Here is a 57,671-nt window from a genome sequence, read left to right as displayed (position 1 = left end):
ATTATTATTTTTTAAACAAAACTTGCAGCAGGGTATATTTAATCAAGCTTGTCATTACCAATGTGTTAGTCGTGATTTTTTTGCCGATAAATATGCTTATGCGATCAACGGCGATTGGGAATACGTGAATGCAAGTCGAGTTATGCAAAATAATTTAGGGATCGCATTATTACCATCGTTAAATAAAGCACCAATGGCTTCATTTAAATCCGCGTTAGTGCTCGCATTTCCGGGGTATGCGGCGGCAGGGCAGAAAAAAGAAGCCCTTAAACGCTTCTCAATGCACCTGCAAAGCCAACGTTTTGCTAAAAAAGTTTATCCGGCTACTCACTCAATGCCTGCGCATATAACGGTACAAAAACAACTTATTAATAATGAAAGTGATAATTTTAAGGTGTTGGCTCAACAGCTTGAATTAAGTATTGCAATGCAACCAACCGTGGCGCTTGTTGCCTCTTGGGATAGTATCAGACGGGGGTTTACGATGTTTTTAGACGATAAACTTAACGCTGAAGAAGCGGCCGCTTACATGCAACGTGGTGCTGAATATGAGTTGAAGCGCCTGTTACAAGGTGATTTAAATGAAAAATAATGGGGTTGCGAGTTTACGCAATACGTTTATCACCGCGCTTTTACTGATGACCGTGTTACCAACCTTTGCCATCACCTTTTTTTTATTGCAGCGTTTTACGGTTATTCAAGAAAACGAACAACATGAAAACATACAAGCACGTGCAGATAGTCATTCTTTAAAAACGCAATTTGCATTGAGCTTGTTTCAAGCCGAATTTAAACAAATGGCTAAAGACAGTGAAGTTATTTTGGCTGCCTATACCGGCACTTTTGCTGACCGAGCACGCCAAAAAATGCAAGCATTGACTCAAGAATATACTTGGCTATCGGGCTTGTTATTGGTCGATAACGAAAGTTGGACAATGTCTGCTCAGCCAACACTATTAGAGTTGATTGATACCCACGCATTGCACAGTGTATACAAGCAAGCAGCACAACAAAAACCAACAACGGATGTGTATTTTAAATTGATCAAATCGGCCTCGTTAATGGCAGAGTTAAGAAGTAAAGCCGAATTAAAGACAGTAGCGTATCGTAGTGAACACGTGTTAGTGGTATTCGCGACATTATGGATGACGGATATCGGTAAACTCGATGAATATTCGCGCCGAGTCGGCACTTTGGTTGGTTTAATTCCGGTTGAAAATATGGCAGCAGATATGAGCAAAACACTCGACCGTATTTTTCTTGAAAGCTTAAGTTTTCAAGATCATGTAATGATTGACCTAAATACAACAGCCGATAATGACATCGATGTAAATACGACTATTGTGTTAAACGGTTTGAATTCACCCATTGAAGCTATTTTTTCACGCCCACGTGAACTTGTTTTTGCCGCGATTAATACACTTAATAGACAGCTTTATTGGATCGCCGCGTTTATTACTTGTGGGTTAATGATTATCGCTTGGTTAATTATTCGACAGTTACTCAAACCGTTAGATGGTTTAAATCAAATTGTTTTACGGTATATAAAACGTGACTTTACGCCTATTTATAAACCCTTACCTTTTATTGAAATACAACAAATTGTTGATGTGCTTTCGGTTATGGCTGAGCAAATTCAAACAGATCATAGTGAGTTAGAAGCTCGCGTTACTCAACGCACAGAAGAGCTTATTCAAGCCAATAGTGAATTGTCTAATGCCATGAATAAGTTACAACAAGCGCAAGATCAAATGATCGAAACTGAGAAAATGTCATTATTAGGTCAATTGGTTGCCGGCATTGCACATGAGATAAATACCCCTTTAGGTGTTTGTGTAACCGCAGGCACGATGATTGAAGATAAACTTAAAAAACTAAAACAAGATTACGAAAACAATAAAATGAGCCGTTCATCGCTTGATTTATTTTTACAGCAAATGGATGAAGCATTTAGCATTATGCTCACTAACTTATCGAGAGCAGCAAACTTAATTCAAAACTTTAAAGCGGTTGCAGTTGATCAAACGAGCGAAGTTAAAAGAGAGTTTGATTTAAAAGCTTACCTTGTTGAAACCATCAATAGTTTACAACCTGAATTACGAAAATATAACGTAGAAGTGAATATTGCCTGTGACAGCCCTGTTGTTATCAATAGTTACCCCGGTGTTTATGCGCAAATTTTAACTAATCTTGTCATGAATTCATTACGGCATGGTTTTGGGAGTAAAAGCGTGTTTTATCAAATTAATATTGCTATCGATGTGCAAAAAGATCACATCGGCATTCGGTATGCCGATACAGGCAAGGGGGTAAAAGCGGCTCAGCTTGAACGCTTATTTGAACCTTTTTATACCACGTTATCTAATCAAGGTGGCTCTGGACTTGGTTTAAATATTATTCATAACTTGGTCTACCAAACTCTTAAAGGCGAGATTGATGTATCCAGCGAAGTTGACCAAGGACTTGTTTATCAATTTACCTTGCCGCGTGAGCTTAAATAAATGCAATAGGGTTAACTCGACATACGATCAAGTTAGGGCTTTGCTAAATAAGTTAAACCCTATAATTGAAGGGATAGTTTGTTGGCGTTTATAAATCGCCGTACAAACATTGCAACATACTTATTGCGGCTAAACCGGCTGTCTCGGTTCGTAATACTCTGGGGCCCATCAGCACATGCTCAAAATGCGCGGTTTCAGCGGCCGATATTTCTTCATCGCTTAAACCGCCTTCAGGCCCAATAAGCAACTGAACTGCATTGTTTTTAAGCGTAAGTTGGCGCATATTTTGTTGAGCTAAAGGGTGCAAATTTAAGCGAGTGCCATTGAACTCCATATCCAGCCAGGTCTCTAGATCAACCGCCGGATTAATCGTTGGAATAATAGCGCGGCCAGATTGCTCACAAGCGCCAATTGCTATTTTTTGCCATTGGTCAATGCGTTTTTCTAACCGTTCACCATTGAGTTTTACGCCGCATCGTTCACTAAACAGCGGTGTTATTTCTGTAACGCCTAATTCAACTGATTTTTGTATGGTAAAGTCCATGCGATCGCCGCGAGAAATCACCTGACCTAAATGGAAGGCTAAAGGCGATTCATTTTGCAAAGGGGTAACTTGTGTAATTAATACTTCAACTTTTTTTCGGCTGGCTTCCATTATGGTAGCGGTATAGTCGTGACCATCACCGTTAAATAAAATCAATAGTTGTTCTTCTTTCATCCGCATAACACGTGCGACATGATTAGCTGCATCGCTAGTTAATTGTGCTGTTTGGCCATTTGTTAATGTTTCAGGGTGATATATTCGAGGTATGCGCATAAAAAACCTAGGTTAGTCGACGTATTCAGATGTTTGCTTCGTATTTTAACCTTTAATTGTAAAGGTCGATATAAAAAAGGCTACGAAAATAAACTGAGCATGCGGGTTTAGCTGAGCGTCATTTTTATTGCGGCATCTATACCCATTGATGTGGGTTGCAGGCTATTTATTATTTCAAATGATAACGCTAGGGCGTTTACAAATTTAAACACGGCATTATCTCTCAATTATTTTATAAATCATCTATAATCAATATCAGTCTTAATTTTCGCTTTGTAATCAATTGTTGTTTTTATGTTTTATAAACAACGAGGTTATAAAGCTTAACGTCGTGAGTAAAACACACATGAATAAAACACAAACACGCATATCATTACTGTCTATCTTGGTTAGTTCGGTATTATTGACTGGCTGTGGCAATACCCCTGCCAATACGCCTAATTCTGTATCTTCAGCAACAAGTAAAGCAAATATCGAAAAAGCCGATTACTTCGCCGATAACGGCTTAATGAACCCTGTTGCTATTGTGCAGCATCCTGCTGGTATTCATGAAAAAGGGGTTACTTATGTCTCTTATCAAGGCCCATTAGAAGATCCTTATGTTGCGGCTTATAACCACAATACCGAAACGTGGTCAGGCCCCTATAAAGCGGGCAACAGTGCGCTAGGAAAAGACCTTACCCAGCCCAAAAATATTGATAACCATGGTAAGCCGACCATGATTATGGATAACTTAGGTTACATACACGTATTCTTTGGGGGGCATGGCGGTGATAAACGCTATGGTAAAAATGAACTTGGCGATACGCACTATGCGGCTAACAAACATGTGGTTACCAAAAGGCCTTACGACATCACAGAATGGGAAGAGCTGAACAATATCACGCCATTTGGTACCTATAACCAAGCGGTAAAAATGGACAACGGCGATATTTATCTCTTTTATCGCCACGGTGCGCACCGCAGTAACTGGGTATATCAAAAATCAACCGATCATGGCCGTACGTTTGCAGCCCCGGTATCTATATTAAAAACTAAAAAACGTAATGATGTGCAAGCTAATGACAGCTGGTACGCTTATGTTTCTAAAGGACACAACGACGACATTATTGTTTCTTATGATTATCACATTTGTTGGAAGCGAGGTGCCGGTGTAAATGGTCGAGGCCATACAACAGAACGTCATGATGCGTATTATATGGTCTTTGATACTCAAAAAAATACATGGAGTAACGTGCAAAAAGAAACATTAAGCCTACCTATCACCCGCGAAGTCGCTGACGAAAAAACATTAGTCGCTCGAACCGGAGGTGTCGGATACTGGTCATTTAACGGTTCATCACACTTAGATGAAAATGGTTATCCTCATATCGGTATCAATATAGGCAAAGATATTGGTAAAAAAACGGGAGGCCCAAAACAAACCAGTCACTACCGTTGGACGGGCGAAGAGTGGGTTGGCGGCCAACCTGTATATGCACAAGCTCGAGCCGATGGCACCGATACCCGCGGCGACTTTATTATAAACTCACCAACCGATATTAGTTTTTTGTTAGGTTATAAAGAAAACGGTGATGGCATCATTTCTTATTTTAATAGCACGGATAGCGGTAAAACGTTCACCAAAGGCAAAGAGCTTTTACGCCGAGAAAAAGCAGGCTGGTCAATCACCGCCTTAATTGATAACGCACACCCTGATGCTCGCTTAATTGTGGCTGAAAAACAAAAAAATAGTCCTTGGCGAAAACTGTATTTAGTGGGCGATAATGGCCCTGTACAACGCGTTAAATCAACCGCATCGGTATTAACCTCTGCTGATGAAAAACACTTAAAAACCTTTAAAAAAGAACATGCTCTTTTTAAACAAAGCAAGAAAAAGTAACTCACAAAGATTGAGTTTAAATAGGCAAAAAACTGAGCGCAAAACCGGTTTAGCCACAAAGTGGGTAAACCGGTTAATCATATTAAACAAAAAAACGGTTATACGGGTACGTAAAAGTAACTAACATAGGGGGGCTTACGTTAATGCTTGGCCAAGCCACGTTACAATATACGTTTACTTTAATTCGATATACCGCGTTTGCGGTGGACGAACGCTGCTAGAAACATTAACTGGAAGCCAATTTAGACTGAAAAACAAGCTGACAAGACACGCTAAAAACCGGCGGGAACGGTCAGATCAGGTCTGAGCTATTACCGTTTATAGCGGCCCCTGATAATTAATTTGACTGGTCTTTTTTCAACAGAAGTAATTTTATTTCTTCCGTTAATTTTTGCTGGCGATGCAGTAATATGATGGCTAGCGCTAAGGTAGACATAAAAATAATATTCACAAACAAACCATTATTATGCGTAATTTGTTGCATAATAAAAGCGGCGACAATGATTAATACATACAATAGTTTAATTATATTTAGTGAATTCATAACCTGTCCTTGAAATAAACCACCAACATTATTATTAGTGGTTAAAAAATTAAATTACCTATAAATTAGCCTGCGTAATTTATAACTCGCTAGCAAATTCAATGCAGTAATAATGAGTAATAAGCGCCTAGAAAGCAAGCCGTTAGCCAACTTTCAGGTTTATTACTAGGCTTGATCTGCGTAGTAACCAACAAGCATCATTGCGCCACCGACTAATAGGCCAAAACCGCCAGTTGCTACTGTTCCACCAACACCTATCGCGATTGCAGCCATACCACCAGCCGTCCAATCATTCATTCCACCTGTTACATCTTCTATTTCGTTTAGAGTTAACTCTCTAATGTCATTCATTGTATACCCTTATATAAAAATTTATTATGTGCAACTCAAAGCACGCTAATAATCTATATTAAATTCAACAAAAGGTAACCTACCCCTTAGTATAGTTTTTAGTATGTTTTTGAGTATGTTTACGCCCAATTTAATAACCTCTTTTTGGTAAGGCCTAGCAAGCCGCCAAAACTTCGAGCCATGGGTGGTATTTGTCAAGGGTGTTGTACTGCGGCATACCAGGGTGCTAACGATGCCTGTCCTACACGATTACAACGCGTTAAATCAACCGCATCGGTATTAACCTCTGCTGATGAAAAACACTTAAAAACCTTTAAAAAAGAACATGCTCTTTTTAAACAAAGCAAGAAAAAGTAACTCACAAAGATTGAGTTTAAATAGGCAAAAAACTGAGCGCAAAACCGGTTTAGCCACAAAGTGGGTAAACCGGTTAATCATATTAAACAAAAAAACGCGGTTATACGGGTACGTAAAAGTAACTAACATTGGATATTTTAGAGGGTGTCTTACGTTAATGCTTCGCCAAGCCACGTTACAATATACGTTTACTTTAATTCGCTATACTGCGTTAATAAAAAAAGCCAGTTAATCAAATTAACAGAGCTTTAAGTGAATGATTTTTAAATCAGATCAAGATAAAAGTGCACTGGCTGTCCCCGATAATTTTATAGGACAACGACAATCTAAAAAGTTTGAACTGTGTAATTAACCTTTGCGGGTAATTTTCCAGTATTGTCAGTTGCGCGCATAAAATATAGCCAGTCTTCCATACGTTTTTTTAATGTTTCAAATAACTCGTTAAAGCGACCTAACTCTGATTCTTGTATTTGCATATCAATATAAACAACGGCGTTAAATTGACTGTTACGAGTGTCAATACCATCAAAAAAGTGCGTGCCAAGTTCAGCATATATTTTACGCAACTCCACTTCACCGATACGAATAACGGAGTCGGCATTATCACCTTTTAACGAGAGTTGGTAGCTTTGAGTTCCATCTGGGTTATTGATTGTTGCTCGGGTAAACTCTGGTTCATTAACGTATTCAAGAACGTCATCATTCAATACCTTCGTTCTATTGATACGAATAACGCCTTGCTCTGCATGAGCCATATTTAACCGCTTAGGGCAGACCGGAATAAAGATTTCGTCGCCAATTAAATAAGGATGGTGTTGGTTATTTAAAATAAAGTTATTGGGGAATACTAGCGTGCCTAACTGTTGTTTTAGCTCTAGATCAAAAATATAGGCCTTTTCATCACCGTAGTTAAATAAATACGCGTGATCACCATCGCACCAAACTATGTTGTTGCCATAGTTTTCACCCGCTTGGGTTTCACGGATCAATTCTCCACTTTCAGCATTAAGGGCTGCAATTTCATTTCGATGGGCGACATAAATGATATCTTTGTGAACATAAAAATCTTGGATGCAATGGAAAAATTCGTAGTACCAGTTTTCTGAACCGTCTTCTAAATTCAATTGCACAATAGTGCCATTCAATTTCGTAGCAAGAGGGTTACCAGATGGAGACTTATCTGTGCCAAGATAAAATATTATCTTATTTTGATAAATATCGATAAATTTACGTTTAGGAGCACTTTCTTTATGAAAATTAAAACTCCATTTTAATCCTTGTCCAAACTCTACAAGTGATATTGAACACTTTGAATCTAATTCAAATAAATACTCACCATAAGGATAAGCACGTTTTTTTGACTTGAAAGACCACCACTTATTATCGTTTGAATCATACACTTTCCAAAATTCTTTATTATAAAATGTTGGAAAATAATCATAGTAATAACGTTCGTCGCCATCGTATATTCCATCGACAACGCTCACATCGAAGTCGCTAACATTTGATACTTTTAGACTTTTGTCATTGCTCGAAAGTTTAAATAGGATTTCTTTATCATCGATAAAATAAAGCTGCTCATCTTTAAAAAACGAGAAGTAGGGATCTGTATCCATATAAACTATTTGGCCACAACAACATATTAGAGATTCCCCACATAGGTAGTACATCTCACTGTTTTCAAAGTGTAATTTAGCCAATACCCCTGAAAATCTTGTTGTTTTCATTAATATGCTCCAATTTCAAACATTTTATCTAACTCGACAGACAACTGTTCATATAAAGAAAGTTTCGTGCAGGACAGGCACAAATAAGCTTTTGATTTTATTTGATATTACATAAGTGTATCGACTATGCATCGATGGTCCTGCATGAACATTTTTTGATGAATAGATAAGTAAAAAATATACAGTAGGTTGCCATGAGTGAAACGAATCGCGACACACTCAAGTAACCGCTTTAAACCAAGTAATCAAAAATTAAAACGCTCGTTAATTGAATGAAAATTTAGCTAAAATAAAGATGGTGCGGTTCGCAAGCTCACGACACCCTACCTTGAAAAACACCAACCTAGAGGTGTTTTACAAATTGGCTGACGAATAAAAAATGAATAATCAAGACCTGACCCCGTAGTCATAACAAATAAGCCGGTTTTTGGGTGGCTGTCCTTGTTATTTCTTTAAGGTAAATATGGATAGCCAATATTTACCTGTTTATCTTGTTTTATTAATCGTTTGAGATCAGCTTATCACAAGGGTAGGTGATGCCTTGTTGTTGCCTTGCTTTGTCGAGTACTTTCATAACATTAGCGGATAATTGCCAAGTGTTGATAGGTGATTCTATTTTTTGTTGCAAAATGAGCTCAACAAAATGCGCGACTTCGTAAAACATAACGTTGCTGTTTTGCTCAACACTAATATCTTTCTCACTGCCGTCTTTGTAGTGTAATTTTACACTGCGTAATTGTGAAATATGTTCGATCACCATACTGGCTTTTTCACCTTGAATTTCGTTGTGAAACACCGAGTGGTTAATCTTAGAGTGAGATAAATGGGCTATTAAAGCCTGCTTTTTATAGGTGAGTAACATTTCACCACACCCATCAACACCTGAGTCGAGTTTTATACCGGTACTGATAATGTCATCGGGTTTGCCAAACAAATCAAGAACGGGAAAAACAGTGTATATTCCGAGATCCATTAATGAGCCATTGGCAAATTCCGGATTAAACGTGTTTGGGTTTTCACCTGCTAGGTATTTATCGTAACGTGACGAATATTGACAGTAACTCGCATTGATTCTGTGTATCTTACCTAGCTCAGGTAAATATTGTTTGATTTGTTGGTAGTTAGGTAAATGTGTGGTGAATAGTGCTTCCATAAACGTAACATTATTGGCTTTGGCACATTCAACCATTGCCTGTAATTGAACTGAATTTACCGCTAAAGGTTTTTCACATAAAACATGCTTACCGGCATTCATTAAGGTCATGGCATGTGTTAAATGAAACGAATTAGGCGAGGCTATATAGACTGCATCAATATCGCTGCTTTGTGCTAATGCCTTTAAATCGGTGAACGTTTGTTTTGCATTATGTTTTTGAGCGAAAGCTTGTGCTGTTTCAAGCGTGCGTGAATAAACCGCCTGTAACTTTGCGCCATTAACTTGTTGCAGGGCATCAATGAATTGGTCGGTAATAAAGTTGGTGCCAATAATGGCAAAGCGGATTGTCATTTTATATCCTCTAAACGGGGTTGTAGCTAAAAATTAAAACTTTTAATGCTTTGTTCACGTCTGCTTCAATAAACACTTCAGGGTTAGCTAAGCGCTCGACAAATTTACAATCAGGGCAATGTTCTGCAACTTGCGCTTTTAGCCAATCTACCGTTAAATCGGGTGAATTTAAACACAGCATGAGTAAGCCTTTTGGTGCCATAAATTCAGGTATGCGTTTAATTATTTTTTTGTAGTCACGTTCAACATTAATACTGCCTTTTTGAAACGAAGGCGGATCGGACACTACTATATCAAACTTAGGGTCGCGTCGTAATTTGCCCCAAGATTTAAATAAATCTACGCCTACAAATTTGACATGACTTGTGTCGTGACTATTTAGTTTATGATTTTCTCTTCCTTGGCTTAACGCTGATTTACTCATGTCTAAATTCATGACGAAATCGGCTTTACCCGCGACCGCTGCAACTGAAAAGCCACAAGTATAACTGAATAAGTTGAGAACACGTTTATGTTTAGCTTGTTTTAGTATCCATTCGCGGCCATTGGCCATGTCTAAAAATAAACCATGGTTTTGATTGGCTTTTAAAGTGATGTGGTATTTTAAGCCATGTTCGAGTGCATGAAGGGTTTCAATGTTTTCGCCCCAAATTACGTCTACGGGTGCAAGTGAACGACATCGGTATTGCACTTGAATTGACGTGCATTGTGATATTTGTGCTTGTATCGCGGCATTTAATGCGTCAAGCCATTCAGTTTCAACTTCTTGATAAAGGGTTATCAGTACAACGGGGGCGTACCAGTCAATACATACATGCGACAAGCCAGGAAATGTATGACCTCGGCCATGAAATAAACGTTGGCAAGACAATGAAGTGGGTAAATTAAAGTCAGGTAAATTCATGCGAACTCGGTCAATTGATTATGCGTTAATGTATAACGCTTTTATTATGTGTTTAATACACTTATGTTTATCACTTATGAATTGTGATTGGTATCAATATAGTCTTCTTGCTCAGGTTTTATGGTTCATTGTCAGCGCTTACTCTCGACTTTGGCTCCTGCGTCGTTCTAACACCTAAATCCATTTAGGCGGCTTCAATCACAGAGTAGAGCATATGCTCATGGCGTCTCGAAGCTTGCCTGCATGGATGCAGGTAAGGGGCGAGAGCAGGACGCGGTAGCTTTGACGGCTTTGCTAACATGGATTTAAGTACTGAGGTTTCGTCTGGCACTAGAAATCTGCCCCTAAACCCCGATCGCTTTGACTATACTTAGTTTTTCAGAAAGCAAAAACGGCAGTAATAACTGCCGTTTGATGTGCGCTTTCAGGCGCGTTTAATGTGTTGTAACCCACGTTAAACATTGCTTATTTTGTTATTATAAGCCTGCAGCTGCTTTTAATGCGTCTACTTTGTCTAGTTTTTCCCATGGGAATTCTTCACGACCAAAGTGACCATAAGCGGCAGTGCCTTGATAGATTGGGCGCTCTAAATCTAACATGGTCAGTATGCCGTATGGGCGTAAATCAAAATTGCCGCGCACGATATCAACAAGTGTATCTTCATCAATTTTTGCTGTGCCAAATGTTTCTACACTGATAGATGTTGGCTCAGCGACACCAATAGCATATGAAACTTGAATTTCACAACGATCGGCTAAACCAGCTGCAACAATATTTTTAGCTACATAACGAGCTGCATAAGCGGCTGAGCGGTCAACTTTTGATGGATCTTTACCTGAGAATGCGCCGCCACCGTGACGAGCCATACCACCGTAGGTATCAACAATAATTTTACGACCGGTTAAACCACAATCGCCCATTGGACCACCAATTACAAAACGACCGGTTGGGTTGATATGAAATTGTGTGCTGGCCGTTAACCATTCTGCAGGCAATACCGGCTTGATGATTTCTTCCATTACAGCTTCACGTAAATCGGCAGTAGAAACACTATCGCAATGTTGAGTTGATAATACAACGGCGTCTATACCTTTGATAATGCCATTCTCGTAAGCAAAAGTGACTTGCGATTTAGCATCTGGGCGTAACCAGCTTAAAGTGCCGTTTTTGCGTACTTCAGCTTGACGTTTTACTAAGCGATGCGAATAGGTGATCGGAGCGGGCATAAAAACATCTGTTTCGTTTGATGCATAACCAAACATTAAACCTTGATCGCCTGCGCCTTGTTCTTCAGGGCGTGTGCGGTCTACCCCTTGATTAATGTCAGGTGATTGTTTGCCAATGGTATTTAATACGGCACATGAATCTGCATCAAACCCCATTTCTGAGTTTACATAACCAATTTCACGTACTGTTTTACGGGTAATTTCTTCAATATCAACCCAAGCTGAAGTGGTGACTTCACCTCCAACCATTACCATGCCTGTTTTAACGTAAGTTTCGCAAGCAACACGTGCTTTAGGGTCTTGCTCTAAAATTGCATCAAGCACTGCATCAGAGATTTGATCAGCGATTTTATCAGGATGGCCTTCAGATACTGATTCTGAAGTGAAAAGGCGACTTGCCATGCGAGAGTCCTCAATTAACGTTAACAATACCGTTTATACGGTTAAGTTGATTTATGTGATCACTCTGTGTTTTTTTTGAGCAATCTAATTCATGTCGCTAAGTTTAACGACATTTTCAGTATTTGCAAGGATTTACGTCTAGACGTCTAAACGGCCAATTGCATTATCCCCTTAATCGCTATAAAAAAGAGAATAATTGCTATTTTAGGGCATTTGGCGATTTGGGTCGTGTAATGAAGGCGGGGGATGTTTTGTCGAGTTTGATGCACCCTCTCGCATTAAGGTGTTTGGGGATGCATCGTTAAATGTGTTGCGTTATACCAATCCGTAATAATAAGTGCCCACTCAGCGAGCGTTTAAATGCGCTTAAATAAAAGAATAGTGGTGTTCTTTTGAGTTCGATCAACACAGAGTAAGCGCATTTAAAACTCGCCTGAAAGGAATGCCCCAGCGGCTTTTGACCTGCGTTATCGGTATTTGAAAGGGAACAACCATTCCTGTACACCGACGCCTTGTTCAAAAACCGCTGGATGCATTCTGAGAGATCACTTATTTATATGAATTGGTATTATTTTAATGCATTAATAATGGCTTGTTCTATTTCACCGGCCAGTGGTTTCGCTTTTGAGTTCCAAGAGCCAACAACGTTGCCATTTTTATCAACTAAGTATTTAAAAAAGTTCCATTTAACTGAATGATCAGCCGCGGTGGTTAGCTTTTTATAAAACGCATTTGCATCACTGCCTCGTACACTCGAAGGGCTTAGCATGGTAAAACTTACGCCATAATTTAAATAGCATATATCGGCTGTTTCTTTTTCATCATCGTGCTCTTGAAAAAAATCATCCGAAGGAAAACCGACAATTTCTAACCCTTGATCTTTATATTTTTTATATAGTGCCTCTAGCCCTTCAAATTGTGGCGTAAAACCACATTCGCTGGCGGTATTAACGGCCAGTAATACTTTGCCTTTAAATTGTTGGCAAAAGTTTATTTGCTCACTTGAGCGTAATTTTCTGGCTTCAAAATCGAGAATCGAATTACACTTTTCTGCTGCCCATGTGCTTGAGCTCATGAGTAGCCCTGCGAGTATCAAAATGCGGGTTTTATTATTCATTGTGGGTTTGTCTCTATTTGTGTGTTTATAGGTTTAATTTTTGGGGTTAAACGTTGTTTTTAGTTTTAAAGATCAGTTTTATTTTTGAAGTCGCCAGACTTCGGCTAAACCAAAGCTGTTTTCAGATATTAAACGACTGTTGTCTTCATTAAATGCAAAATCAAGAATTGATACGCCCATGCCTTCGGCTTCGTATTGCCATTCGTCAATTAATTCGCCCGTTTTTACACGCCACAGTTTTATTTTTTTATTGGGCGCGCCTGTGGCTAAAATATTAGCGTCGTTTGAAAAAACAGCGCTTGTAAAAATGAGTTGGCGCATAGGATATTTAAGCTGACTTTGTTGCGAGCCGTCAGATAAACGCCAAATATTTGAATCCTTAAAACTGTTAGCGGTAAAAGCATATTGACCGGTTTGGTCTAGCGCGACTTGAGTTATACGGCTGTCGTGTTTAAATGAGTGGATCACTTGGGCTGAGCGTGTATCCCAAAATAATGCCATGCCATCATAACTACCTGTTAAAGCAAAGTGGCCGTTGTCGGATAAATCAACGCGACTGATGCGCTCGTTATGTCCTAAAAATCTAACGCGTCGCCCGGTGTCTAAATTGTAGAGTTCGACCACGCCATTAAGTAATCCAATGAGCATGAGCCGACCTTTATTGGCTATTTTTATATCAACTATCCGACTTTCTTCAACTTGCCAAAAGCCTTTATTATGTCCCGTTTTCATGTTCCATAATGCAACTTGATTTTCGGTTGCGGTGATAACGTGTGAGTTGTCACTCGCGATATCTACATGGATGACTTCATTGCTTTTTTCTGGATCGTGACGCCAAAAATATTTTGGCAAATGTTGATTGACTTGCCATAGTGTAATGCCATCTGCCGTTGATACAGCCGCATATTCACCATTTTGAGAAAGGTCTGCTGCATAGGTTCCATTGTCTGTATGCAACCATCTTGCTGTTCGGTTTTCACCCCACTTATTGCAAGCGCTGAGCAATAAACTTAAACAGATAAGATATAAGACCTTTTTCATGGTTTTGCCTTTTTATGACTTATTGTTGTGGAAAAAGTGTTTTTTCAAACACGCTCCACTGAGCGGTTAAATTTTCAGAGGGTTTACGTTGATAATCACTGCGTACAAATTGACCTATTTTACCTTCGATCCAACAAACGAGTTGATTAGCAACCATGGCTTCGTTGTAATCAAAGGCTTTACCTTCGCGTAGTTTTCGTTCACGTAATACTTGTTTTAATTGTAGCTCAAGTTTATCGAATATTTGATTAACGCGATCGCGTAATCTAGCTTGCTCGCCCATTAATGCATCACCACTAAGTAAACGTGAAATCCCCGGATTGCGTTCGGCAAAAATTAAAACGAGTTGGCTAATTTGAAAACTACGCACTGATGCTTGTTTTTCTTTTTCGAGTATGGTGTTGATATGCGTAAATAAACTTTCGTCTATAAAATCTAATAAACCTTCAAACATGCGCGCTTTACTCGGAAAGTGACGATATAACGCGGCTTCGGTTACGCCTACTGCTTCTGCCAATTTTGCGGTTGTAATGCGCTGGCCTGGGTTTGATTCCAACATTTGGGCTAATGATTGGAGTATTTGATGTTTTCTTTCGCCTTTTTTCTTGGTGACTGCTGGCATTGCTATGTTTCCGTTTTCTAAGTTAATTGTTATGTTGATTTATTTGCTCTGCAATAAGTTGGATCAAATCGGTTGCTAAGCGTGTTTTATCGTTTAATGCTAATTCATGTTGGCTATTGGGGGTGTAGACCATCAGTGCGTTTTGCTCGGCGCCAAACCCTTGTCCTGCTATTGCCACATTGTTTGCGGCTATCATGTCTAAATTTTTGCGCTGTAATTTATCTAAAGCATAATGTTCTATGTCTTGTGTTTCGGCGGCAAAACCAACGGTAAAGGGTTTGTTGGGTAAGTTAGCAACCGTGGCTAAGATATCTTGATTACGTGTGAGCGCTATCGACATTTCACTTTGCGCTGTTTTTTTTATTTTTTGCGCTGCAACGGTTTGAGGCTTGTAATCTGCGACGGCTGCACAGCCAATAAAAACATCGGCATTATCGATATTTTCTAGTGTTGTTGCTAGCATTTCGTCGGCTGATGTAACGGTTGTTGTATGAACGGCATGCGGTGCTGTTAATGCGCAAGGTCCTGATATTAAATGAACATCTGCACCGAGTTGTTGTGCCGCTTGTGCTAACGCATAGCCCATTTTTCCTGAGCTGTGGTTTGAAATATAACGAACAGGGTCGATTGATTCTTGTGTCGGACCGGCTGTGATCACTATTTTTTTATTCAGCAGTGGCTTAGGTGCCAGCAAACTTTGCAAATGAGCGACAATTTCGAGTGGTTCAAGCATTCTACCTGCGCCGATATCGCCACAGGCTTGTGCACCCAAACCCGGGCCAAAGATGCTTACGTCATCTTTTATGAGTGTTTGTATATTGCGTTGAGTCGGTTTTGCAGCCCACATTTGTTGGTTCATGGCTGGGCAAACGGCAACAGGTGCGGGGGTTGCTAAATATAAAGTAGACAGTAAATCACCCGCTAAGCCATTGGCTAAACATGCAAGGGTATTGGCGCTTGCAGGGGCTATTAACACCACATCAGCCCATTTAGCGAGCTCAATATGGCCCATTGCGGCCTCTGCGTCGGTATCTAGTAAACTGGTCGCGACCGGGTTACCGGATAAAGCTTGTAATGTGAGTGGTGTAATAAAGGCCATTGCACCCGCTGTCATGACCACTCTTACGTCTGCATTGACTTCTTTTAGTTTTCTAACCAAGTCTGCTGCTTTATAAGCGGCGATACCGCCGGTTATACCTAACAGTATTTTTTTATTTTGTAAGTAATTCACAAAATCCCCATTGATAAATTGTTAATCATCATCAAGACTTAAGATGCGTAACCTTGTTGTAAATCGGGTTATTTGTCAATGCATTATATGTGTGAATTTTTACTACCCGTTTACTTTATAGGCGGTAGTAGGTAAGTAAGCACTCGTTAAGGATGAGATATGAGTATAAAGGATTGGCCTGCTGAGCAACAGCCACGCGAGAAGTTACTCGCCATTGGTGCTAATAGTTTAAGTGATGCTGAATTATTAGCTATTTTTTTAAGAACGGGTGTTAAGGGATGTAGTGCTGTTGAGTTAGCACAAATGTTGTTACGTGATTTTGGGAGCTTGCGCCAATTGCTAGCGGCTGACCTTCAGCAATTTAGTGTGGGTAAAGGTTTAGGCGCGGCTAAATTTGCACAATTACAAGCTAGTGTTGAAATGACCAAGCGCTTTTTATCTGAAAATTTAAAAAAAGGGCAGGTGCTTGATTCTTCTAATGCATGCCAGCATTTTTTAACGGCACAATTGCGTGATGAACCGTTTGAGGTTTTTGCTTGTATTTTTTTAGATAATCAACACCGTGTTATTAAATATGAACCGATATTTTTTGGCACAATAGATGGCGCTGCCGTTTATCCTCGGGTTGTTGTAACAAAAGCACTTGAACTTAGAGCCGCTGCGATTATACTAGCGCACAATCACCCTTCAGGTGTAGCTGAACCTAGCCATGCAGATAAGCAAATAACCCAACGTTTGATCGCTGCATTAGGTTTAGTTGACATCCGCGTACTCGATCATTTTATTGTAGGCGATGGAGAGGTCATTTCTTTTGCCGAAATGGGTTTACTTTAATTGTAAAAAAATTAGGCAATTTTATAGAAGTAAGTTGACTTTGCTTCTATTTATCTGTATAAATTGCGCCCTCTTGAATCAGGGTACGCAGAATGTAATTCTTAAGTGATAGCTTAAGATGAATTGGAGACACAGCAATGTCTAGAGTATGCCAAGTTACTGGCAAAAAGCCAGCGGTTGGAAACCACCGCTCGCATGCTAAAAATGCAACTAAGCGTCGTTTCTTACCTAATTTACAGTCGCACCGTTTTTGGGTTGCAACTGAAAACCGTTTTGTTAAATTGCGTTTATCAACCAAAGGTATGCGTATCATTGACAAAAAAGGTATTGACGCCGTTTTAACTGAGATCCGCGCGCGCGGTGAAAAAATTTAAAGGTAGCCGGAAATGCGTGATAAAATTAAGTTAGTTTCTACTGCTGGTACAGGTTATTTCTATACCACAGATAAGAACAAGCGTAACATGCCAGGTAAGTTTGAGATCAAAAAATTCGATCCAAAAGTACGCCAACATGTTTTATTCAAAGAAGCCAAAATTAAGTAAGCTTTTTTGTTTAAGAAATTAAAAAAACCCGGCTTGTCCGGGTTTTTTATTGCCTAAAATTTACGGTTGCACCCCGCATCCTCGCTCGCTAACATAGCCTCGTTGTTTTTTCTCATTTGTTTTTTTACTGTCGTAAACAAGGATAAATTTTATGGTTCGTTTAACGCGCAAAGGTTGGAATAATGTTCTTATTTTTTCTAGCTTAGCGATGATTTTGATCTTTAATGGTGTGCATCAAAAAATATTAGGTAGTGTTGAGCAAACCGGTGATCAAGTATCCGTTTTACCGACTGATCAAATTTTACTCACATTAGATGTGCCGGGATATTCAATTGAGCGAATCGGTCGAAGTTGGCGTACTAATCCAGATAAAGGACTTGAGGCGGCGTTACTCGAGAAAACCATCGCTTCTTGGGTTAACTTACAAGGGATTATTTTAAGCCCTGCACAAGTCAGCGCGTATGCGTTAGCTCAATACCCAGATTATGTTGTTACTGCTTGGTTAGCGGGCCAGCATCAAGGTTATACATTTAAAATATTTGAAACTCAGCATGAGCTCATTATTCAAGATATTCAGATAGATCGTTGGTTAGTGCTGGATAATCAATACCGACCTCCATTATTAAAGCCTTAATAAATTAACCTATGCAATTGATGAGTATTTAACATGCCCGAATTACCTGAAGTAGAAGTCACCCGTTTAGGCATAGAGCCGCACATTTTAAATCAAACGGTTGCTAAAGTGATTGTTAGGCACCGTGGTATGCGGTGGCCTATACCGGAAGATGTTGATTTACTGACCAACCAAACAATTGATAAAGTTGAACGCCGTGGTAAATATTTGCTACTGGCAAGTAAAATGGGGCAGCTCGTTATTCATCTTGGTATGTCAGGCTCGTTGCGCATTTTATCGACCGATGCCGACGTTAAAAAGCATGACCATTTTGAGCTACAGTTTACTAATAATAAAATTTTACGCTTGAATGACCCGAGACGCTTTGGTGCTGTGTTATGGCAAGATTGGCAACAAGCAACGCCGTTAAGTCAACTTGCGCATTTAGGGCCTGAACCCTTATTAGATGATTTTAATGCAAATTACTTATTTGAAAAAATACAGAAAAAAAACACGGTGATTAAAAACTTTATTATGGATAGCAAAGTGGTTGTTGGTGTTGGTAATATTTATGCAAATGAGTCACTTTTTTTAGCCGGGATTAATCCTTTAAGAGCGGCTAAAACCGTAACGAAAGATGAAATTGATAAACTCGTTACCGTGATCAAAAAAGTATTGGCAGAATCAATTAAACAAGGCGGTACAACCCTTAAAGATTTTACGCAAGCTGATGGTAAACCAGGGTATTTTGTGCAATCACTGAATGTATATGGTCGAGCGGGCGAACCTTGTGTTAATTGTACTCAACCCTTAATTGAGTGCAAAATTGGCCAACGAGCGAGCGTGTATTGCGATTATTGTCAATCCGAATAAAATAAGGGGTTAAGATATAAATTATTTGCATGTGAGATCTTTCTTACATTACTAATATATAGGCATAATAAACAAACACTTAAGTTTATCGATACTCACATGACTTAAACCAAGGTATAAGCATTCATCGAATACGCTCACTTATCACTTTTTTATGACTAAACTCTATTCATCGCTTAGGAAGAATAGGTTCAAGGGAATGATGTTTTCACTATTTGCGACCGCCGTGATTGGAGGTTACATAATCGCAACTGCCGGACTCGTTTTTTTATGTGATTGGTTACTGACTTACCATGAGCAATTAGAAGAAAAAAAACGTGATTTAAAAGAAAAGTCTTATCATGATATTTAGCTTTATTGACCGCTTTTGAGGTCGCCTTACTCTGCAAAAGTAAAGCGCGAATTCAACGCGAGTTTGACTGCTGGCGTAACAAACTCACTTATATCACCTTGATGTTTTGCTATTTCTTTGACTAAAGTTGAAGAAATAAACGCACTGTTATCAGAAGGGGGTAAAAACACACTTTCTAAATCGGCATTTAAGCGCTTATTGGCACTGGCAAGTTGCAATTCATATTCAAAATCGACTGTTGTGCGTAATCCTCGTAACAAGACTATGGCATTATGCTGCTTGGCAAAGTCGACTAACAGACCACTAAACCCAATGACACTCACATTGCTTAAATGATCTACGGCTTGCTCAGCTAAAAAAACACGTTCGCTTAAATCAAATAAAGGTTGTTTGCTTGGGTTATTCGCCACGCCAACAATCACCTGCGAAAAAAGCCTTGATGCACGGTTTAATAAATCGATATGACCGTTAGTGATAGGATCAAATGTACCGGGGTAAATAGCAATAATACTCATCGTGTTTACTGTAAATGAAATAATGTGTTGAAGATACACATAAGACTATTTATCCGCAAGCCTAACGATGGGAACAGTCTGACAAGATTATGTTAACTATTTGATCTGTCGTGCAATAGAGGGAATGATTAAGTTTGTAAATTTAAGGTGTATATTAATAAATCAATCTTTAGCTATTTGATATTAAATATAGATTAACATGTGCTCTAGCTCTATTAACTCGCATTTGATATGCGTATAATTACGCTGTTTTTTATAATATGAAGTAGATAAGGATATACCGAATGAAAAAAATGCTGACATGGACTATTGCACTAAGCGTAAGTACTTTTGCATTTTCTGCTCAAGCTGGCTGGCATTTTGGAACTGGTTTCGGTGTTACAGTGCAACAAGGTGAGTTAACGTTTAAAACGCAAGACTTTAACCAACAGCAACATCAATTTATCGGCGATGTTGAAGTGAACTCATCCGATATCGCTAAATCGTTACTTTCTTTTGATGGTTATGGCACTAATGGCCGTTGGCGCATTGATTATCGTTATATCCCTAATAAATTAAGCCAAACAGTTGAAAATGATTCTTTCGCTTTTGATTCAGCCGTTGGAGCGTTTTCTTTTGGTCATCGTATTGTTAAGTTATCAGGCGGAAAGCACTTATTTGTTAATTTAGGCATACGCGTTAACCAACAAGAGTTTATGTTACAAACGGCAAACGAAAAGCTTGAAATTGATTCAAGCTGGATTGATGCCACGATGGGCCTGAAAGCGGATATCCCGATAACGAATAAGTTAGTGATACACGCCGGGGCTGATGCGGGGGTTGGTGATGCCGAAACGAGCTATAATGCACACCTTGCGGTTAATTATCGGTTTAGTCGTAAATGGAGTTTAATTGCAAAGGCTGAAACGCAAAAATTAGAATACGAATACAATCAAATTGATAAAGTTGAAGATGGAAAATCAGATTGGTTCACGAGTGAATTTGATAGTACATCGGTTAGCTTACGCTTTATTCGTATTTGGTAAAAATTTAGTTTTCAGATGTGATTTAATCATTCACGGAGGCTCGTACTATATTCGTTAGTATCTGCGTCAAAGTCGTCTAGTGATTCATCATTTTTAGTCCCTCTGCATGCGAACGTTTCTCTAAGTATAGTCTTCTCGCTCAGGTTTTATGGTTCATTGTCAGCGCTTACTCTCGACTTTGGCTCCTGCGTCGTTCTAACACCTAAATCCATTTAGGCGGCTCCAATCACATAGTAGAGCATATGCTTATGGCGTCTCGAAGCTTGCCTGCATGGATGCAGGTAAGGCGCGAGAGCAGGACGCGGTAGCTTTGACTATAAATAACCAGATCACCAATATAAAGATGGCAGAGGCTGCTATCTTTACTTCATTTGACTACTCTACTTAATTGCACGACACTGCTCGTTTAACTCTTAGATTATTAATGTATGCCTATGACGTCAACCGAACTTATACCCTTACTGATTCATGAATTAGAAAAGCTACTCTCAATTGCGACAGCTGCCGCTAATGATGCTCGAGATTTGGCAACACATGAGCAAAGTAAGCCCGAAACACAATATGATACAGTGGGATTAGAGGCGTCTTATTTAGCGCACGGTCAATCGCAACGCGTTGCTGAGTTAAAATTGGCGATCAAGCAATGGCAAGGCTTAGCTTTACGCGCTCCCTCGAACAAAAGTAAAGTTGACTTAGGCTGTCTTGTTGTCGTTGTTGATGAGTATGAAAACGAATCATATTATCTAATAGGACCGAGTGCAGGGGGGATCAAATTATCAAACAACACAAAATCAATTAATGTTATTACCCGCAACGCCCCTTTAGGTGCAGCATTGTTTAACTGTTATGTCGATGATGAAATATCGATAAAAATTAATACAAACGAAATTTTTTATACCGTTGTCAGTATTCGTTAGTCTCTACCTTTTCTTGTTTAGTATTCACTGAGTTCATAAATTTGCCAGTTTGGCCTATTGTATTTCATTTAGTAGCAGTGGTTCACGGGCGTTTTTTATGCCGTGTAATCGATACCGTTTAGCCGCAACGGCATCGCCTTCTTGTTGATATAGCTTACTGAGTTCAAGGTAGGCTCGGGTATAGCTTGGATCAATCGCTAATACCGAGATAAAGTCATTTATGGCGGCTTGCTTATTATTAAGATGAATATTGACTAACCCTTGATAAAACCAAGCCTGTGGCATGGTATCTCGGAGTTTAAGGGTCTTCGCTAAATAGTCTTTTGCTAAGTGATAGTTTTGTTTTGCGTATAATAGTAAAGCAAAATTGAATTGAATTTCGGCCACCTTAGGTTGTTGCGCGACTAACGGTTCAAAAATAGCCATGGCCTCATCTAATTTATTTAAGCCAATAAAGGCGGTTCCACGCCACTGTTTTACCCTAAAATTGTCTGGCTCACGTGATAGCAACCAACTTGTGGTTGTGAGTACTTCGTCATAACGTTGTAACGTTAACTGGCCTTGTGCGAGATCAAAGTAGGGTTGTATATCTTGTATTTTACTTTGAGCTAACATCATTTTTAAATAATCTACATAGTTAGCCGTCGGTGTTGTTCTTAATAATGTGACCGCTTTATATACTTCACCTACCGCATCTTTTGGTGCTTTATCCGATAACAAAAACTCAATGCCGGTAATTGTTGGCTCGGTTTCTTTTAATGTGGTTAGCGGTTGAGGATCGGTTAATTGGCGTTGTATTTTGTGATCTGTCATGACGACATGCACAACATCTTGTGTTCGGCGTTTGGGCATATGACAACTAACACAATCATCGTCGTTAATTTTAGTGTTTGCTATGGCTGATACAGGGTGAGGCTCAGTATGACAACTAAGGCAAACATTTTGATAATGTTCAGTTTTAGCACTCGCGGCAACTTTTTTATGTGGGTTATGGCAGCTAATACAAGTTAAAGCGCCTTCGCTTTGTGTAAAGCACTTACTTTTGCGTAATCGATAGGCGTGATGATTTATTTCAAAGCGCTCATCTTGGCTTTTATCTGATTCGGTAATGTCGACATGCGCGATATAGTCGAAAATATCGTCGCCTGGGCGAAAAGAATAATCAGGTCGGTCAAATTTACGTATACCGGTTAACGCAACGCTGGGTAATAAATGGCACTGAAAGCACACTGAATCTCGCTGCTGAACAGGTAATTTAGCTGGGTTAACTATGGCGGCTTTAATTTTATCAAGTGTGGTATCGGGCGCTAAAACCGTATTGATGTGTTTTGCTCCTGGGCCATGACAACGTTGGCAGCCAATACCTTGTGGTAATGTTTTAGGAAAAAAATGAGGCTGCCAATGCAAATCACTATCGGTAGCGACGTCGGGTAATGCATTATGGCAAAACAAACACTGACGTTGAATAGGACGGGTGACGCCTGCGTGTTTAGGTTTATCAAATCCCGGCGCCATGGCCCATTGTTGGGTTTGTGAATACCAACCTAAAGGTAGCTGAAACATTTCACCATTTTCAGTTTGATATAAATAACTGCGTGTGGTGTTGCCAGAACCAATAATATAATCCACTTTACGTTTAAAAAGATTAATTGGTTGCTGCTGATCATCTAACTGATAACGTATAAATTGGAGATCATCACCATTTTGTTGCATTTGATAATAGCGTTCTGATGGTTTATGAAAATATGGGGCTTGATCAAACGATTCAATAAAATGCGTTATCGCTGGGCGCTTAAAGGATTTAGACATACCAATATGTTGGTATGACTCTGTATGCCCAGCATGACAATTTTCACATTGCTTATCGGCTACATAGCCAGCGGCAGCACCTTGAGTTACATGAAGGTTTGAGCCTGATACAAATGGGTCATTAAGTTGATTATTTTGCGCCGTGTTTACTTGTTGTGATGATGAGATTATTGACCCCGCGGGCAATAGCCAGATTAAAAATAAACTTAAAATTAATGCACTGGACCAAATTAACGTTTTTGTTTTCATGAGTTTAGATATTTGTGATGTTGCATTGAGCCATAATGACGGCAGACGTAAAAGGTAATCTTTACATAGTAGCAATTACAGACAAGATGCGTTTATTATTTTTATTAAAAGTTAGAACGACGCCCGTCAGGTGTGACTGTTTATTTTTTGCTTATGAATTAAATTGTTAATACGAACAGAAACACGAATAGAAATACGATAATTAATCTTAAATCGTAATAAGACTAAAATTTTTGACTATACAATGACGAAATAAGTCGGTTTATTCGTAATCTAAAGCTTAAGCGGTTGCTGAAATACTGTTTTGATGCGGTAAGCTATTGCTGTAGTAGTGGCGTTGAATCTTTAAGGCGCGGGTTGTGATGCGTTCATCTGATTGAGCCATCGTGTCGGTATATGAAGATGTTGTACTTGATGATGAATTTTCTTCACCAAAAGCTAATGATGCTTTTGCTTCAAAAATAGGCACTTTGCTAACATTAATTTCATTTTTTTCAATGTCTTGTGCTTTTATGATTCGGCTTGTTCTGGTTGGTGTTTCTGGGTCCGTTTTATTAAAAACCTCCGCTGCGGAGGTGGCTGCTTGAGTCGATACTTGTGGTGTATCGGTTTGTGCATTTTCTTTTAACGATTCTGCTTGAGCAGCTTGGCGTTTACTGCTGGCATCTGCGGCTACTTTACGGTCTTGCGCTGATGGTTCGGCAGGGGCTAATGCTGCGCGTTGCACCTGATCCATTTTACGTATCGTTGCTTCTGGGTCGTTGGGTACAGGAGACACATCAATAGATACTTCTCCACCCACGGCGTAACGTTTGCCATCTGGGCCTTGCTCATACTCATAAGAAGGTGCACCAGCATGTTGACCACCAATGGATGCATGAGCTTGCTCGTGGGTTTTAACTTCTTGATCGCGTTCTTTTAGTTCAGCAATTTTTTTCTGTTCAGCTTCATCTTGTTGCGCTTCTTGACGATCTTTACCGCGGTTTTCTTGATCATCTGTTGCGTTTTGTTCTTGCTGATCTAGATTGTTTTCTTGGTTGCCTTCTGCTTGCGCTTGCTGTTGTTGATTTTTAATATAGTCGTAAGTGAGCGGTTGCTGACGGGCTGTATTTTTGTCGGTATCAGAATTTAAGCCTTTTTCATGATTTGACTGCTCAGATTCTGCTGATTGTGGGATCAGTTGACGTGCTAACGCATCTTTACGCGCCTGATCCGTATGCGGATTAGACGTGTTCAGATTTAGGTTAACCGGAAACTGAGTCACTATGTTCATTTTATGTAATGAATACCTTAAACTTGTATATCGATTAAACTGCCCAACACATCGTTCTGCGTTTGCAGTGCTTTAATGTTGGCTGCCGCGTTGTTTTTATCTTCAATTAACGACGTTAAATTATCTACCGTCGACGGCTTTTCACTCTGGTTTTGTACGGGTTGTGCTGTTGTCGCTTGCTGTGATTCTTGCTGCTTTTGTGAATCGAGCGAATCACTTGCAATGTTGCGTGCGCTTTGTGTAATACCATCAGAAGCTTTTTGTAAACCATAAAGACTAGAGCTTAAACCTGATTGAATTTGCATAAACACCTCGCAAAAAATAACAATGATTAATTATCGTACAATTTAAATCAGGATGAAAGCCTCTGTTTAGATTATATTACTCTAAGGTTAAATTGCTTAAGTAGCTTTCGATACAAGCTATAAATTCGTCGATGTGACTTATAAAAGGGGCGTGCGAAGCATGCGCAAAGATATGATGCGCTGCATTTGGTTGTAATGCCTGAATTTTTTTAATCGCTTTGCGAGGAACCAGTGAGTCTAATCGACCATATATTCGTAATGTTGGGCACGTTATTTTATTTATATCGTTCCTTAAGTCCGCTTTTTCTAAAATAACCAATCCACCCGTTAGCGCTGAAAGGTGGGGTTCTGGATAGGCTAATAGCTGTTGTTTTAAGGTTTTTATATCTTGCTTTGCTGTGGGGCTGCCCATCGTTTGAATTGCTAAAAATCGTGCTAAGGTGATTTGATAGTCATTAGCAAGTTGCTGTTGAAAGCTTTGTAATACACTTTGCTTAATACCCGGCCAATCTGATTTTTCAGCAAAACAAGGCGTACTGGCCACGGTGATTAAACCTTGAACTAGGCTTTGATTATTAATGGCAATGTGTTGTGCAACTAATCCGCCTAAAGACCAACCCATTATCCAACCGGGCTCGTCTATTTGATGACGTAATTCATCCGCTAGGTGAGGTAAATCATAGGGTTCCAGCTGTATGGCACTTTTAGTACCAAACCCCGCGAGATCTAAACATTTTATTTTAAAGTGAGCCGTTAACATTTCGGCTGTTTGTTGCCATACGGCTTGATTCATTCCCCAGCCGTGCACTAAATATATAAGTGGTTTATTATTCACTTAACAAACTCGTTAATAGGATATTGAGCTATGTTATCACGTCACTTATTCAACCGCCTAGTACCCTGTATTTTGTGCGACGAAACACATGAAAGTGATCAACGTATTTGCACAACGTGTTTAAATGATACGCTGGCCAGTGATATACGCCAAACCCCGATGGATTTGTCTGTGCATCCTCATGCTTTGCATACGATGTCGTTAGATAAATTATCGGCGGTTTATGTGCCTTTTATTTATCAGTGGCCGGTTGATATGTTGATATCGCAATATAAATATCATGCAAGTTTTGACCGTTCTGCGGTATTGCTTTCGTTATTAAAGCCGGTACTTGGTCAAATAGATTTTAGTCAATTTAACGCGATTGCTTGTGTGCCAAACCATCCTGAACGCACGATTAAACGAGGGTTTAATCAATTGGATTATTTAACGTGCTTTTTAGCACATCAATATCAGATCCCAATGGTTTCAAGTGCGATCATTCGATCTAAAATGACATTAAAGCAAGCGGGGTTAACCGCTTACAAACGACGTAAAAATATGTCAGGTGCGTTTGCGGTTGAGCGAATAAGTGCCGTTGAAAATCGGCATGTGTTATTGATTGACGATGTTATCACAACCGGTACTACGCTAAGCGAATTAGCCCAAACCTTATTAAACCAAGGGGTTAAACGGGTATCGGCTTTTGCATTGGCTTGGGCAAAATATGAGGGTGAACATGACAATATTCATATTGAGTGACCTGATTATTACTCGAGCAAACTCGGGCTCATAAACAGTAAGTTATCAAACAATTTTTCGGTGCCATGCCAATAACCTCTAAACAAATAGTTATCGGTGTTGGCAATAACTAACCCTTGGCCATATGAATGGGCCGTTAAGCCAATCGAGTTATTAATTAATTTTTGATTTTTTTCATGAGCATAGCCTGCTAATAATGTGTTTTTAGCAAAAAACAGTGCGTCTTTAAAGGGATGCGGAGATTCTTCCATAATGAGTTGTCTGTTTTTCAATATGGCTATATTGGTATCTTCATACCCAAAAGTCAGTGGGTGGCTACGATCGGTTGTGGCTTCAAACACCGTGCCCGTGATCTGCATTTGTTGAAAAAAGTCGGCTTGGTCAGCATACTGTAATTTGCTATTTTCAAAATGTAATTGAATGTCTTTACGGGATAAAAAGGCATTCGAAATTAACTGATGATTAGCTGCCCATTCGGCTGCACGTTGCAAAGTAATTAACACGCCACCTTGTTTAACCCAGTTTTTTATTGTGTCTAGTTTTTCTGGTGACCAGCTAAGGTAATATCCATCCGGCAATATTAAATGGCTATAAGGGCGTAAATCAAAATGGATGAGTTGTTGATGATTCAGTTTGGTTAATGGCGCTTTTAATTGCTGATCAAAATGTTGCCAAATTTCGCCGGTAGAATAAAGATCAAGATCATGACCGACTAAAATAGCCGCTTTCATTGGGCGTAAGTTTTTAAATAAATGACTGCCTAAATCACTGCCTTGTTGCGTGATCGCACTTGAAAGTGATGTTATATTAAATTGATAAGTTTGCTGTAATTGAATTAGGTCATTTTGTAAGCCTTTAACATCTGGCTGATGGCCACTTAAAATAACAATACTGCCTGCAGGGTACTCTTTTTTATTGATGGTAAACGCTTGATAAGCCACTTTTAAGTGATGGTTATTTTGTAGTAATGCGTTTATCACCGTGGGCATGTGAGGTGCTTGCCAGTCTAAAACCCATGCAAAATCATTTTTTTGTATCGTATTGAGTTCGGGCTCAGATGAGAATGCGTGCCAAGGTGTGTTTTGACTTTTTATACCGTGAAAGCGACTTTTAACGGCGATAGCATCAACATGATGTGACAATGCTAAGTTCCAGTTAGTGATATCGTAAAAGTGATTTTGTTTAAATTGGGTTTGTGTACTGAGCACACTTTTTATTAACGTATATTGGTCTTGATCTAATGGTAACCAAACGGTATTTGTTGTTTTAAACTTGTTGGTGCTAATACGATGATCTTGCGTTAATTTATACGTTTTTATTTGATGTTTTTTTAATAAGTTAAGTAGCTTTTCTAATGCGTATTTATTATCACTGCGGAGTAAATACCCTGTAATATCATCATCTTTAGCGTGCTCTCGAGCCTGTTTAAAATAATCACGTTGATATTGTAAAAGCGCTAGTCGATTTTTAATACTGCCGTTAATGAGTGCATGCGATGCCGTTAAGTGATTGCTGATCGCATCGAATAAGCTCACTTCCCCATTTTTGCTCTTAATAACTTGCCCAGCAGGGGTGCTTTGTTCAAATAAAACACCAATCGAGCCTTGAATATCGGGATAGCTTGACGCTTTTCCATAATAAAAATCATCAAATTTTTCTTGAGTGAAATAGACCTGCTTACGTTGATCAAAGGCTAAAGCCGCATGTTGGGTTAAGGCTAAGGTTAAATCTTGGTTTTTTTTAGGTGTTAACGGATTATTTCCATCTTGTGCACCGGGTTGAAAAAAATAAGTTTGGTCTGATTCCATTTCATGAAAATCAGCTAATACATTGGGCCTAAAATAATGAAAGTAACGTAACCTTGCTTGTGTTTCGGGTTGCGTAAGTGGGATCCAATCTCGGTTTAGATCAAACCAATAATGATTGCCTCGACCGGTTAGCCAGTTTTGATGATGTTCAATATGTTGTGAATCACTATTAGGAATTAAGCTGGCTTGGCTATTAGCCCAAGTACTATAACGGGCATATCCATCAGGGTTAATAACGGGTTCAATAAAGATCACCGCGTGGTTTAAATACGTTTCAAGGTCATCACGAGCGAGTAAATCATATATAAGTTGCACGGCACTGTGTGCTCCACTGGCTTCATCACCATGGGCTGTGTATCCCAACCAAATAAAAGCTGGCATGTCTTTAATTTTAGGCATTGCGGCGGCGGGGTTGGCTAATTGCTCGTGTCTTACCCTCAACTCATCTAAGCGTTTGATATTATTTTTATTTGATATCGCATATAAATACAATGGGCGTTTTTCATGACTCATCCCCATTTTTATTCTTTTGATATGCTGGTTACCTGCCGAGATGGTTTCTATGTATTGCGAGATTTGCTCTAAACGAATATGCCGAGTGCCAAGGGGCTCTTGTAAATAAACACTGGGCGCAATTAAGTTTGCTTGTGCAAGTGAAATCACAAATGTAGAGATAAATAAAAAGCAAATCTTAAAGTTGAATAACGTTGTTTTGGTAAAATGATAAAATAGATTCGGCATAGTTTTTATATAAAGGTTGAGAGCGCTATGGGTTCGAACAAGTGGTTGTATTTAAGTCACTTGGGTGTATAAGGTTGCTGCAAAAGGTGCTTTATATTCGATTGGCGAGCGTTTAGCACCTTGAAGTCACCTAGATATGTAAAGAACAACCACTGCTTGGTCGCATTTTTTGCAATGACTTGAGCATAGATTAGCAGAAAGTTGGCATCAAAGTCTCTAAAAGAGTATCATTAATAATAATCCCGAGTAAATTAGTCAGGTAATATCGGCATGTCAGAAAATAGCCAGCTTATAAATATTTCAGAAACAGCACAGGCGCACTTTGCAAAGTTATTAGAGTCGCAAGCTGAAGGTACTCAAATTAGAGTATTTGTTGTTAATCCAGGCACGCCAAATGCAGAATGCGGCGTATCTTATTGTCCAGCGGATGCAATTGAAGAGAAAGATATCACGCTTACTTTTTCAGCATTTAACGCCGTCATCGATCCCGACAGTGAGCCTTTTTTAGAAGATGCCGTTATTGATTTCACCTCTGATCAAATGGGGTCTCAATTAACGTTAAAAGCGCCTAACGCTAAAATGCGTCGTGTGTCGGAAGATGCAAACTTAAATGAGCGTGTAGAGTACGCACTTGAAACCGAGATAAACCCACAACTTGCTAACCATGGTGGCAAGGTGAGTTTAATGGAAATTACCGCTGATGGCGTCGCCATTTTGCAATTTGGCGGTGGTTGTAACGGTTGTTCGATGGTTGATTTAACCCTAAAAGAAGGCATTGAAAAACAATTGCTTGAGCAGTTTAGCGGTGAATTAACGGGCGTTAAAGATGTAACTGAGCACGAGCACGGTGAGCATTCATACGCATAAATTAGTTTAAGCCTAACGAACTAAAAATAAAGCGCTGATAACTCGGCGCTTTTTTGTATGTGAAGGTTTATTATGTGCCTTCACATTCATTATAACCGAGCCTACAGCTAAGACGCCTCGCGCTATTTGGGTATAAGTGCCTCAGGTGTCAACGTTGCTCCTACCGAGTCTTTTTCTGGTCATCACCATTCCTCTTTATATTGCATATACGTAATTTTTAATCTTTTTAATTAATACGACTAGCCGCAAGAATACGGCTTGTTAATAACATAAATATAAATTTACTTTTTATATACATCATATGTTTATATAGGTAGTATCGTGGTGTTTATGTAGCCTGTTAGTTAATTTTTCTGCTTGATAACTAAACAGTCACGGTTTATTTCACCACAAAAAATTTATGTGATTCTGTCGTTGGTAAATTAGGCCAGCACAGTGGGAGTATAAAATGAAACGCCACTTTATTGGAGCGTCTGTCGCTTCAGCGCTTTTACTTTTGAGTGCTTGTAATAGTCAAAATAGTCCTTCAACTCATTCATCCGCACCTAAGGCTGAATCGGTTCAATTAGAAACGGTCGGCACTAGTGTGCTAGAAAAAGAAGCTCGTGGAAAAATAGCGACTTTAAAAAGCATGATGGTTGAAGCTCAAACTAAAAACATCGATGTCGCAAGAGAAGAAACAATTGTTTGGTTTTCAGAGCAATTTTTAACATTCGCTAATTGGGATGAAGCTAACCCTGCGGCTATTGAAGCCGCGTTTGGTTACGAGCGTTACTATGCAGCTAACAAAAAGCAATTAGCGGCTGACTTACCCACTTTTGAGCGTGAAAAAGTGATTCAAATTTTGGATAACGGTATTGATATACTGGGGCAAGAATTAAGAGGTGAAATTAAGCGCCGCCCTGTTCGTAAAGTTGACTGGCAGAATACAAAAGCCGGTGACAATATGTTCGTTAGCAATGGCAAACCAATCTTCCCATATGATTACTTTTCAAAAACTGTTGTCCAGCCTCTCACCAATACCGACGTTTACAATGATCACTTAGGCGCGCTTTACCACGGTGGCGAAAACTTGTATCCGGTGGATCATGACCGTGCAATAAACTCTTTTTTATTAAAAGAAGATGGAACATTTGATCAAGAACTAATGAAAGAATTAACCAGTATTTCTGATGCTAATATTGGTTTTTTAGTGTATTGGATCATGGGTATTCCTGAGTGGGTTGAAAAACAAGAACCTGAAGTCCGCAAAGGTCGCTCATTGTTTACGGGATTTGATATTGATAACCCACTTGCACGTGATGTTTGGGGTAAAATTATTCGTGAAACGGGTCGTTTAACTAAAGATAAAAAAGTAACAGAGCTCGGTTTTGTACTAGCGAATGAACCGCATTGGTTCTCTGAAAAAGGTCATTGGACCGCTAAGTATAACGAGATGACAGAACTTTCATCTTACACAAAAAATAAATTCCGTCGTTGGTTAGACATTAAATACGCTGGTGATATCGCTACGTTAAATGCTAATTGGAATTCATCATTTGCTAACTTTGACAAAGTAGAAGTTGAAGTGCCAATGGATAAAGCCTTACTTGGCACGCCAGTATGGTATGACTGGATGCGTTACAATATGGATCGCGGTACCGAATGGTTTAAGTTTATGCAAGACGAACTGCATTCAGTTAACCCTGACGCGGATACACACGTTAAGATTATGCCACGGATGTTTATGGAAAATTCACGCTCAGGCGGAATTGATACCGAAGCCTTAGCTGAATTAACCACCATGGTTGGCCATGATGCTAAATCATTGGGCAGCAAAAATATTAGACCGAGTAAATCATCTGAATGGTTAGAGCGTTATTCTTACTATTGGAGTGGCGTAAGTATGTTTCATGATTTCATGGAATCTGTGGCGCCAGAAAAAATTAACGTTAATTCAGAGTCTCATTTTTTATCATCTGGACAATGGCGTGATTTAGATACACGTACGAGTTATGTTCGCAGTGTATACTGGTTAGCAACGCTAGGCGGTATGGACGCTAACATGGCATGGTTCTGGGCCCGTGATCCTGATGGTTCTCCAGAAGACAGATTAGAAGGTGAATTAGACTTCTTCGATCCTGGCTTAGCAGGTGCATATGCGGGTTCAAACAACATGCAACCTCATGTGAGTAATGAATTCACACAAGTCATGTATGACATGAATAGCTTCTCTGAAGAAATCATTGCACTACGTGAACAACCTCGACCTATTCGTTTATTTTATTCAGAAACTACCGCACTTAACACGAATGATTACATGACCAAAGGCAAAAAATTATACAAGGAATTGTATTTTGAAGGTTTCCCGGTGGGCTATGTCACGAAAAATATCATTGAAAAACAAGACAATAATAAATGGGATGCCGTCGTTGTTTACCAAAATCAATATGTGACGGATGCTGAGTTTGCTACATTGCAGGGTTATTTGGCTAAAGGCGGTACCATTATTCTTGATAGTAAAGATGCGCTATCACTCAATGAATATGGCCAAAAGCGTAAGCAAAAGTTAACTGCGGGTAAAGGCAAGCTTATTGTTTTGAATACCAAAGACACGGTTAAAATTAAGCAAGCCGCGGTTGCTGAAATTAAAGACGCAAATTTACCGGCTGTTGTCTTGAAAGAAGATAATGGTCAGCCATACAAAACAACGACTTGGCGTGTTGTAGACAATGGTAAAGGCGGTTATTTAGTTATCATATTTAACTTAGGTCACGATACGGCGAAAATTGACTTGTCGTTGCAGAATGGGCAAGCCTTTACGATCACCGACATGATGACGAGTAATTCGCTAGATGCATCGTTTGAAATGGAATTAGAAGATGTCTTTTTACTTGAGGTTATGCCCAAGTAATACTTAAACAATACCTAGCTCATCGCTAGGTATTGTTTAAGTTAAAGCCTTGCATGTTTTTATTGCAGGGCTTTTTTATGCGCTAAATAACTTCATTCATTTTGTATGAGGCTTGTGTGTAGCCTCTTCAGATTAGTTATTTTGTTTACGAAATTGACCCGGCGGAAAACCAATCGATTTTTTAAAACGTTTAGAAAAGTTAAATACGTCTTGATAACCCACTTGCTCGGCTATTTGTTCAATAGACCAGTTTGTATGCGTTAATAAATATTTAGCCCGCTCCATTCGTAAATAGATAACATGCTGAATAGGGCTTCGAGCAAAATGCGTTTGAAATAACCGATGTAAGTGTGGTGATGAATATTGAACTAAATCACTCATCTCATCGACTGTCCAAGCGTAATGCAATCGTCGTTCTATGTCGCGAATAAGCTGGTTTATCCGATGTGATTCAGAGCTGCCCGGAGACGGCGCACAAAGGGTTTCTTCTAAGTAATATTCTAATTGCTTTAATGCGGGTTTACGTAAACTGGCATTGCGTTCGTAATAAATAAAACTCAGTAAATGATATAGCTGGCGTCCGCTTTCGCAGGCGGTACTTAAGGGTCGATGATCACACAGGTTATTCCAACGTGGGCAATCATCTAAGTGAAACCACACCATATTCCAAGCGGGGGCGTTTAGCGTCATCAAAAAAGGCTTATGTGCCGGTAATGTAATTAAGTTGCCTGGCCCTATTGTAAAGTGACCTTGCTCAGTATCAATATCAATAGCACCTTCGATGCTATAAATAACGTCATGCGATATAGGGTTACTGCGGCCGACTTGATAGCGGCCTGCTAAATTAGAGATGCCCGATATTTCAATATTAAGGTTTTCGATTTCGGGTACTTTTTCGCGCTCAACAAAACGCTCGTTACATTCTGTTCCTATTTCGAGCACATCTTGCCAAACGTCTGTCATGCATTACCTGATGTTTTAATTACTATTGACTGAATGCTTTTCTCTTACGTTATCTGACTATTAATTCATCTAACACAATAGAAATATTTTAAAGTGACTTTGGTCTTTATTATAGTGGCGCATGCAAAAAAGATAAAAATCAGTGCTCTATTAAACGCCCTTTACTTTTAATTTAAATACAAAATTAATGAATTATCACTAAACATATCTTGTGAAATGATTTATATTGTAAATTGTTTACTATCTTGGTGGTGGCAGTGTTACTTATAATAATTTTCATTGTTTTAGTAAATCACTTAGATAGATTAATTTTCATTCAATTTATTCGAGGATGTTTACGATGTTTAGAAAAAAATTATTTCCGGTTCTCTGCGTAGCCATAAGTGGTGTATTAGCCAGTTGCGCAAGCCAAGAATTATCTTTATTCAACAATTCAGCCTCGTCTGTTACACAAACTTCAGCCGTTTTAGCATCGCCATTTGTGTTAACTAATTCAACCAATTTAAGTCTGCCTTATCTTGTAAAAGGCTCAACGTTAAAGCGGCTAACGTTAGATTTATCTATTGATAAAAGCTATGCCAACATCAGCGTATATGCAGGTGATAAATTAGTTGTTGATAACCTTAATGTGCCAACTAAAGGCCAACATAAAATTAATGTATTAATTGATTTTGAAGCAATTGGCGACACCACATTACGGTTTGTTAGACGCAGTGCCGACATCACTTTAAATGCGATTCAATTTGAAGATATTACCGATGTGACTTTACCGCGTTTTGCTAATCGCTCTAAAGAAGCCAATTTTGAAACTGAGATCAGTTATAAGTACGGCGGGCCTTCAATTGGTGACGTTGACAACGATGGTGATTACGATTTTGTTTTAAACAATCATAACCATGTACCGACGCAACTGGTTACGCAAAACGATGATCACACGCTTGATATTGAACGTTTATTTGGTTGGTCGTTAGATTTTCATGGCTCGTCGGTTGGTGATTATGATGCCGATGGCGATCTAGATATTATGGTTGCGCAGGGCGGGGCTAATGGTACAAACCCGACCTCGTATATATTGTTGCGAAATGATAATCAAAAATTTGTAAAAGTATCAGCAGAGGCGGGCATTTTAACACCCGCTCGGGGGCGCTCTCCACGTTGGGTTGATTTTGATCTTGATGGTGATTTAGATTTAGCGTTATTTAATGCTAAAACCCCAAATTATGATGGGCCTAGGCAGTTATTTTATAAAAATAATGGCGACAGCACATTTACGGCACAGCGCGTAGAAGGTGCTGAGTATGCAGATGGTGAGCGTGTTTTAGTCACTGATTTTAATAACGATGGTATCGACGATCTCGTTGCATTCTCGCCTGTTTCGTTATGGCAAGGCAACGGTGATTTCACCTTTACCGATGTGACAAAAGCCCGATTACCGGCCTCGCTGATTGGCAAAGTAGGCTTTAATGCGGTAACGGATGTTGATGTTAATAATGATGGGCTATTGGATATCTATTTAGCGGGCGGCCGTACACACTATTTGTTATCTAGAAAATCAATTGATTTTAATCCGCAAACAAAACGGTTAGATATTCGAGATGACGGTGAAAAAGGGGCAACCGCGGTGACATTTGATGCCGATGGTGCGGTTAAATTATCAGAAATGGAATTAACTTACCGTCAATACAACGATGGATTTGCTATTTTCTTAGGGAAAGACAAAACGCGTAAAATTGTTAAAGCAAAAGGTTTTCAACCGAATCAATTGCCTGAAGAAATGAAAACCGCACCAATCGAAATGGATATAACGCCAGCACAAGCACAAGGGTGGCCAACTGAGCGTAACGTAAATGGCTTATACATAGGCCATATAGGTAACGGCCAATGGCAAGCAGAATGGGTACGTGATCGTAATATTTATTGGACGGTAACGTTCTCGTTAACCGGTTTAAACAATGTTGATTACGATTGGCAGCCCAACAACCGAAATATTCAAGATATTCTTTTGGTTAATAAAGGCGATCATTTTATCGATGGTACTAAAGAATGGAACCTGCCTTTAGGGGGGAATAATTGGGGCGTAACGCATGCTGATTTTAATAATGATGGGTGGGAAGACTTATTCGTTTACCGTTATGGCTTTTTAAAACAACGTATCGCTGATTTACTGTTATTAAATACGGGTGAAGGGCGTTTTGATATTGTCTCGTCTCATGGGGCATTTGAACCTACCGATCCAGGTCATGGCGATATGGGGCAAGCGTTTGATTTTGATAATGATGGCCGTATAGATATGCTAAATGGCAGCGAAGAAGAAGGGCCTTGGTTGTTATACAAAAATCAAAATACTGACTTAGGTAACTATGCCTTATTTGATGTGGGTTATAGCCCTAAAGCGAATATCGACCCATACTCAGCGGTTGTTTCGATTAAAACAACCTCAGGTAAAGAATATCAAAAACGCGTGGGTTCAGCCGGTGAAGTACACTCACAAAGTTTACTCGATATTGTGCATTTTGGTTTAGGTGACGATAGCCAAATTGAATCAGCCCAAATACGCTGGCGCAACGGCGAAGTGGTAAAATTTGGCGCATTAAAAGCCAATGCGTTATACAAAAGTGAAAACGCTAAAGCTCAATAACCTAAGTTTAATAGCGTAAGTTCAATAGCGTAAGCATAACAATACAAGCATAAAGCTTGTTTAAAAAAGGCGGTTTTCGTTTTGTGATCCCATGAAACGTAAGCCGCCTTTTTGTTTGATGTTTTGCGATGTTTTCAACCGTAAAAATATGACCCCAGTGTTCTGCTGGTGTTTAGCGTTAATAACCACAGTGGTGATATATAATAAATGATTCATAATAATCCTTTTAGGTGGTTTTAGGTGTGTATGTTGACTTAAAAACCCTTTAAAGGGTTTTAATGAAGGTTTTGTTGGTTTTTTTTTGCGTTGTGTGTAATACTCCTTTTAAGGGTTTTATGTGCAATAAACCTAATTTAAATTATCTTTTAGGGGTGTTTATGGAGTTTAGAGCGGCTACACCTAGTGCCATTGCAACTGAATTAGGTGATAGAATTAAAGTTGCTCGACTTAATGCTGACTTAACACAAAAAGAGTTGGCTGAAAAAGCTGGATTATCACTTAAGGCAGTAACGAATAGCGAGAAAGGAACGTCAACTCTTGAATCTATCGTTGCTATCTTGGTGGCGCTTGAACTAACAGAGCAACTTAATTCATTTATACCTAAACAAGAGATATCACCCGTTCAGCTTGCTAAGCTGCAAGGCAAAGTGCGTAAGCGAGCAACAGGCACGAGTAAAAAAATAATTAAAAGTGAGGATACGCCATCATGGTAAAAGAAGTCATAACCGTAAAATATAAACACTATGATGTCGGTGCTGTAAGTTATGACCCAGAAAATCAAATTGGCGTGTTCGAATATTTCCCTAGTTTTATTAAAACCGGTATTGAGCTTTCTCCACTCAAAATGCCTTTGAGTAAAAAAATATATTCATTTCCAGATTTAGATTACTCAACATTTAAAGGCCTGCCAGGGCTAATTGCAGACTCATTACCGGATGATTTTGGTAATGCAGTCATGAATGCGTGGATAGCCAGTAAAGGTAAATCGACAAGCGATATTACCCCGCTACAGCGATTACAGTATACCGGTCTGAGAGGAATGGGTGCATTAACCTACGTACCCGCGACTAGACGTAAAAACCTGAATGCTTCCCAACCTATTCAGATAGAATCACTTGTTTCAATTGCTCAAGACGTCTTAGATAAACGTGATCAGTTTAATGTAAATCTAAATAATGATGGTCAGGACGATGCTGAAGCCATGATGTCACTTATGTCTGTAGGAATGAGTGCTGGTGGCGCAAGGCCAAAAGCAGTATTGGCATTTAACAACGATTTTAATCGCGTTCGCTCAGGCCAAACAGACGCACCAGATGGGTTTACTCATTACCTAATGAAGTTTGATGGGGTAAGCGAACACAATAAAAACCAAGAGACATTTGGTGATCCATTAGGTTATGGCGCGATGGAGTACGTGTACCACTTGATGGCAAAAAAATGTGATATCGACATGATGCCTTGTCGTTTGCTTAATGAAGGTGAACGCCGACATTTTATAACACAACGATTTGATCGTAAGGGTAATGATAAAGTACATGTGCAAACACTCAACGGACTAGAGCATGTCAGTTACAAACAAGTAGGCTCATATTCTTACGCCGAGTTGCTTGGTACAGCGCGAAAGCTCAATTTGACTCCTGAGGATGCTATTCAACTATTTAAACGAATGGTCTTTAATGTAGTGTCTAGAAATCACGATGACCATGCTAAGAACTTTGGCTTTATGCTTGATCCCGAAAATAATTGGCAATTGGCTCCTGCCTACGATTTAGCCTATAGCTATAAACCCGACAGTCTTTGGGTCAGCAAACATTGGATGACACTCAATGGCAAGCAAGACAACTTTACTAGAGCTGATTTTTATAGCTTTGAAAAACTCAGTCCTATCTTCAGCAAGCGCAAAATCGACAATATATTAGATAGTACGATTGAAGTGCTTTCAACATGGAATAAGTTAGCCTTAGAACAAGATGTACCTCAACCCTTAATAAAAGAGATAAGCCAAAATTTAAGGCTTTCCATCTAAACGTGCGATTAAAAAACTAACTAAACGATATACGCAGAAGAAAATAGCTGATTATTTTTGAAGTACATTACACAACAGTAAGTTGTATTATTAGTGCCTGTCCCGCATGCGTGTCCCCGCATGCAGGGTGTTGTGGGGGCTGAGGGGTAGATACCCTTGGCTATTCGATTAACAGTCGCTACCCTGAATTGATTCCCAATAACCACTATCTGTCCACTTATTCTCTGCTTGCTCAAAAGAGTCCATGTGGTCATTGCTAGATATTTGTTTTACCCGTATATACCCACGCGTCCCCGCTTGTGTCCAAAAATGACCTTCTAATAACTTGTTTACTTCTGTTTCTACTAGATCTAACTCCGCGGCTCCTTGTCTTGAGCCATGCTCCCCAGTTCTTGAGCGCTTTTCAGAAAATAGGTAAGCAAGAAGCTTCGTACCCTTATTGTCATCTAGCATCAGAGTTTCCACATACGATTCTGTTTTTTGTATGTTTGTGAAAGCTCTTACAGATATAGTAAACCAGTGCTGACGAATAACGAGAACAAACCTTTTGGGTGGGTTTACTTGGCCCTGATCATTTGTCCAATCAGATTCAAATTCACCCAACCATGTTCCGTTTAGGTTTGGCCGATATAAAAGCTTTCTTATATAGTCCCATTTCCAGGCCCACTTAAAATATGAAAACCAAAATAGTCCAGCAATCGTAATCCCTAAGTTGATGTATTTAAGGCTTTCAAGAGAGAGAACCCCAAAACTACTGAACAAAAAAGGAATGATCCAAACGATAGCGCCAATTACAATTGATCCGGTCGCAAATATTTTTACTTCTGTTTGATTCATGTAACGATCAACTCCACAACTCCCTTTTTTGCAATAGAAACTTCTCCCTTTTGGTTAACAACGATGATTGACGTTACATTCTCATATAGTGAGCCGTATTGAGCTGTGCGATATCTCGCACCCACATCAAATACCGTTTTATTAAAACCTTTAGGTATTAGGGGGCTAAAATATTGTGATATTTTTAAGAGCCGAGAGTCTCTACTAACAACATGAAACCCATCATGTCTTTTATCTTTAATGTTAGAAATAGAAAACAGGAAATTGGCAACAGCCTTAGCATCTAAATTTTCTGTATAGAAGCCATCTTCACTTAGAAGAGGTGAAATTGGTAACATTCCTATATCTTCGTTTATTAATATAATACCAAGACCTGTGAAGCCAGTAGGTACTCCTTTTCTCGCGATCTCGCAAATAGCCTTTAAAAATATTTCTTGCTTCATTAATTCACTCTAATTTACGCGTAATCCGAGGCTGTTAACGCCCGCTTTAATTGCTTGTTAGGTTTTCGGCCACAATTGAGCTGAACCTGACTTAGGTGACACTGGGTCACCCCATTGAATTGACACTACTTGTTTTTTTGCATCAATTAACATAATAATTTTGCTATCTAAACCACATGTATGCAAATAAACCCAAAGCTCTTTGCCTCCGTGTGTTGAAGCATGAACAGGTTTAAGATTTTTTACACTATTAGGTAACGAATCTATCTCAATGTAAGAAATATCTTTCTTGGATGAAAAATATTTACCTACGTCTTCAATTAATATTTTTAGCTCAGTAGGTTTCAATTTTTTTGCTTTTATAACGTACTCAGAATCTGAGTTACAGTTTCCAACTTCCGATAAGCAGGAATAAAGCAAAAAAGAATAATTAATATGACACCAATATGGGCAATATACTTCATGAAAACCTAACAATTTAATCATGTGCGATTTGCGTATTTTCTACTAAATCCGCGCGCATTTTTATAATTTCTGTATTTTTAACAAATACGCTAACACATGGCTATTTATATTGTTTATTTGCAGAGAAAAAGTTTATCAAAGATAAAAAATGCGCAACTTGCGCATTTTCTTGAATAGCGGAACAAAGCACGTGATTTGTAAATAAACACAGTGGTAGAAATGTTTTGAGTATAAAAACACGGCCTCAGTTTTTAAACCTGTGTTCGTTAGAGCTTTACGGTGATTCGTTATTACCCTAACTTGAGACTTAAAGTTAAATAAAATCATAGGCTTATTTACGCCTGTCCCGCATGAGTGACGGTTGCAGGCATATCAACAACTAATGTAACTGGTTGATTAAATTCATCAATAGAACCAGAGTAAACTAGTTTTGAAGATAAGTAAAAATTACATATGGCCGAATCTATTTCAGCATGCCCCCACTCAAATGAGCCAATAGCCATATGAGTGCCACCAACTTCAGAGCCATTGTGCTTGAGGATTAATAAGCCACTTTCATCAGAAGTTGTAGCTGATAAATTTAGTGCTTTAGCAATGTAATCACCAGATGAATTGGGAGCTGAACCAGAACACTTAAAAGAAACACCTGAAACAGGCATACCACTTAAATCAACAAACGTTAGGTGAAACTCATTACTTGGAAGATAACCATCCCAAGTAACTGTACGGACACAGCCGATTAAAAATAGTGAAAAAAATACTAACAGTGATTTATACATTTGCAACTTAACAATTTAATCATGCGCGATTTTCTACTAAATCCACGCACATTTTTATAATTTCTGTATTTTTAACAAATACGCTAACACATGGCTATTTATATTGTTTATTTACAGAGAAAAAAATGATTAAAGATAAAAAATTATTATCAGGGGATGCCTTTTTATTAGCCTGTTGCAATAGTAAATGCTTGACCCCAGTGTTGTGACTCTGGTGTTTCAAAGCAGACTGAGTGACTGCGTGCGGTAGGTTTAATCAAACAATTTCGGGTAGGGTGCTTTAGGCGCGAAGTGACGTAAGGCGCCATCATTCGATACGCATCATATGGCGTGTTCATTTATCCGGCTTACACCACTGCGTGGCTAAACCGGTCTACAGCATTTTTGGTGGTGCACACTATAGTTGGGCGTATATCGTTCAAAACATTCCGTTTCAATAATGATTACCACTCAACCTTTTTTCATCAAAAAAACACTACTGTGCACCGTGCTTAAACTTGTTTACTCTGGCTTTACAATTACCCCCCTGACAAGCTATAAAGCCGGTGACGGAGTCAGCCGGCTTATGCTTTTTCGGGTTTTTGGTTACGTATTTGATTCGGTGTTTGCTGGTTCGGTTGTTGATTTTTCTGCTGGTTTTGTCGCTATTTTGGCTTTAGCCGAAAGCTCTTCACTTACTTGATACCAATCAATTTTACGGGTTGCCATCATCAGCATGGCGAGTAAACCAAACGTTAAGCCAGACCCCATTAACAAGGCGGTATCTTCAGCACTAATGATCACAAACAACGCGGCATACAATAACGACATCGCCAGCCCAAAGCCAAGTGCATGGCTCAAGCTCGCTAAAATATTGCTGATGTAAACAACCAATAAGCTAATACAAGCAAAAGCGGCGATGGTGTAAGCCCAAACAAACGCAATATGCTCAGATAATGAGACTAATAATAGGAAGAAGCTGGCAATAGCCAAACCGACCAAAGCATATTGAATGCCATGAATACGTAATTTTTGCACCACTTCAAATAAAAAGAAGGCGATAAAACTTAAAGCAATAAACAAAACACCGTATTTAATTGAACGCTCAGATTGCAAATATACATCGACGGCTTCTATATGTTTAACACCAAAATCGGTGGCGAGTAAGGCTTTGCAAGAGCCCGCTGCGCAATTTTCTAATTTTTGCTGAATGTTATTGGCAAACGAGGTGATTTTCCATTGGGCTCGATAGCCTTCGTTATTAATCGTACGCTGTACCGGTAAAAATTGGCCGGTAAATTCTGGATGTGGCCAATTAGATTGAGCGACCACTTGAATGCTTTCGCCAACCGGAACAAAAGATAATTGTTTCATTCCGCGTATTTCTAACGAAAAATCAAATTCGTTTTTTGCCTGCAAATTTTGTAAATCAACATCAAGCGGCGCATGTATGCCGTTGCTATGTACCGAAAGTTGGCTGCCCGGTTTAAAATTAATGGTTTGTTGATTAAAGTTGAGTGTGGGTACGCGGTTTATGCCCCGAGGGTCAGAAATGAGAACCGATAAAAACGCGTTTTCAAACTCTACTTCATCATAATCTTGTTTGATCGTGGTTAGTTTTGTTTGTATTGCTTGAGGCGAAAGTTGGCCTTTAATCATTAAATTTGATGTGTAAACGGGGATCGCATAAATACCTTTGTAGCGAATGTCGTTTTGGGTTTGCACATCAAAATGCAAGGTTTCCGGTTTTACAAATAAAAATTTGTGGTAAGCATCTTTACGCTGAATTAATTTTTCTTTGGTCTCATTCCACGTTTCTACATAACGATAAGCGGTATAAGGCACAACGAGTATTGGTCCGGTAATTTTTTGCTCGCCGGTCCAACTGTTTGCAACGCTTGTTTGTGCATCGATTAAGTAATGTTGGCGATCGTTAATTTGCCCCGAGATCATTGATAAAGGGATCAATAATAAAAGAGTGATCACGCTGATCACGACCAGTTTGGTTAATAATGGTTTTTGCATGTTAGGCTCCGTTAAACTGTTGTTGAATACCCTGTTAGTTTAACGAGTCAATATGTGCAACGTTTGTCGCTTATGTGTGGTTTATGTGAGAGTTAGATGTGTTTTGTGTGTTTAATAAGGAATATAAGTAAGCCATTTTTTGTTTGAGTGATGTATAGAATGTAAACAATTATAGCGCTATAATTTAAGTGTTAATTATGAGAGGGCTTTATGGCTAATACACCGATTAAAAACACTCACAACGCTCGAACATTTGTTCCTAAAATGAGTAACTTCGAGACGAGCTCTCGTTATGAAGGCCTGACATTTAAAAAAGAAAATTTAAGTAAATCAATTAATGATCTAAAAGTGAAATATGCGAGATAAGTATGGTGCAAATCAAGATAGCTATTGCTATTTTGGTACTGACATACTCATTAATAAATTAAACATTACAGACCATGCTGAATTATCAGCCGCTGAATTAGAATTTACCGCTTTTCGTTATAGCGAATATACTTCCAATATCACTTCCCTAACCGAATTCAACTTAAATCATTTAAAACACCTCCATTGGCATTTATTTCAAGATGTTTATAGTTGGGCTGGTGACATAAGAGTTGTCGATATTTCGAAAGGAAATACTCGTTTTTGCACATGCCCTAAAATAAATACAGAGTTAAATAAGCAATTCTTACGGATTCAGGCGCTTGATCTAATTAGCAAAAAACTCGATTTCTTAGTTGAGATAACCGATATTTTCTGTGAGCTTAATGTTATTCATCCATTTCGCGAAGGGAACGGAAGAGTTCAGCGTTTTTTCTTTGAAGAGTTATGTTTCTTTTTAGGCATGAGCATTAATTGGCCTGACATTTCTAAAGAGGAATGGATAACTGCAAATGTGAATGGGTACAATGGCGATTTAAATGCCTTACAAAGAATAATGGCCTTAGCTATTTCTTAATGGTTGAAATGATCTTTAAATGTAAGTGTTGCGCAGGTTCCAAGTGTAGCTGGGCTGGTAATGCTAATTTGGCCATTATGCAGTTCCATTATCTGTTTAACAAAACATAAGCCTAACCCGGAGCTTTTTTTAGCCGAGTTAGGCCTAGGTAACGAATAAAAGCGTTCGAATATCTTATTTAAGGCATAGTCGGGTATCCCCGTGCCTTGGTCTACGATATCTATCTTAATATCACCACATGCAGTGTGATTAATTTGAATGTTTATTTCGCTATTGTTTGGGCTAAACTCAATTGCATTTTGGAGCAAATTATCGAGTGCTTGCTGCAATAAAAAGGCATCGCCTTTAATATTAAAAGTCATGTTTGACCCGCTTATAATATGGAGGTTTTTGCTTGCACTAAGGTGTTCTTTACTGGCGATAACACGCTCGATTAAGGCATTTAAATTGACATTTTCGGTTGTGGTTAAATGCTGTTGTTTTTCAATGGCTGCAAGTGCTAATAAGCGGTTGATCATTTCGTCTATTCGGCTCGTTTCGTGTTGAATATTTGTCATAAAATGCACTAAATCATCGGCTGGCATGTCAGGGGTTATAAGCTCACTCGCCCCTTTAATTGCAGATATAGGGCTTTTTAATTCGTGTGTAAGCGCATGTATATATCGCTCTACGTATTCTTTGCCTTCTAACTGTTTGCGCATTCGTTCCATTGAAAGGGCTAAATTGGCCAATTCAACTTCATGCAACTTTGGGAGCGTTGCGCGTTTTCCGTCGGCAATTAAGTTTGAATATAACGATAATTGACGAATCGACCGCGTTAACCAAAACGAAAATAAAAGAGCCAGCACAATCGCGCTAAGAACTAAAAAAAGGCTTTGTGAAATTAGTTTTTTACGTGCTTGTTCAATAAAAGGCTGCACCGATAGGTTAGGCTTTGCAACCGTCGCGACACCTATTATTTTTCCTTGATGTTTAATGGGGGCAGCGACATGCATCACTGAACTTAAATCGTTATTTATGTCAGCCTTGGTACTACGAGCACCATATTGTCCACGTAACGTTAAATATACGTCATTCCATAATGAATAATCTTGTCCTACTGCTTTATTTTTTGAATCAAAACGCACGATGCCTTGCGCATCTGTAATATAAATGTGTAATTTGCTGATTTCTTTTTCAATACCAAATATCTCGGCTCGGTATTCACGCGCGAGTAATCGCTGCATCGCATCTGAAAATTGCGGGCTTAATTGTTTTGTATCGTGTGCAACAAAATCGGGGCTGACAATCTCAGCCACAAAATTAGCCATATCAACCAAACTATCTTCGGTAGATTGTCTATAGCCTGGTTTTATTTCCGCTAAAAAGGTATTCAAAAGCAAATAAAATGCGACGCTTAAAATAGCAAAATAAGCGATGAAAATGCGTGAATTTAAACTCATTACTTAGGCTCTGTTAATTGCAAGCTGTATCCCATGCCACGATGAGTCGTGAGCGGCTGAATATCCGCATTAATAACTCGAAGTTTAGCGCGCAGCGTTTTTATGTGGTTATCAACGGCACGGTCAATGCTGTGTTCGGGGGCTGACCAAATCGCAGACATAAGTTGCTCTCGGCTAAATACGCGTTCAGGTTGTTGAATTAATAACGCTAAAATACCAAATTCATAAGCGGTTAAATCAAGCAAGGTGGCACAAAAATGGATTTGCTTTTTATGTTCGGCTAATGTGAATAACCCCACGGTTTTAACCTCGTGCACATGAGGTTTATCGACTTTGTCGGTGGTGGTGTGCGTTAATGTATTTGCAGAGGTAGGTTGAGCTTGTGCGGCTCGATAGCGTCGGGTTATCACATTAACCCGAGCGCTGAGTTCACGTGGGCTAAACGGCTTCGTTACATAATCATCGCCGCCAATTTCTAGCCCTACCACGCGGTCTATTTCGTCACTGCGTGCGGTTAAAAATAAAATAGGGACATCTGAAAACAACCTAATGTTTTTGCATACCTCAAAACCATTAATATCGGGCAGGCCTACATCGAGCACGACCATGTCGTATGTATTTTGCTTGGCATATTCTATCGCCGCTTGGCCTAAATGTGTCCACGTTACCTTTATGCCGGCTTGCTTTAGCGCATACTTTACATTGTCGGCAATACTGGCTTCATCTTCGACTAACAATATATGTGTTTGATTTGGCATGATAAAAATAAGAAAGTCTATTTACAAAGTTAATCGACTATAAAGTAAATGCCGTAAATTGTTTAATGATTTAGCGTTCATTTATCTATTGAGCGGCGGTAGGGGGTTACAAAAACACCGACTTGTTAACGTAAAATTTACACAATGATAGTTTTGGATAAAAACAAGATAGTTTAACCCATAACCTAACTCACCGCTTTTGATTAAAATACTGTCACTGCCTTAGAGGAGACTATCTGCGCACGATGCGCTTAAAACAACACGGGCGATATTAATTTATTTTGGAGACTTTATCATGACTAATTTAGAAATATTAGGTTTTATATCTGCGTTTTTAACGACGTTTTCTTTTTTACCTCAAGCTATTCAGGTGATTAAAACACGTGATACCCAATCGTTATCGCTAGCGATGTATAGTTTTTTTACCGTGGGGGTTGCGGGTTGGTTAGCTTATGGCTTGTATAAAGAAGATAGCGCAATGATAGTAGCGAACATGATAACGTTTTTATTGGCCGCGTGTATTTTATCAATTAAGATTTATAACGACATTAAATCAAAAAAATCACATGATGATATTTGCACCGAAATGTAGTTAACCTTAATTCTGGTTAAATATAGTCAAAGCGATCGGGTTTTAGGGGAAGCAGTCAAGCTTCGAGACGCCATGAGCATATGCTCTACTATGTGATTGGGGCGAGTAAGCGCTGACAATGAACCATAAAACCTGAGCGAGAAGACTATAAACGAGGGGTATCCAGCGTTGAGGTTAGTTGTGCTTACCATTTGCAGAGTAACTCGTTGTTATTCTGCAAGTAAATTTAACGTGATAAAATGGGTAACCCTTTTTTATAAATTAAGGCCAATAAATAACTGTATGAAAAAACAGTTAGGTGTTAACCTTAAGCTATTCTTGTTTTACTTCTCTTTATACTTTGAAACTTTATATAGCAGAAAAACCCAGTTTAGGCCGAGCGATCGCAGCGGCTTTACCCAAACCACATAAAAATCAAAATGGTTATATCGAAGCCGGTAACGGCGATGTGGTTTCTTGGTGTATTGGCCATATTTTAGAGCAGGCGCAGCCAGAAGAGTACAATCCTGATTTTAAAAAATGGCAATTTGCACATTTGCCTATTGTGCCAGATCAATGGCAACTCAAACCCAAAACGCAGACTAAAGCCCAACTCAGTGTTTTGCGTAAGCTAGTTAAACAAGCTTCGCAATTGGTGCATGCGGGTGATCCTGACCGGGAAGGGCAGTTACTGATCGACGAGGTTATTGATTACCTCAAGGTATCAAAAACAAAAAAACAACAAACCCAGCGTTTACTGATTAGTGATTTAAATTTACCTGCCGTTAAGCGGGCATTAAACAATTTAAAAACAAATCAAGAATTTATGCCGTTGTCTGTTTCTGCTTTAGCGCGCTCAAGGGCTGATTGGCTTTATGGTATTAACTTAACCCGAGCTTATACCTTGCAAGGGCAAAAAACGGGCTACCGGGGTGTTTTATCCGTTGGGCGTGTACAAACGCCTTTATTAGGATTAGTGGTTAGACGAGATCAAGAGATCGCTGAGTTTGTCCCTAAAAATTACTACGATGTGCACGCGCATTTACAAACGGCTGACAACAAGCAATTTATCGCTAAATGGATCCCCAGTGAAGCTTGTCAACCTTACATGGATGAACATGATCGCGTATTAAATAAAGCATTGGCTCAAAACGTTGTAAAACGTATAACCGGGCAGCCAGCTCAGGTTGAAAGTGTAGACAAACAAGACAAAAAATTATTTGCCCCTCTACCTTATAATTTATCGGCGTTACAAATTGATGCCGCTAAACAATTCGCAATGAACGCGAAGCAAGTACTTGATGTGTGCCAAAGCTTGTACGAGAAGCATAAACTGATCACTTACCCACGATCAGATTGTCGTTATTTACCTAAAGAGCATCATGCGCAAGCGCCTAGTATTATTAATATGTTGGGTCAATCGTCGGGCAAATGGCGTGAATGGGCAAACAATGCCAATGCGAGTTTAAAAAGCAAAGCCTGGAACGACAGTAAAGTCAGCGCACATCACGCGATCATTCCAACCGCTAAAAATGTAGAAAATGTGCAATTAAACCGTGATGAACAGCAAATCTATCAACTTATTACACGGCAATACTTAGCGCAATTTTACCCGCCTTACTTATACCAACAAACAAAAGTGATGATTGTGATCGCTGGCGGACATTTTGCGGTTAATGCCAAAACGCCGCAACAAATCGGTTGGAAAGCCCTGTTTGCACGCACCAGCTCGACTAAGGCGGCCAATAAAACCCCAAACAATGACAATGAAGACGTTAGCGATAGCTTGCAAGATCAAACCTTACCGCCTTTAAGTGTGGGCGAAGCGCTGCAGTGTACCCAAGGTGAGCTATTAGAAAAAATAACCCAACCGCCCAAAACCTACACCGATGCTAGTTTGCTCAGCGCAATGACAGGCATTGCGCGTTTTGTGGCTGATCCGAGTATCAAACGCATATTAAAAGAAACTGATGGCCTCGGAACTGAGGCGACACGTGCGGGTATTATTGAATTATTGTTTAAACGCGGTTTTTTAGTGCGAAACGGCAAAAGCATTACGGCTACCGACGTGGGCAAGTCGTTAATTAATGCGTTGCCTGAGCAAGCGACATATCCTGATATGACCGCTCAGTGGGAATCTAACCTAAATGGAATTAGTGAAAAAAAATTTAGTTATCAGCATTTTATGCAACCGCTAACGCAGGTTATTGCACAAATGATTGAGCAATCGGTTGAGCAAAATTTTGCGGCTCTGCCTAAAACACCACCGGGTAAAGCCAAGCCATTTAAAAAGCCTTATAAAAAACGCACCAAGAAAAAAACCGCAAATTAGCTCAGTGAAAAAGAGATAAGACGGTAGGGCACTGTTGGTTGGTGAGTCGCACCGCAACTGTTCTTCACTTTCTCTATTTCTATTTTAAATTGGCAACTTGGTCAAAGTGCATGATCACTTCAACTATTTCGTGCGCCATGTTTTTACGGGTTTCGTCGGTGTCGGTTAATGTTTTGGCCATTACGGTGACAGTGGCAGGATGCACGAGTAAATCTTTGGCGTGATAACACTTAGCCGATTGCACTTTAGGTAACTTACCATCGGCATGATAATCACTTTCTATTTGTTCTAGCGTTAAGGTTTGCATCGTATCGGCGGCTTTAACCACTGCGCTTAGGTATTCATTGCATTGTGGATGACTGGCGGCAAATTCTGGCAACATGCTTTTTGCTAGATAAGTTAATGTTGATGACGTGGCTGAAATATCTTGAAAATCTGCGGCTTTTGTTAAGCGTTGTAAGCTTTGTGCGTTAGTTTTATATAAATCCCAAGCATCATTTGGCTTTGTTTGTGCATTAAGGCCTGCCGTCGTTAAGGCTAAAGCCGCTAATAAAGAAAGAGTGCGCATCATTTGAGTAACCTAATTTTAAGTCGTCGTTGGGTTGTATAATATTATAATTGATAATAATTATCAATTGCGTTTATATTTGAGTTAGGGTTAGTTGTAATTTAGTGATGCTGTTGTGCATTTTTCGATTGCTTTCGTTTGCAAGTATGGTTGGTTAAGCTTGTTTGTTGCGGCGGGTAGGATGACGTTCATGCCAACCTGTTAATGAGGTTTTCATTTTAGTTAATCAAGAAGCTTTTCATCTAGCGCACTGAATAAAGGGCGATGTGGTCGCATCACCCTTGTCGTTATGCTATTTCTTGTTTTTGCTTATATTTATCGCGTCATGTTTAAGCTGTCGCGAGTTGTTCAATATGACGCTTTTCATTGAAGTAGCGCTTAAGGCCTTCTACGTCTTCCCATACGCGTTTTTCCATCGATTTTTTAATTAAGCTTTTTGGAATAATGCCAAAAAACTTGCCGGGGATGGCAGCAAAATGCCATTTAACCAATGTGCCCTTAGCCGTGGGCGTAAATTCAAATACACCTTTAAATGGCAATGATCCCGATGTGGTTTCGTAGGTGTATCGCTTATTGATATCGTACCCAGTAATGAGTGAATCAAAATGCAGCTTACGGCTTAAAAAGCGAAAATGAATGGTATACGTTGTGCCCACACCTAAGGGGGTATCGGGGTTGTGCATTTTTATACTATCGAAAGATGACTGCCAATGTTTATCGTTTTCGGGGTTGCAGATAAATGCAAATACGTCGTCGACAGGGGCGGCTATTTCATATTCTATATCGATAACGAGTTCTCGTGGTTGTGGCTTATTCATAAGTGCATTCCTTTTCGGTATGAGATGTTGATGTTAGGTTGTCTAATTTGGTGTTTAAGTCGTTACCAATTTGAGTGACGAGCGGCTTGTACATGATCGTATTATGGTCACCTTTTATATCCACAACGGTAAAGGCATCGCCCAGTAACGTATCCCAGCCTAAATAAGTACCATAATCTTCAGGCTCGTCTAGCGCGCGGTATAATGTAACGGGTATATTGAGCGATTTTTCAGGATACATTTGTAGTGCCATGCCGTTTGCGATGTAAACTTGGAAGTAGTTCATTAATTTTTCTTCGTCGGCATCGGTTTCTATGATATCAATTGCGCGTGCTCGATCGAGCACATAGGCAAATTGCTCGTCTATCTCTATTTTTCGTAGTGTTTCAGGTGGGATGTGTAACGTTTTTCCGTGTGGTATGGCTAAATCACGTGCAAACCAAGACAGTAAAGTCGCATCGTCGCCATCGTCGGGATGGTTGGCAATAATAGGCGCACGGGTGTCAAACACATACACGCCACTAACTGTTTCGCCCATGGCTTGTAGTTGATTGGCAACTTCGTAGGCTATTACGCCGCCAAAACACCAACCGCCTAGTTGATAGGGGCCTTGTGGTTGTTGCTGGCGTATTTCGGCTACGTATTTTTGTGCTATTTCTTCAATGCCTACTTCGGCTTCATCGGCATCGTCTATACCCGGGTTTTGAAAAGCATAAACAGGTTGTGCTTTATTGATTGATTGGGTGAGTGCCATATAGCAATGAACGGTACCGCCTATCGGGTGCATTAAAAAAAGCGGTGTATGATCCGTTTCACCTTTGTTTAGCGTTACTAACATGCTGTTATCGGCAACTAAATTACCTTGTTCAATCGCCTGTGCCATGGCGGCTACCGTGGTGTAGTTAAGGGTAAATTGATTATCTATATCAATATTCAGTGTTTGTTTTATTTTGCTCGTTAGTTTTACCGCTAATAGTGAATGGCCGCCAATATCGTAAAAATCATCATTGATGCTTATTTGTGTTTGTTGTAATACCGTTTGCCATTGTTGCATGATGGCGTTTTCGAGTGGTGATGTCGGGGCTATTATATCGCGCTGATTATCGGTTAAGTTAATTTTGGGTAAGGCTTTTTTGTCTGTTTTGCCATTAGCGGTCATGGGCATTACTGCTATTTCGACAAAAAAAGCAGGGATCATGTAATTAGGTAAGCGCTGTTTTAACTCACTTTGTATCGTTTTTTGACCGATACTTTGACCTTTGTTAATAACGTAGTAACAAACCAATGCTGTTTCGTTGTTAATTATTTGTGGTTGTACAACGGTGTCGTGGATTTGTGGAATTCGACGGATATTTTCTTCTATGTCATCCAGTTCGATTCTAAACCCTCTTATTTTTATTTGATTGTCGGCACGGCCGCTGCATTCAAATAACCCGTCGCGATTGATGCGCCCTAAATCGCCAGATTTATATAAACGACCGGCTCCATAAGGGTTTGGCAAATAGGCTTTTTGTGTTAGCTCTGGTTTACCATAATAACCATCGGTTACGCAGGTGCCGGCAATATATATTTCACCCGTTACCCCTTGCGGTACCTGTTCGCGGTTTTGGTCAAGAATATACATTTGGGTGTTCGCCATTGGGTAACCTATGGTAACGGGGCCACCTGTATATTCAATAATCGAGCACCAAATCGTTGTTTCGGTAGGGCCGTAGGCGGTATATAAATGCGCGCAATCTGTGATGAGTTGTTCGGCTAATGTTTGTGGCATGGGTTCACCACTGCTAATGATGCTTAAATCTTTTTTACCTTGCCAACCGGCACTGTATAGCATTTTCCAAGTTGAAGGTGTTGGCTGCATTAAGCTTGGATTAAATATTTTGATCGCATTAATGAGTTTGTCAGGATCCGTTGCCGTTTCGGTATCGGCAATCATGACTTGACCACCTTGACTGATGGGTAAAAAGAATTCAGTTACTGATATGTCGAATGAAAAAGGGGCTACGGCGAGTAGCTTTTCGTCGGGGTTGATACCGGGGGTGTGACAAATTGATTCTATACAATTAACTGCGCAGCTGTGCGGTACGCTAACGCCTTTGGGTCGGCCTGTTGAACCAGATGTAAAAATAATATAGGCCGTTTGTGAAGGGGCAACAAGTGTGTGTTCGGCCGCTTTTACATGACAATTGGTTAACTCATTTAAAGTGGTTGTTGGTATTGAATGAGGTGGTTTAAGATTTGTGATGTCATCGCCTAAAATCATAACCGCTAGATCGGCATCTTCCATTATCATGTTTGCCCGCTCGATAGGCATATTGGGGGTGATAGGAACATAACCTGCGCCGGCTTTTAAAATAGCCAGCAAGCTAACAAGCATGTTTACATCTCGGTGTAAGCAAATGCCCACTTGTTGCCCTTGCACGGCGTATTGTTGAGTTAATACATTGGCAATATGCGAAGCTTGCTGATCAAGTTCTTGATAGGTGAGTTGCGTATTTATATCTTGTACTGCAATTTTATTTGGTGTTAAGTCGGCTTGGCGTTCAAATAAAGCGTGTACCGTTTTTGCGCGTGGCGTGATTATAGTTGGTGAATGCGCAACAGATAAAAGCTGCTTAGTTTGTTCTGTGGTTAAAAGGGTCGCGTGGTTAATATTTTGAGTTGGATTACGACATAAACTGTTGAGTAGTTGCACAAAATTGTCAGAAAACTGCGCCATGCTATCGGCTGAAAAAAGGTCTTGGCGGTATTTTAATGTGGCGGTTAATTCACCATCGATTTCGGCCCCCATTTCAAGCGCTAAATCAAACTGACCTTCTTGTTGTGGTACCCAGTAAGGTTCAAGTGTTAGCCCTGCCCAATCGATGCTTTTTTTATTGGTTGTTTGGCTGAAAAAATGTTCGAACTGGGCAAATTGCGGCAATTTGTCCCAAGCAAAATGCGCTTGAATAAGCGGTGTGCGGCTTTTGTCGTGTTTAGGTTTGATGGCCTCAACCACCTGCGGAAACATAACCGCTTGATGACGAATAGCCTCAACCACTTGTGAATAGGTGTGCTGTAGCATGTCGCTAAAATGTGTTTTTGAGGTGATTGTGCTGCGAGTTATGATCGTATTGACAAAATTACCCATCACTTGATGAAATTTTCGTTTTTCGCGACCGGCAGTTGGCGAGCCAACTAAAATATCGTTTTGGCCGGTATAGCGATGTAGCAAAACTTGGTAAACCGATAGGAGTAACATGTAAGTTGTTACATTTTGGGTTTTAGCTGTTTCTTTAATTAACGCCGTGATGTGAGCTGGGATGCTAAAGCTGAATGAGGTGCCTTGATAACGATTGACCTGAGGGCGAATAAAGTCGGTTGATAGGGTTAATTGCGTATTGGCACCCGTTAAATTAGCCACAACAGCGGCTTTAGCTTGTTGGTATTTTTCGGTTTGTTGTGTGGTTTTAAGCTGTGTTATTACATCGGTAAATTGCGGTGTTTGGCGCGTTTCGTTTTGTTCTTGGCCATTTATAATGTGTTGATATGCACTGGCCACTTGCTCAAGCAATAAAGCTAACGACCAAAAATCGAAATTAGCGTGATGGGCCGTGATCAGCATAACGTGTTCTTGACTCAATGTTGGAAAAATATCTACGCGTAAGCAAAGTTCTTTATTTAAATTAAACGGGGATTTTGCCGTTGCTTCAACAATTAATTTTAGTGATTCTTCACCTAAGTTGGCGGTGTTGTGTTGTTGTAGCTTGATAGGCAGATCGGGTCTTTCTAGGGTATTTATTTCACCTTTTAAATCGGTAAAGGTTTGACGTAATACCACGTTGTTTTTTTGCACGTGCTGAAAGGCGACTTCAAGTGTTTTAAGACAAACCGTTGACGTTATTTTTGTACCAAATGCCACATTATAGGCGTTAGTGCTAGGTTGTGTTTGCTGTATGTAATACAGCCCTTTTTGCATGTCAGTTACTTGACTCATTATATAATCCATTTTTGTTTCGTTAGTTGATATGTATCTGCTGTGTCGAGGCGGTGCATTAAGCTAAAAGGGCAGACAAAAATACACTGGTATTACTGCCTACCGCCTGTCATTTAGGGTACGTGTTTCGCTTTAATCGACTAATGATTCAAAATTTTCGACGATAAATTGCGCGACATCGTTGATGGTGTCGTAGTCCCAAAGTAAGGTGCTGGGTAATTCAATATCCAGCCAATCTTCAAGATCACCAATCATGGTGACAGCATCAATGGAGTCCAGACCATAGCTGGTTAATTTTTTGTTCATATCGACTTCAATTACGTCAATACGCAAACGTTCGGCTAATAACTCGCTCGCTTTTGTTTTTACAATGTCTAAAGTAGGTGCAACTTGATTGATAACTGTGTTCATGCGATTTCCTCCGCTGGAATTAAACTAAGTTCGGGTAGTTCAAGGGGTACTAAACCATAGCTAAGCGCGGCTTGGCTGCGGTGCAGTAATTCGTTAGATACTTGGGTTAAATGCTGCTCGCTGATCTCAATATCGATATTTAATTCAAGTAATAAGCGCTGTAAACCCACAATGAGCCAATCGGCTTTATTGATAAATACATCGCTGTTTTGTGTATTGTTTAACCAGTATTGAATTGAGCAAACGGCGGCGTGTACTACACAATATTCACGTGCAATTTTGAACATGCGTGGTGATTGCATATCTGATTTTTGTTCTACATGGTTGGCAATCCGCTGTAAATTTTGTTGGTGTTTGTTGAATACCATTTCAGCTAAAAAGAGTATTTTATCTGCGTTGTGTAAAGTGCCAGAAGCGTGTTTTAACGCCGCTATTATTTGTGGCCAGCTTTCCATTATTAAATCGCGCCCATGGCTGGATAAATCGAGCTTTTCACCTCTAAAGGTTGGAAGTTGCGTGCTGGCATCAAAAATGTTGCTGAGTTTACTGCTGGTAGTCTCTGCCGTGATGGCAAATAACTTGTCTTGACGACGTGCGAGTAATGATAATTGCGTGGTGAGTGAATAAAGATTAATTTCTGAACTACCATCAAATAGACTGACAACTTGACTGTCGCGTAACGATTTTTGAAAAATACCTTCTTTGTGCTTTTCTCTAAAAAAGAAGCGTGCGCCTAACACGGTTGCTAAGTCTTTTTGAGCTTGGTCTAATTTGTAGGGGGCAAAGCATTTAGCGACCGCCGATAACACACTGAATTGTTTTGGAATAACGTGTAATGCGCGTGACAAACTACTGCCGAGTGCATCGGTGATAAGCAAGTCGGTAAACGCATTGGTTAAATGATGGCGTGCATTTGGAATATCAAAGACATTACCTTTGTATAATCGTCGCTGAGTTGCAAAACCCATAACGACTCGTAAGTTATTTTCGAGCGCACCAATAGATAATGAAGCACAGAGTGTGCGAGTGACTTGAAATGCTTTAATGGCAATTTCGAGTCCGCCGCCTATTGGGCCAATTAAAGCGGATTTGGGGATGTGGGTTTTATTAAATTTGATCCCACATATATCGCAGCCTCTTAAGCCGTGCGTTTTTACTTTTGAGATGTAGGTAAATGTTGAGCAGTCTATTTTACTTTTTTCGACAAAAAACAGTGATAAATTACGCCCACCACTTTCATTTGCTGTGCGTGCTAACAACATAACTACTTCAGATCGGGCTGCTCGGTTAATCGGCCATTTTTCGCCTTCTAAAATAAACCCATCTTCGACTTCGGTTGCGGTGAGTTCGTTTGCGAGCAAGTCAGAACCATGATGTTCTTCTGAGTAAGCTAGACATTGTGCGCCATTATTTGAAAGCGTAACATCTGCGCAATGCTGTTTTAATATTTTATCACCACCAACCCAAACTAAAGTAGACCAAATCATGGTGCTCATGGTCACGGCTGTTGACAAATCACGCCGTGCCAGTACTTTGCCTAACGCATAGAGTTGCTCGTAAGTTTCGAATTTTCCGCCTAAGGCTGCAGGCACATAATGATGATGTGTTTTCAAAGAAAGTAGGTACTGATAAAACTCTTCTTGAAATGATTCTTGCTCATCCAGTTCCATCACTCGCTTGTAAGACATAATAGAATCGGGGTTATTGGGATCGCCCAAAGCGTGTTCAAGTTTATGTGCGGCTTGATGTTGTATACGTTGATTTAATGACATGCGTTAGTCTCCTTACTGTTAATGCGAGTTTCGGTGCGTTCGCTTGAACTTGTGCTTTTAGTCTTCGTGAACGTGTTATTAGCTGGGGCGTGATTGAGTAAATATTGTTTGCGTGCGGCTTGTCGTTGAATTTTCCCACTTGTGGTTTTGGGTAATGTACCGGGGCGAATAAAAACAATATCAAATACCTGCATTTCGTGATTTTTTGAAATACTTTCGATCATGGTTTGCTTGATTTCTTGTTGGGTGCTGAAATCTAAACGGTGATTTAGTTCGTGCATGATCACGAGTACTTCTTCGTCGGCATGCGGTACTGAAAAAGCGGCTCCCGTGTCAGGTTTTAATTCAATGTGTGAATGGCTTACGCTGTATTCGATATCTTGCGGATAATGATTTTTGCCACGTATGATTATCAAATCTTTCAAACGACCGGTAATAAATAGCTGGCCGTCATCGACAAAGGCATAATCGCCACTGCGTAAATATAATTGGTTAGGATCGCCT

53 protein-coding genes (2 of these 53 cut by a window edge) are annotated in these 57,671 nt (G+C 39.6%); 21 read left to right on the top strand and 32 right to left on the bottom strand.

The genetic code is table 11. From position 1 onward, the window contains the following. Both DPX34_RS02725 and DPX34_RS02720 read left to right on the top strand, forming a co-directional pair. Positions 1-592 carry the 3' portion of a sugar ABC transporter substrate-binding protein gene (locus DPX34_RS02725; RefSeq protein WP_157964601.1) on the top strand. The gene continues 554 nt to the left of window position 1, outside the view, so 592 of the gene's 1,146 nt are visible here — the last part of the coding sequence; the start codon falls outside the window, past its left edge; it ends in the stop codon at positions 590-592. Further along, positions 582-2,501 (top strand): sensor histidine kinase, encoded by a 1,920-nt coding sequence (locus tag DPX34_RS02720; RefSeq protein WP_111976876.1) that lies wholly within the window; start codon positions 582-584, stop codon positions 2,499-2,501. The genes DPX34_RS02725 and DPX34_RS02720 overlap by 11 nt, the downstream gene beginning before the upstream one ends. An 88-nt stretch (positions 2,502-2,589) precedes the next feature. Here the strand turns inward: DPX34_RS02720 and rsmE are convergent, their stop codons facing one another. Continuing rightward, positions 2,590-3,318 (bottom strand): 16S rRNA (uracil(1498)-N(3))-methyltransferase, encoded by a 729-nt coding sequence (gene rsmE, locus DPX34_RS02715; protein WP_111976875.1) that lies wholly within the window; start codon positions 3,316-3,318, stop codon positions 2,590-2,592. Positions 3,319-3,664: 346 nt separating this feature from the next. Between rsmE and DPX34_RS02710 the strand changes: the two genes are divergently transcribed. Then, positions 3,665-5,200 carry a BNR-4 repeat-containing protein gene (locus tag DPX34_RS02710; protein WP_111976874.1) on the top strand — a complete coding sequence of 512 codons (1,536 nt, stop codon included), beginning with the start codon at positions 3,665-3,667 and terminating at the stop codon, positions 5,198-5,200. A gap of 337 nt (positions 5,201-5,537) precedes the next feature. Here the strand turns inward: DPX34_RS02710 and DPX34_RS02705 are convergent, their stop codons facing one another. Next, complete coding sequence (locus DPX34_RS02705; RefSeq protein ID WP_111976873.1) at positions 5,538-5,744, bottom strand: hypothetical protein; 207 nt, start codon at positions 5,742-5,744, stop codon at positions 5,538-5,540. A 165-nt stretch (positions 5,745-5,909) separates the two neighbouring features. Continuing rightward, positions 5,910-6,095, bottom strand: coding sequence for a hypothetical protein (locus DPX34_RS02700; RefSeq protein WP_111976872.1), 186 nt, complete (start codon positions 6,093-6,095; stop codon positions 5,910-5,912). 180 nt (positions 6,096-6,275) lie between these two features. Between DPX34_RS02700 and DPX34_RS21685 the strand changes: the two genes are divergently transcribed. Next, positions 6,276-6,452 (top strand): hypothetical protein, encoded by a 177-nt coding sequence (locus tag DPX34_RS21685; RefSeq protein ID WP_157964600.1) that lies wholly within the window; start codon positions 6,276-6,278, stop codon positions 6,450-6,452. 326 nt (positions 6,453-6,778) lie between these two features. Here the strand turns inward: DPX34_RS21685 and DPX34_RS02695 are convergent, their stop codons facing one another. The 8 genes from DPX34_RS02695 to coaBC all read right to left on the bottom strand — a co-directional run bounded on the left by DPX34_RS02695 (position 6,779) and on the right by coaBC (position 16,229). Further along, positions 6,779-8,179, bottom strand: a complete 1,401-nt coding sequence (locus tag DPX34_RS02695) for a hypothetical protein (protein ID WP_157964599.1) — start codon at positions 8,177-8,179, stop codon at positions 6,779-6,781. Between the two features lie 499 nt (positions 8,180-8,678). Then, positions 8,679-9,686 (bottom strand): Gfo/Idh/MocA family protein, encoded by a 1,008-nt coding sequence (locus tag DPX34_RS02690; protein ID WP_111976870.1) that lies wholly within the window; start codon positions 9,684-9,686, stop codon positions 8,679-8,681. 10 nt (positions 9,687-9,696) lie between these two features. Next, positions 9,697-10,590: a class I SAM-dependent methyltransferase gene (locus DPX34_RS02685; protein WP_111976869.1), complete on the bottom strand. Its 894-nt coding sequence runs from the start codon at positions 10,588-10,590 to the stop codon at positions 9,697-9,699. A 476-nt stretch (positions 10,591-11,066) separates the two neighbouring features. Further along, positions 11,067-12,218 (bottom strand): methionine adenosyltransferase, encoded by a 1,152-nt coding sequence (gene metK, locus DPX34_RS02680; protein ID WP_111976868.1) that lies wholly within the window; start codon positions 12,216-12,218, stop codon positions 11,067-11,069. A gap of 568 nt (positions 12,219-12,786) precedes the next feature. After that, entirely contained in the window at positions 12,787-13,335 is a 549-nt protein-coding gene (locus tag DPX34_RS02670; RefSeq protein ID WP_111976867.1) for a glutathione peroxidase, read from the bottom strand. A gap of 78 nt (positions 13,336-13,413) precedes the next feature. Then, a complete protein-coding gene (locus DPX34_RS02665; protein WP_111976866.1) occupies positions 13,414-14,376 on the bottom strand; it encodes a WD40 repeat domain-containing protein in 963 nt (320 codons plus the stop codon). A 19-nt stretch (positions 14,377-14,395) separates the two neighbouring features. Then, positions 14,396-14,998, bottom strand: coding sequence for a nucleoid occlusion factor SlmA (gene slmA / locus DPX34_RS02660; protein WP_111976865.1), 603 nt, complete (start codon positions 14,996-14,998; stop codon positions 14,396-14,398). A gap of 22 nt (positions 14,999-15,020) precedes the next feature. Then, positions 15,021-16,229, bottom strand: coding sequence for a bifunctional phosphopantothenoylcysteine decarboxylase/phosphopantothenate--cysteine ligase CoaBC (gene coaBC, locus DPX34_RS02655; protein WP_111976864.1), 1,209 nt, complete (start codon positions 16,227-16,229; stop codon positions 15,021-15,023). 159 nt (positions 16,230-16,388) lie between these two features. Between coaBC and radC the strand changes: the two genes are divergently transcribed. The 6 genes from radC to DPX34_RS21680 all read left to right on the top strand — a co-directional run bounded on the left by radC (position 16,389) and on the right by DPX34_RS21680 (position 19,443). Further along, positions 16,389-17,063 (top strand): RadC family protein, encoded by a 675-nt coding sequence (gene radC, locus DPX34_RS02650; protein ID WP_111976863.1) that lies wholly within the window; start codon positions 16,389-16,391, stop codon positions 17,061-17,063. A gap of 137 nt (positions 17,064-17,200) precedes the next feature. Next, a complete protein-coding gene (gene rpmB / locus DPX34_RS02645) occupies positions 17,201-17,437 on the top strand; it encodes a 50S ribosomal protein L28 (protein WP_111976862.1) in 237 nt (78 codons plus the stop codon). A gap of 12 nt (positions 17,438-17,449) precedes the next feature. Next, positions 17,450-17,605 (top strand): 50S ribosomal protein L33, encoded by a 156-nt coding sequence (gene rpmG, locus DPX34_RS02640; protein WP_111976861.1) that lies wholly within the window; start codon positions 17,450-17,452, stop codon positions 17,603-17,605. A 151-nt stretch (positions 17,606-17,756) separates the two neighbouring features. Next, on the top strand, positions 17,757-18,239 hold the full coding sequence (locus tag DPX34_RS02635) for a hypothetical protein (RefSeq protein ID WP_111976860.1): 483 nt from the start codon (positions 17,757-17,759) through the stop codon (positions 18,237-18,239). 33 nt (positions 18,240-18,272) lie between these two features. Continuing rightward, on the top strand, positions 18,273-19,091 hold the full coding sequence (gene mutM / locus DPX34_RS02630) for a bifunctional DNA-formamidopyrimidine glycosylase/DNA-(apurinic or apyrimidinic site) lyase (protein ID WP_111976859.1): 819 nt from the start codon (positions 18,273-18,275) through the stop codon (positions 19,089-19,091). A gap of 199 nt (positions 19,092-19,290) precedes the next feature. Further along, a complete protein-coding gene (locus DPX34_RS21680) occupies positions 19,291-19,443 on the top strand; it encodes a hypothetical protein (protein WP_157964598.1) in 153 nt (50 codons plus the stop codon). Between the two features lie 26 nt (positions 19,444-19,469). Here the strand turns inward: DPX34_RS21680 and coaD are convergent, their stop codons facing one another. Continuing rightward, entirely contained in the window at positions 19,470-19,958 is a 489-nt protein-coding gene (gene coaD / locus DPX34_RS02625; protein WP_111976858.1) for a pantetheine-phosphate adenylyltransferase, read from the bottom strand. A 284-nt stretch (positions 19,959-20,242) separates the two neighbouring features. Here coaD and DPX34_RS02620 point away from each other — a divergent pair, with 284 nt between their 5' ends. Then, on the top strand, positions 20,243-20,983 hold the full coding sequence (locus tag DPX34_RS02620) for a hypothetical protein (RefSeq protein ID WP_111976857.1): 741 nt from the start codon (positions 20,243-20,245) through the stop codon (positions 20,981-20,983). A gap of 428 nt (positions 20,984-21,411) precedes the next feature. Then, positions 21,412-21,900 carry a GreA/GreB family elongation factor gene (locus DPX34_RS02615; RefSeq protein WP_111976856.1) on the top strand — a complete coding sequence of 163 codons (489 nt, stop codon included), beginning with the start codon at positions 21,412-21,414 and terminating at the stop codon, positions 21,898-21,900. Positions 21,901-21,954: 54 nt separating this feature from the next. Here DPX34_RS02615 and DPX34_RS02610 read toward each other — a convergent pair whose 3' ends face one another. The 4 genes from DPX34_RS02610 to bioH all read right to left on the bottom strand — a co-directional run bounded on the left by DPX34_RS02610 (position 21,955) and on the right by bioH (position 26,371). Further along, complete coding sequence (locus DPX34_RS02610; RefSeq protein ID WP_111976855.1) at positions 21,955-23,958, bottom strand: tetratricopeptide repeat protein; 2,004 nt, start codon at positions 23,956-23,958, stop codon at positions 21,955-21,957. Between the two features lie 280 nt (positions 23,959-24,238). Continuing rightward, a complete protein-coding gene (locus DPX34_RS02605) occupies positions 24,239-25,231 on the bottom strand; it encodes a putative metalloprotease CJM1_0395 family protein (protein WP_111976854.1) in 993 nt (330 codons plus the stop codon). A gap of 17 nt (positions 25,232-25,248) precedes the next feature. Beyond that, positions 25,249-25,536, bottom strand: a complete 288-nt coding sequence (locus DPX34_RS02600) for a hypothetical protein (RefSeq protein WP_111976853.1) — start codon at positions 25,534-25,536, stop codon at positions 25,249-25,251. 76 nt (positions 25,537-25,612) lie between these two features. Continuing rightward, positions 25,613-26,371, bottom strand: coding sequence for a pimeloyl-ACP methyl ester esterase BioH (gene bioH, locus DPX34_RS02595; RefSeq protein WP_198673603.1), 759 nt, complete (start codon positions 26,369-26,371; stop codon positions 25,613-25,615). A 30-nt stretch (positions 26,372-26,401) separates the two neighbouring features. Between bioH and DPX34_RS02590 the strand changes: the two genes are divergently transcribed. Then, the gene (locus DPX34_RS02590) at positions 26,402-27,112 is read left to right on the top strand and encodes a ComF family protein (protein ID WP_111976852.1); all 711 of its coding nucleotides are present in this window, start codon (positions 26,402-26,404) and stop codon (positions 27,110-27,112) included. A gap of 8 nt (positions 27,113-27,120) precedes the next feature. Here DPX34_RS02590 and DPX34_RS02585 read toward each other — a convergent pair whose 3' ends face one another. Further along, positions 27,121-29,661 (bottom strand): M14 family metallopeptidase, encoded by a 2,541-nt coding sequence (locus DPX34_RS02585; RefSeq protein ID WP_111976851.1) that lies wholly within the window; start codon positions 29,659-29,661, stop codon positions 27,121-27,123. Positions 29,662-29,931: 270 nt separating this feature from the next. On the opposite strand from DPX34_RS02585, the gene nfuA reads away from it, so the two are divergent. Continuing rightward, positions 29,932-30,528 (top strand): Fe-S biogenesis protein NfuA, encoded by a 597-nt coding sequence (gene nfuA, locus DPX34_RS02580; protein WP_111976850.1) that lies wholly within the window; start codon positions 29,932-29,934, stop codon positions 30,526-30,528. A gap of 448 nt (positions 30,529-30,976) precedes the next feature. Next, positions 30,977-33,421 carry an alpha-amylase family protein gene (locus tag DPX34_RS02575; RefSeq protein ID WP_111976849.1) on the top strand — a complete coding sequence of 815 codons (2,445 nt, stop codon included), beginning with the start codon at positions 30,977-30,979 and terminating at the stop codon, positions 33,419-33,421. 132 nt (positions 33,422-33,553) lie between these two features. Here the strand turns inward: DPX34_RS02575 and DPX34_RS02570 are convergent, their stop codons facing one another. Continuing rightward, entirely contained in the window at positions 33,554-34,384 is an 831-nt protein-coding gene (locus tag DPX34_RS02570; RefSeq protein WP_111976848.1) for an AraC family transcriptional regulator, read from the bottom strand. A 340-nt stretch (positions 34,385-34,724) separates the two neighbouring features. Between DPX34_RS02570 and DPX34_RS02565 the strand changes: the two genes are divergently transcribed. Continuing rightward, positions 34,725-37,022, top strand: a complete 2,298-nt coding sequence (locus DPX34_RS02565) for a CRTAC1 family protein (protein ID WP_111976847.1) — start codon at positions 34,725-34,727, stop codon at positions 37,020-37,022. Between the two features lie 60 nt (positions 37,023-37,082). Here DPX34_RS02565 and DPX34_RS21675 read toward each other — a convergent pair whose 3' ends face one another. Beyond that, positions 37,083-37,238, bottom strand: coding sequence for a hypothetical protein (locus DPX34_RS21675; protein ID WP_157964596.1), 156 nt, complete (start codon positions 37,236-37,238; stop codon positions 37,083-37,085). Positions 37,239-37,357: 119 nt separating this feature from the next. Between DPX34_RS21675 and DPX34_RS02560 the strand changes: the two genes are divergently transcribed. Together DPX34_RS02560 and DPX34_RS02555 are read left to right on the top strand one after the other, a co-directional pair. After that, complete coding sequence (locus tag DPX34_RS02560; RefSeq protein ID WP_269815498.1) at positions 37,358-37,735, top strand: helix-turn-helix domain-containing protein; 378 nt, start codon at positions 37,358-37,360, stop codon at positions 37,733-37,735. Beyond that, positions 37,729-39,048: a type II toxin-antitoxin system HipA family toxin gene (locus DPX34_RS02555; RefSeq protein ID WP_111976845.1), complete on the top strand. Its 1,320-nt coding sequence runs from the start codon at positions 37,729-37,731 to the stop codon at positions 39,046-39,048. Before DPX34_RS02560 ends, DPX34_RS02555 begins: the two co-directional genes overlap by 7 nt. A gap of 168 nt (positions 39,049-39,216) precedes the next feature. Here the strand turns inward: DPX34_RS02555 and DPX34_RS02550 are convergent, their stop codons facing one another. The 5 genes from DPX34_RS02550 to creD all read right to left on the bottom strand — a co-directional run bounded on the left by DPX34_RS02550 (position 39,217) and on the right by creD (position 43,576). Next, the gene (locus DPX34_RS02550) at positions 39,217-39,885 is read right to left on the bottom strand and encodes a Cap15 family cyclic dinucleotide receptor domain-containing protein (RefSeq protein ID WP_111976844.1); all 669 of its coding nucleotides are present in this window, start codon (positions 39,883-39,885) and stop codon (positions 39,217-39,219) included. Next, positions 39,882-40,328, bottom strand: a complete 447-nt coding sequence (locus DPX34_RS02545; RefSeq protein WP_111976843.1) for a diadenylate cyclase — start codon at positions 40,326-40,328, stop codon at positions 39,882-39,884. The genes DPX34_RS02550 and DPX34_RS02545 overlap by 4 nt, the downstream gene beginning before the upstream one ends. A gap of 57 nt (positions 40,329-40,385) precedes the next feature. Then, a complete protein-coding gene (locus DPX34_RS02540) occupies positions 40,386-40,814 on the bottom strand; it encodes a hypothetical protein (RefSeq protein WP_111976842.1) in 429 nt (142 codons plus the stop codon). A gap of 314 nt (positions 40,815-41,128) precedes the next feature. Beyond that, the gene (locus DPX34_RS02535) at positions 41,129-41,572 is read right to left on the bottom strand and encodes a hypothetical protein (RefSeq protein ID WP_111976841.1); all 444 of its coding nucleotides are present in this window, start codon (positions 41,570-41,572) and stop codon (positions 41,129-41,131) included. Between the two features lie 585 nt (positions 41,573-42,157). Further along, positions 42,158-43,576: a cell envelope integrity protein CreD gene (creD, locus tag DPX34_RS02530; protein ID WP_111976840.1), complete on the bottom strand. Its 1,419-nt coding sequence runs from the start codon at positions 43,574-43,576 to the stop codon at positions 42,158-42,160. A gap of 355 nt (positions 43,577-43,931) precedes the next feature. Between creD and DPX34_RS02525 the strand changes: the two genes are divergently transcribed. Beyond that, positions 43,932-44,519 (top strand): Fic/DOC family protein, encoded by a 588-nt coding sequence (locus DPX34_RS02525; RefSeq protein ID WP_111976839.1) that lies wholly within the window; start codon positions 43,932-43,934, stop codon positions 44,517-44,519. On the opposite strand, the gene creC is transcribed toward DPX34_RS02525, so the two are convergent. Together creC and creB are read right to left on the bottom strand one after the other, a co-directional pair. Further along, positions 44,516-45,961: a two-component system sensor histidine kinase CreC gene (creC, locus tag DPX34_RS02520; protein ID WP_111976838.1), complete on the bottom strand. Its 1,446-nt coding sequence runs from the start codon at positions 45,959-45,961 to the stop codon at positions 44,516-44,518. The genes DPX34_RS02525 and creC overlap by 4 nt on opposite strands. Continuing rightward, the gene (creB, locus tag DPX34_RS02515; protein ID WP_111976837.1) at positions 45,961-46,719 is read right to left on the bottom strand and encodes a two-component system response regulator CreB; all 759 of its coding nucleotides are present in this window, start codon (positions 46,717-46,719) and stop codon (positions 45,961-45,963) included. The genes creC and creB overlap by 1 nt, the downstream gene beginning before the upstream one ends. 295 nt (positions 46,720-47,014) lie before the next feature. Between creB and DPX34_RS02510 the strand changes: the two genes are divergently transcribed. Further along, positions 47,015-47,311, top strand: a complete 297-nt coding sequence (locus DPX34_RS02510; RefSeq protein ID WP_111976836.1) for a SemiSWEET transporter — start codon at positions 47,015-47,017, stop codon at positions 47,309-47,311. Positions 47,312-47,651: 340 nt separating this feature from the next. After that, entirely contained in the window at positions 47,652-49,622 is a 1,971-nt protein-coding gene (locus DPX34_RS02505) for a DNA topoisomerase III (protein WP_111976835.1), read from the top strand. 79 nt (positions 49,623-49,701) lie between these two features. Here the strand turns inward: DPX34_RS02505 and DPX34_RS02500 are convergent, their stop codons facing one another. The 6 genes from DPX34_RS02500 to DPX34_RS02475 all read right to left on the bottom strand — a co-directional run. After that, entirely contained in the window at positions 49,702-50,193 is a 492-nt protein-coding gene (locus DPX34_RS02500; RefSeq protein WP_111976834.1) for a hypothetical protein, read from the bottom strand. Between the two features lie 326 nt (positions 50,194-50,519). Beyond that, positions 50,520-51,008, bottom strand: a complete 489-nt coding sequence (locus tag DPX34_RS02495) for an SRPBCC family protein (protein WP_111976833.1) — start codon at positions 51,006-51,008, stop codon at positions 50,520-50,522. Continuing rightward, positions 51,001-54,984: a non-ribosomal peptide synthetase gene (locus DPX34_RS02490; protein ID WP_198673602.1), complete on the bottom strand. Its 3,984-nt coding sequence runs from the start codon at positions 54,982-54,984 to the stop codon at positions 51,001-51,003. The genes DPX34_RS02495 and DPX34_RS02490 overlap by 8 nt, the downstream gene beginning before the upstream one ends. Before the next feature lie 132 nt (positions 54,985-55,116). Then, positions 55,117-55,395 carry an acyl carrier protein gene (locus DPX34_RS02485; RefSeq protein WP_111976831.1) on the bottom strand — a complete coding sequence of 93 codons (279 nt, stop codon included), beginning with the start codon at positions 55,393-55,395 and terminating at the stop codon, positions 55,117-55,119. Next, complete coding sequence (locus DPX34_RS02480) at positions 55,392-57,167, bottom strand: acyl-CoA dehydrogenase family protein (RefSeq protein WP_111976830.1); 1,776 nt, start codon at positions 57,165-57,167, stop codon at positions 55,392-55,394. Before DPX34_RS02480 ends, DPX34_RS02485 begins: the two co-directional genes overlap by 4 nt. After that, positions 57,158-57,671 carry the final stretch of a fatty acyl-AMP ligase gene (locus DPX34_RS02475; protein WP_111976829.1) on the bottom strand. The gene runs 1,289 nt beyond the window's last position, so the window shows 514 of its 1,803 coding nt (coding positions 1,290-1,803); its start codon lies beyond the right edge, outside the window; the stop codon is at positions 57,158-57,160. Before DPX34_RS02475 ends, DPX34_RS02480 begins: the two co-directional genes overlap by 10 nt.

Source organism: Algibacillus agarilyticus (genome assembly GCF_003286125.1).
GTDB classification, from domain to species: Bacteria; Pseudomonadota; Gammaproteobacteria; order Enterobacterales; family Alteromonadaceae; genus Algibacillus; species Algibacillus agarilyticus.
This window is presented reverse-complemented; position numbering and strand designations above follow the sequence as displayed.

What these genes read in the sequence shown, in the direction of transcription:
- DPX34_RS02720 (WP_111976876.1), top strand. Translation starts at nt 582, where the DNA reads ATGAAAAATAATGGGGTTGCGAGTTTACGCAATACGTTTATCACCGCG.
- rsmE (WP_111976875.1), bottom strand. Translation starts at nt 3,318, where the DNA reads ATGCGCATACCTCGAATATATCACCCTGAAACATTAACAAATGGCCAA.
- DPX34_RS02710 (WP_111976874.1), top strand. Translation starts at nt 3,665, where the DNA reads ATGAATAAAACACAAACACGCATATCATTACTGTCTATCTTGGTTAGT.
- DPX34_RS02705 (WP_111976873.1), bottom strand. Translation starts at nt 5,744, where the DNA reads ATGAATTCACTAAATATAATTAAACTATTGTATGTATTAATCATTGTC.
- DPX34_RS02700 (WP_111976872.1), bottom strand. Translation starts at nt 6,095, where the DNA reads ATGAATGACATTAGAGAGTTAACTCTAAACGAAATAGAAGATGTAACA.
- DPX34_RS21685 (WP_157964600.1), top strand. Translation starts at nt 6,276, where the DNA reads ATGGGTGGTATTTGTCAAGGGTGTTGTACTGCGGCATACCAGGGTGCT.
- DPX34_RS02695 (WP_157964599.1), bottom strand. Translation starts at nt 8,179, where the DNA reads ATGAAAACAACAAGATTTTCAGGGGTATTGGCTAAATTACACTTTGAA.
- DPX34_RS02690 (WP_111976870.1), bottom strand. Translation starts at nt 9,686, where the DNA reads ATGACAATCCGCTTTGCCATTATTGGCACCAACTTTATTACCGACCAA.
- DPX34_RS02685 (WP_111976869.1), bottom strand. Translation starts at nt 10,590, where the DNA reads ATGAATTTACCTGACTTTAATTTACCCACTTCATTGTCTTGCCAACGT.
- metK (WP_111976868.1), bottom strand. Translation starts at nt 12,218, where the DNA reads ATGGCAAGTCGCCTTTTCACTTCAGAATCAGTATCTGAAGGCCATCCT.
- DPX34_RS02670 (WP_111976867.1), bottom strand. Translation starts at nt 13,335, where the DNA reads ATGAATAATAAAACCCGCATTTTGATACTCGCAGGGCTACTCATGAGC.
- DPX34_RS02665 (WP_111976866.1), bottom strand. Translation starts at nt 14,376, where the DNA reads ATGAAAAAGGTCTTATATCTTATCTGTTTAAGTTTATTGCTCAGCGCT.
- slmA (WP_111976865.1), bottom strand. Translation starts at nt 14,998, where the DNA reads ATGCCAGCAGTCACCAAGAAAAAAGGCGAAAGAAAACATCAAATACTC.
- radC (WP_111976863.1), top strand. Translation starts at nt 16,389, where the DNA reads ATGAGTATAAAGGATTGGCCTGCTGAGCAACAGCCACGCGAGAAGTTA.
- rpmB (WP_111976862.1), top strand. Translation starts at nt 17,201, where the DNA reads ATGTCTAGAGTATGCCAAGTTACTGGCAAAAAGCCAGCGGTTGGAAAC.
- rpmG (WP_111976861.1), top strand. Translation starts at nt 17,450, where the DNA reads ATGCGTGATAAAATTAAGTTAGTTTCTACTGCTGGTACAGGTTATTTC.
- DPX34_RS02635 (WP_111976860.1), top strand. Translation starts at nt 17,757, where the DNA reads ATGGTTCGTTTAACGCGCAAAGGTTGGAATAATGTTCTTATTTTTTCT.
- mutM (WP_111976859.1), top strand. Translation starts at nt 18,273, where the DNA reads ATGCCCGAATTACCTGAAGTAGAAGTCACCCGTTTAGGCATAGAGCCG.
- DPX34_RS21680 (WP_157964598.1), top strand. Translation starts at nt 19,291, where the DNA reads ATGATGTTTTCACTATTTGCGACCGCCGTGATTGGAGGTTACATAATC.
- coaD (WP_111976858.1), bottom strand. Translation starts at nt 19,958, where the DNA reads ATGAGTATTATTGCTATTTACCCCGGTACATTTGATCCTATCACTAAC.
- DPX34_RS02620 (WP_111976857.1), top strand. Translation starts at nt 20,243, where the DNA reads ATGAAAAAAATGCTGACATGGACTATTGCACTAAGCGTAAGTACTTTT.
- DPX34_RS02615 (WP_111976856.1), top strand. Translation starts at nt 21,412, where the DNA reads ATGCCTATGACGTCAACCGAACTTATACCCTTACTGATTCATGAATTA.
- DPX34_RS02610 (WP_111976855.1), bottom strand. Translation starts at nt 23,958, where the DNA reads ATGAAAACAAAAACGTTAATTTGGTCCAGTGCATTAATTTTAAGTTTA.
- DPX34_RS02605 (WP_111976854.1), bottom strand. Translation starts at nt 25,231, where the DNA reads ATGAACATAGTGACTCAGTTTCCGGTTAACCTAAATCTGAACACGTCT.
- DPX34_RS02600 (WP_111976853.1), bottom strand. Translation starts at nt 25,536, where the DNA reads ATGCAAATTCAATCAGGTTTAAGCTCTAGTCTTTATGGTTTACAAAAA.
- DPX34_RS02590 (WP_111976852.1), top strand. Translation starts at nt 26,402, where the DNA reads ATGTTATCACGTCACTTATTCAACCGCCTAGTACCCTGTATTTTGTGC.
- DPX34_RS02585 (WP_111976851.1), bottom strand. Translation starts at nt 29,661, where the DNA reads ATGCCGAATCTATTTTATCATTTTACCAAAACAACGTTATTCAACTTT.
- nfuA (WP_111976850.1), top strand. Translation starts at nt 29,932, where the DNA reads ATGTCAGAAAATAGCCAGCTTATAAATATTTCAGAAACAGCACAGGCG.
- DPX34_RS02575 (WP_111976849.1), top strand. Translation starts at nt 30,977, where the DNA reads ATGAAACGCCACTTTATTGGAGCGTCTGTCGCTTCAGCGCTTTTACTT.
- DPX34_RS02570 (WP_111976848.1), bottom strand. Translation starts at nt 34,384, where the DNA reads ATGACAGACGTTTGGCAAGATGTGCTCGAAATAGGAACAGAATGTAAC.
- DPX34_RS02565 (WP_111976847.1), top strand. Translation starts at nt 34,725, where the DNA reads ATGTTTAGAAAAAAATTATTTCCGGTTCTCTGCGTAGCCATAAGTGGT.
- DPX34_RS21675 (WP_157964596.1), bottom strand. Translation starts at nt 37,238, where the DNA reads ATGAATCATTTATTATATATCACCACTGTGGTTATTAACGCTAAACAC.
- DPX34_RS02560 (WP_269815498.1), top strand. Translation starts at nt 37,358, where the DNA reads ATGTGCAATAAACCTAATTTAAATTATCTTTTAGGGGTGTTTATGGAG.
- DPX34_RS02555 (WP_111976845.1), top strand. Translation starts at nt 37,729, where the DNA reads ATGGTAAAAGAAGTCATAACCGTAAAATATAAACACTATGATGTCGGT.
- DPX34_RS02550 (WP_111976844.1), bottom strand. Translation starts at nt 39,885, where the DNA reads ATGAATCAAACAGAAGTAAAAATATTTGCGACCGGATCAATTGTAATT.
- DPX34_RS02545 (WP_111976843.1), bottom strand. Translation starts at nt 40,328, where the DNA reads ATGAAGCAAGAAATATTTTTAAAGGCTATTTGCGAGATCGCGAGAAAA.
- DPX34_RS02540 (WP_111976842.1), bottom strand. Translation starts at nt 40,814, where the DNA reads ATGATTAAATTGTTAGGTTTTCATGAAGTATATTGCCCATATTGGTGT.
- DPX34_RS02535 (WP_111976841.1), bottom strand. Translation starts at nt 41,572, where the DNA reads ATGTATAAATCACTGTTAGTATTTTTTTCACTATTTTTAATCGGCTGT.
- creD (WP_111976840.1), bottom strand. Translation starts at nt 43,576, where the DNA reads ATGCAAAAACCATTATTAACCAAACTGGTCGTGATCAGCGTGATCACT.
- DPX34_RS02525 (WP_111976839.1), top strand. Translation starts at nt 43,932, where the DNA reads ATGCGAGATAAGTATGGTGCAAATCAAGATAGCTATTGCTATTTTGGT.
- creC (WP_111976838.1), bottom strand. Translation starts at nt 45,961, where the DNA reads ATGAGTTTAAATTCACGCATTTTCATCGCTTATTTTGCTATTTTAAGC.
- creB (WP_111976837.1), bottom strand. Translation starts at nt 46,719, where the DNA reads ATGCCAAATCAAACACATATATTGTTAGTCGAAGATGAAGCCAGTATT.
- DPX34_RS02510 (WP_111976836.1), top strand. Translation starts at nt 47,015, where the DNA reads ATGACTAATTTAGAAATATTAGGTTTTATATCTGCGTTTTTAACGACG.
- DPX34_RS02500 (WP_111976834.1), bottom strand. Translation starts at nt 50,193, where the DNA reads ATGATGCGCACTCTTTCTTTATTAGCGGCTTTAGCCTTAACGACGGCA.
- DPX34_RS02495 (WP_111976833.1), bottom strand. Translation starts at nt 51,008, where the DNA reads ATGAATAAGCCACAACCACGAGAACTCGTTATCGATATAGAATATGAA.
- DPX34_RS02490 (WP_198673602.1), bottom strand. Translation starts at nt 54,984, where the DNA reads ATGAGTCAAGTAACTGACATGCAAAAAGGGCTGTATTACATACAGCAA.
- DPX34_RS02485 (WP_111976831.1), bottom strand. Translation starts at nt 55,395, where the DNA reads ATGAACACAGTTATCAATCAAGTTGCACCTACTTTAGACATTGTAAAA.
- DPX34_RS02480 (WP_111976830.1), bottom strand. Translation starts at nt 57,167, where the DNA reads ATGTCATTAAATCAACGTATACAACATCAAGCCGCACATAAACTTGAA.